Annotated in this window: 36 protein-coding genes and 1 pseudogene; 12 read left to right on the top strand and 25 right to left on the bottom strand. The window is 41.3% G+C overall.

Annotated features, from left to right (window positions below; genetic code table 11):
- Positions 1–206 precede the first annotated feature (206 nt).
- The 7 genes from H5123_RS18895 to H5123_RS18925 all read right to left on the bottom strand — a co-directional run bounded on the left by H5123_RS18895 (position 207) and on the right by H5123_RS18925 (position 9,634).
- Complete coding sequence (locus H5123_RS18895; protein ID WP_182698958.1) at positions 207–824, bottom strand: hypothetical protein; 618 nt, start codon at positions 822–824, stop codon at positions 207–209.
- A 459-nt stretch (positions 825–1,283) separates the two neighbouring features.
- Positions 1,284–1,892 (bottom strand): tetratricopeptide repeat protein, encoded by a 609-nt coding sequence (locus tag H5123_RS18900; protein WP_182698959.1) that lies wholly within the window; start codon positions 1,890–1,892, stop codon positions 1,284–1,286.
- A gap of 564 nt (positions 1,893–2,456) precedes the next feature.
- Positions 2,457–3,053, bottom strand: a complete 597-nt coding sequence (locus tag H5123_RS18905) for an HAD-IB family hydrolase (RefSeq protein ID WP_182698960.1) — start codon at positions 3,051–3,053, stop codon at positions 2,457–2,459.
- 145 nt (positions 3,054–3,198) lie between these two features.
- Positions 3,199–3,915 (bottom strand): hypothetical protein, encoded by a 717-nt coding sequence (locus H5123_RS18910; protein WP_182698961.1) that lies wholly within the window; start codon positions 3,913–3,915, stop codon positions 3,199–3,201.
- Positions 3,916–4,639: 724 nt separating this feature from the next.
- Entirely contained in the window at positions 4,640–5,473 is an 834-nt protein-coding gene (locus H5123_RS18915; RefSeq protein WP_182698962.1) for a sulfurtransferase, read from the bottom strand.
- A 142-nt stretch (positions 5,474–5,615) separates the two neighbouring features.
- On the bottom strand, positions 5,616–7,565 hold the full coding sequence (locus tag H5123_RS18920; RefSeq protein ID WP_182698963.1) for a methyl-accepting chemotaxis protein: 1,950 nt from the start codon (positions 7,563–7,565) through the stop codon (positions 5,616–5,618).
- A 572-nt stretch (positions 7,566–8,137) separates the two neighbouring features.
- Positions 8,138–9,634, bottom strand: coding sequence for an aldehyde dehydrogenase (locus H5123_RS18925; protein ID WP_182698964.1), 1,497 nt, complete (start codon positions 9,632–9,634; stop codon positions 8,138–8,140).
- 311 nt (positions 9,635–9,945) lie between these two features.
- On the opposite strand from H5123_RS18925, the gene H5123_RS18930 reads away from it, so the two are divergent.
- The 5 genes from H5123_RS18930 (at position 9,946) to H5123_RS18950 (ending at position 15,155) form a co-directional block, all read left to right on the top strand.
- Positions 9,946–11,298, top strand: coding sequence for an aspartate aminotransferase family protein (locus H5123_RS18930; protein WP_182698965.1), 1,353 nt, complete (start codon positions 9,946–9,948; stop codon positions 11,296–11,298).
- 55 nt (positions 11,299–11,353) lie between these two features.
- Positions 11,354–12,853, top strand: a complete 1,500-nt coding sequence (locus H5123_RS18935) for a CoA-acylating methylmalonate-semialdehyde dehydrogenase (RefSeq protein WP_182698966.1) — start codon at positions 11,354–11,356, stop codon at positions 12,851–12,853.
- A gap of 9 nt (positions 12,854–12,862) precedes the next feature.
- A complete protein-coding gene (locus tag H5123_RS18940) occupies positions 12,863–13,228 on the top strand; it encodes a cupin domain-containing protein (RefSeq protein ID WP_124017897.1) in 366 nt (121 codons plus the stop codon).
- A gap of 120 nt (positions 13,229–13,348) precedes the next feature.
- Positions 13,349–14,071, top strand: a complete 723-nt coding sequence (locus tag H5123_RS18945) for a TorF family putative porin (RefSeq protein WP_310736154.1) — start codon at positions 13,349–13,351, stop codon at positions 14,069–14,071.
- Positions 14,072–14,810: 739 nt separating this feature from the next.
- Positions 14,811–15,155, top strand: a complete 345-nt coding sequence (locus H5123_RS18950; protein WP_124017894.1) for a DUF3634 family protein — start codon at positions 14,811–14,813, stop codon at positions 15,153–15,155.
- An 88-nt stretch (positions 15,156–15,243) separates the two neighbouring features.
- Here the strand turns inward: H5123_RS18950 and H5123_RS18955 are convergent, their stop codons facing one another.
- From H5123_RS18955 to H5123_RS19015, 13 genes are all read right to left on the bottom strand, one after another.
- The gene (locus H5123_RS18955) at positions 15,244–15,798 is read right to left on the bottom strand and encodes a DUF3833 domain-containing protein (protein WP_182698983.1); all 555 of its coding nucleotides are present in this window, start codon (positions 15,796–15,798) and stop codon (positions 15,244–15,246) included.
- 53 nt (positions 15,799–15,851) lie between these two features.
- Entirely contained in the window at positions 15,852–16,496 is a 645-nt protein-coding gene (locus H5123_RS18960) for a chalcone isomerase family protein (RefSeq protein WP_182698968.1), read from the bottom strand.
- Complete coding sequence (locus H5123_RS18965) at positions 16,497–17,033, bottom strand: DUF2878 domain-containing protein (RefSeq protein ID WP_182698969.1); 537 nt, start codon at positions 17,031–17,033, stop codon at positions 16,497–16,499.
- Between the two features lie 77 nt (positions 17,034–17,110).
- On the bottom strand, positions 17,111–18,346 hold the full coding sequence (locus H5123_RS18970; RefSeq protein WP_182698984.1) for a cyclopropane-fatty-acyl-phospholipid synthase family protein: 1,236 nt from the start codon (positions 18,344–18,346) through the stop codon (positions 17,111–17,113).
- Between the two features lie 104 nt (positions 18,347–18,450).
- Entirely contained in the window at positions 18,451–19,272 is an 822-nt protein-coding gene (locus tag H5123_RS18975) for a DUF1365 domain-containing protein (protein WP_182698970.1), read from the bottom strand.
- Positions 19,269–20,537, bottom strand: a complete 1,269-nt coding sequence (locus H5123_RS18980) for an NAD(P)/FAD-dependent oxidoreductase (RefSeq protein ID WP_182698971.1) — start codon at positions 20,535–20,537, stop codon at positions 19,269–19,271. Before H5123_RS18980 ends, H5123_RS18975 begins: the two co-directional genes overlap by 4 nt.
- Before the next feature lie 49 nt (positions 20,538–20,586).
- Positions 20,587–21,336, bottom strand: coding sequence for an SDR family NAD(P)-dependent oxidoreductase (locus H5123_RS18985; protein ID WP_182698972.1), 750 nt, complete (start codon positions 21,334–21,336; stop codon positions 20,587–20,589).
- Positions 21,336–21,839 (bottom strand): nuclear transport factor 2 family protein, encoded by a 504-nt coding sequence (locus tag H5123_RS18990; RefSeq protein WP_404948331.1) that lies wholly within the window; start codon positions 21,837–21,839, stop codon positions 21,336–21,338. Before H5123_RS18990 ends, H5123_RS18985 begins: the two co-directional genes overlap by 1 nt.
- Before the next feature lie 220 nt (positions 21,840–22,059).
- Positions 22,060–23,481, bottom strand: coding sequence for an ammonia-forming cytochrome c nitrite reductase subunit c552 (locus tag H5123_RS18995; protein WP_182698973.1), 1,422 nt, complete (start codon positions 23,479–23,481; stop codon positions 22,060–22,062).
- Between the two features lie 160 nt (positions 23,482–23,641).
- Positions 23,642–24,853 carry an NnrS family protein gene (locus H5123_RS19000; protein ID WP_182698974.1) on the bottom strand — a complete coding sequence of 404 codons (1,212 nt, stop codon included), beginning with the start codon at positions 24,851–24,853 and terminating at the stop codon, positions 23,642–23,644.
- Positions 24,854–25,129: 276 nt separating this feature from the next.
- Positions 25,130–26,563 carry a deoxyribodipyrimidine photo-lyase gene (gene phrB, locus H5123_RS19005; protein WP_182698975.1) on the bottom strand — a complete coding sequence of 478 codons (1,434 nt, stop codon included), beginning with the start codon at positions 26,561–26,563 and terminating at the stop codon, positions 25,130–25,132.
- Between the two features lie 11 nt (positions 26,564–26,574).
- Positions 26,575–27,537 (bottom strand): DUF523 and DUF1722 domain-containing protein, encoded by a 963-nt coding sequence (locus H5123_RS19010; RefSeq protein WP_220487700.1) that lies wholly within the window; start codon positions 27,535–27,537, stop codon positions 26,575–26,577.
- A 496-nt stretch (positions 27,538–28,033) separates the two neighbouring features.
- Positions 28,034–28,918 (bottom strand): DUF368 domain-containing protein, encoded by an 885-nt coding sequence (locus H5123_RS19015; protein ID WP_182698986.1) that lies wholly within the window; start codon positions 28,916–28,918, stop codon positions 28,034–28,036.
- Between the two features lie 192 nt (positions 28,919–29,110).
- Here H5123_RS19015 and H5123_RS19020 point away from each other — a divergent pair, with 192 nt between their 5' ends.
- Complete coding sequence (locus H5123_RS19020) at positions 29,111–29,587, top strand: hotdog fold domain-containing protein (protein WP_182698976.1); 477 nt, start codon at positions 29,111–29,113, stop codon at positions 29,585–29,587.
- A 298-nt stretch (positions 29,588–29,885) separates the two neighbouring features.
- On the opposite strand, the gene H5123_RS19025 is transcribed toward H5123_RS19020, so the two are convergent.
- Positions 29,886–30,077: a CsbD family protein gene (locus H5123_RS19025; RefSeq protein ID WP_124017883.1), complete on the bottom strand. Its 192-nt coding sequence runs from the start codon at positions 30,075–30,077 to the stop codon at positions 29,886–29,888.
- A 249-nt stretch (positions 30,078–30,326) separates the two neighbouring features.
- Positions 30,327–30,776, bottom strand: coding sequence for a PA2169 family four-helix-bundle protein (locus H5123_RS19030; RefSeq protein ID WP_124017882.1), 450 nt, complete (start codon positions 30,774–30,776; stop codon positions 30,327–30,329).
- A gap of 669 nt (positions 30,777–31,445) precedes the next feature.
- Between H5123_RS19030 and H5123_RS19035 the strand changes: the two are divergent.
- Positions 31,446–31,748 (top strand): annotated as a pseudogene (locus H5123_RS19035) (outer membrane beta-barrel protein); the annotation flags it as partial.
- A gap of 471 nt (positions 31,749–32,219) precedes the next feature.
- Here H5123_RS19035 and H5123_RS19040 read toward each other — a convergent pair.
- Positions 32,220–32,900, bottom strand: coding sequence for an SDR family oxidoreductase (locus tag H5123_RS19040; RefSeq protein ID WP_182698977.1), 681 nt, complete (start codon positions 32,898–32,900; stop codon positions 32,220–32,222).
- 305 nt (positions 32,901–33,205) lie between these two features.
- Between H5123_RS19040 and H5123_RS19045 the strand changes: the two genes are divergently transcribed.
- From H5123_RS19045 to H5123_RS19055, 3 genes are all read left to right on the top strand, one after another.
- Positions 33,206–34,354, top strand: coding sequence for a DUF418 domain-containing protein (locus H5123_RS19045; protein WP_182698978.1), 1,149 nt, complete (start codon positions 33,206–33,208; stop codon positions 34,352–34,354).
- Between the two features lie 105 nt (positions 34,355–34,459).
- Positions 34,460–34,810, top strand: coding sequence for a DUF1294 domain-containing protein (locus H5123_RS19050; RefSeq protein WP_124017878.1), 351 nt, complete (start codon positions 34,460–34,462; stop codon positions 34,808–34,810).
- A gap of 102 nt (positions 34,811–34,912) precedes the next feature.
- Positions 34,913–35,383: an FKBP-type peptidyl-prolyl cis-trans isomerase gene (locus tag H5123_RS19055; RefSeq protein ID WP_182698979.1), complete on the top strand. Its 471-nt coding sequence runs from the start codon at positions 34,913–34,915 to the stop codon at positions 35,381–35,383.
- Between the two features lie 108 nt (positions 35,384–35,491).
- Here the strand turns inward: H5123_RS19055 and H5123_RS19060 are convergent, their stop codons facing one another.
- A complete protein-coding gene (locus tag H5123_RS19060) occupies positions 35,492–36,706 on the bottom strand; it encodes a Xaa-Pro peptidase family protein (RefSeq protein WP_182698980.1) in 1,215 nt (404 codons plus the stop codon).
- A gap of 275 nt (positions 36,707–36,981) precedes the next feature.
- On the opposite strand from H5123_RS19060, the gene H5123_RS19065 reads away from it, so the two are divergent.
- Positions 36,982–38,769 carry an aminopeptidase P family protein gene (locus tag H5123_RS19065; protein ID WP_182698981.1) on the top strand — a complete coding sequence of 596 codons (1,788 nt, stop codon included), beginning with the start codon at positions 36,982–36,984 and terminating at the stop codon, positions 38,767–38,769.
- Positions 38,770–38,953: 184 nt separating this feature from the next.
- Here H5123_RS19065 and H5123_RS20725 read toward each other — a convergent pair whose 3' ends face one another.
- Positions 38,954–39,082, bottom strand: a complete 129-nt coding sequence (locus tag H5123_RS20725) for a hypothetical protein (protein ID WP_259395704.1) — start codon at positions 39,080–39,082, stop codon at positions 38,954–38,956.
- 434 nt (positions 39,083–39,516) lie between these two features.
- Between H5123_RS20725 and H5123_RS19070 the strand changes: the two genes are divergently transcribed.
- Positions 39,517–40,875, top strand: coding sequence for an NCS2 family permease (locus H5123_RS19070; RefSeq protein WP_182698982.1), 1,359 nt, complete (start codon positions 39,517–39,519; stop codon positions 40,873–40,875).
- Positions 40,876–40,968: the final 93 nt, after the last annotated feature.

Here is a 40,968-nt window from a genome sequence, read left to right on the forward strand (position 1 = left end):
GAAATGTGTTGCCCACCCTAACTGGAAAATGGAAAAAAGTGGCTTAGAATTTATTCTTTATTACGTTGCTCATATAAATTCTAACCCCACGAAATTACTGCTCACTCTGTATAAAAGAACAGTTGTATTAGGGAGGAGTATTTTCTGAGCTAACGATAGTTTGTCCTTTGTCTGGTCATATCCGATTATTTATTAACTTTGTAGTGCTATGGCTTTCGGCCTCTTTCCCTTTCGCATTCTTCCGCATGAGTTGTTGAATCAAAGTACATCGAGTACAAAACATCATCGCCTGTTTGAGTTATGCTTATTTCATATTTTAGCTTACCATCGACAATACTTGGATATATATTCACCCCATAAATATCGATATTGTTATAAAAATCATCAGACTTATTAAGGCATTTACTCCTGAGTTTATTTTTGTGAAATACATCTTTTATCGAAAAAATAAAATCTAAAGCATTAGCATCAATATACAAAGACTTCCCATGATGATCTTGTGTATAACGAATATAGTCTGAACAAGTTCCATTGATAGACCTGCCAACATATATATATGAATTTAAGGTATACACTCGAGATGATAGCTCATGTTTATTTTCCAATTCCACACAATATTTATCAAAAATGAATTCAGGCTGTTTGATGTAAACGACAGCATCTTCATTCTCTTGCCCTATACTGTACAATTCACTAGAGCAGTGAGTCGCTTCAGTATTTAGGCATAAATCTTTCATTTGCTCAATAAAAGAGCTGCTACTATAAGCTTCAGTAGCATTTAAAAATAATAGAAAAAAGAATAAAAAAAGTATTAATTTTTTCATTATGATGTTGCTCCACTAATCATATGTAGTAGATAGTTATTTTGGCCAGTGTTGTGTATGTTTTCAAGCAAAAAAATAGTGACTTCCATTAGATATAGTTGTGATTATATTAATAAAGTGAAACTCGTTTTGGGGCATAAGTGAGTCAGCGAAGATGTCGCTGACTCAAAAATGGACAGAACTTTGTTAGAACGATTAATCTATTAATATTTTTCAGATAAGGTTTTGTACTGAAAACTTCTGAGTAAGTGGTAAAATTCACAGCCCCACTTCACAATTGCACAGGCTACTGTTCACAATTGACACCTTCTACTGGTTAGCACGGCACATTCTGCTGGTTAAATTGCATTCTTCAGCGCAACAAAAAACCAATGATTGAGGCTAATTTAGGAGTGAATAAGTTAACAACATTAACGCGACCTAGATTCGATTGGTCATACCTGTCCTGATAAATATTCTCTATTGGTTTTTTACACATTCACTAACAATAACTCCATAATTAGATATGTCTTTTCGCACCCTTAAGAAAATATTCCAAGTCCCCTTTATTACTTTTGCTATTCCTTTTACAACCTCACCACAAGAAATATCTAACCCACCACTCTCCTTTAGGGCTACATAGCTTCCAAGCCTAATTGATTTATTATAGAGCTCTTTTGCTTTAGTTAAATTAGGTTGAACACCATGCCCGTAACGATAAATACGAGCTAACATCAATGTGGCTACTAGTCCGTCCATATTCGCAGCTTTCAAATACAACTGTTTTGATTTTATGTAGTCTTGATCCACACCGACCCCAAAAAAGTAAAGCCTTCCAAGAGCCGTATAAGCATACATGTCATCACTTAAATCAATCGCTTTTTTATAATATGTAGCCGCTTTTGAAAAGTCTTGTTCAAGAGTCGCTGTTGATGGCATTTCATACAGCCGCCCTATTTCAACCAACGCCTCATCAATTCCTTTTTTAGCCATACTTTTATATAGATAAATAGCTTGGTCGTATTTATTTTCACTCACCAGACGTATCGCATCATCCCATAAAGACAGTTCATCACATTCTGGATGCATTATAGAGCCCTCTTCAGTTTATTCTTTCCTCAACACCAGATATTGAAACACATTAATGGTATTAGGAAAAGTAAGCCAAATGAAGTTCTACTGAACTGAACTGAACTGAGCTGAGCGGGCAATCGCCCCTAACATTGAAAGGGGCATAAATGATTTGCATACCTTGCTTGCAATTGGCGTGATTCAACTCTGAACTTGAGGACGTTGAAGAAAATAGCGTGAAGCTCACATGGATGTGAGCTTAGCTTTCGCGGTACAGGATGTACCATCGGAAGCGTTAGTATTTTCACTCCTTATTACAAGATAGGCCGAAGCAGGTTTCAAATGAAATTAAAAGCTTGTTCAATCCCCATGGCGACCTTTTCGCTGCTGTTGTTTTGTAAATAGCGAAAATGTTGCGGGGCGGCTGGGCTAATTCATTTATAAAGAGTAAAGAGGGAATAGCCGTTGATTTCCTCTTGGTCTGGTGTGGGCGAAGCACCACGACTTTAGTGGCCGCAGGTCATAGCCTAACCAACTTTGGGGCAACAATGCGTTAGCGACTTATTGTAAAATGAGTCTAATTTAATCTTTAACCTTTACCCAATTCATGTATTTCTCATCAGCAATACTCAACATATCTAAATCTTCAGCGGTATCGCCGTAAGCATAAACACAATCATAATGATCTAAATTAAAACGTTCACAGATCCGTTTAGATTTCATTTTTTCACTACAATCGCCTGAGGTATAAAAGCCAGATAATTTGCCATTGTTTACCGCTAACTCACTACAAATCAACATCACTCCTAATTCATTACACCAATGCTTTAAATAGATATCAATGGATGCAGATACCACAACAACATGATCGCCGTTATCTTTATGCCAGCGAATTTTATCAAGTGCGTGAGATCGAATGAACTGAGGAATAACTTGTTTGGTAAAATCCAATCCCATTACATCAAGCGCATGGTGTTCTTTTTGATAAAAAGCGACAAAACTGGCAATGGGGCGCATTTTATTGGCAGGAAGTATGCCCAATTTATACATAATCACAAAAGGAGCGAGCAACACATTACCTACTATTAATCGAGCACCTGTGGTCGAGTAACGTAAAAATTTACTATACATATCGGCATTCGTAATCGTGCCATCAAAATCAAATAAGGCTAAATTCACTTTAATTTCCTTTAATGCATTAGCTTTTATGGCGATGATTAAGTGACTCACAATCTACTGACTGAATGTATATAAATTGTCTGCTTAGATTCAGATTCGATGTCATGACACTTTATTAACTGAAAAAATGAAATATGCTACTCAATTATAATTGCTGCAACCTTTGAGCATGCTGCATCATTAAAGTGTCTAACACTTCAGGGCTTAAGCTAAATATTTGTACTATTTCTTCGCCGGTTTTAGAAAGCGTTGCTTGCTTGTCTTCAAAAGTAATATGTAAACCTAACGCTTTTAACGTCTGCTGATCATAACTGTATAATGGCGTGTTTCGTTTATCTTTTAAGCCTGGCATCATCCCCAATACTGTGACAGCTTGATTAACCTTAACCTTGTCAAAAAATACACGTTCGGCTTGTTCCCACTGCAAAATATATTCAACCATAGTTTTGCTGTACTTACTTAAGTCTTCCGAGCCGTATAATAGTGGTTGTAACGCCCCACCATGCCAACCTAACAGGGCATCTTGTTTTATCGTCACATCATCACTGGCCGTTACAACATAATTAGCACAAGATGACGCACAGACTTTATCGACTGTGACCTTTAATTTATGCCGATATACCAATTCACCTAATCGTATTCCAGCAAACACATCGCCCCCACCACTAGTAATAACCAATGAGGTGATTTGAGTTGAGCTATTTGCTATACCTTGTTCAAAGGCGGCAACATTGTCTGGGTTAATTTCACCGTTATAATTAATGGTATTGGGAAGTAAAGGATCGATAACAAGGCTGAAAATAGGTTGTTTGCTTGCACAACCGGTTAAGGTTAGCAGCATAGCGAGCAGTAGATAACGCATTCATATTCCATCATGATGTTGAGTTGGCAAAAAATTAGCACAACAAGTTCATTATCCACAAGTAAATGATGTCACTTCCTCGATAATATTGATTAATCAGACTCTAACTGAACATTATTGCCAAATACCTCTCATTGCAGGTCGTTGGACTATATAGCTTTTAGATTATGTTGCTGCTTTAACCATCCGGTTTCATTTTGATTGAGTGCGTTGAAGACTCTTTATAAAAGAATGCGTGAGCCTGACATGGCCTGTCTCGCACATCTGACCTATATGGATATTGGAAATGTCATAATGATGTCGGGAACATCATTGACCATGTGCTTTAGGTATTCAGACATCCTGTCTATCAGATGCCCGCTCGCTCTCGAGAAGGAATGTCATTCTTTAGCATCCACGACATTCGTGAATCCATTCACATCAGATTCCCATAGGAAGCGTTAGTATTTTCACTATTTATTAATAAGATGGCCGAAGCGGAACTCAAACTAAGCCAAAAGCTGGCTCAATCCCCATGGCGACCTTTTCGCAGCTGTTGTTTTGTAAAAAGCGAAAATGTTACAGGGCAGCTGGGCTAATTCTTTTATAAAGAGTAAATAGGCAACAGCCGTTGGTTTGCTCTTACTCTGCTATGAGCAAAGCACCACGACGTTAGTGGCCGTAGGCCATAAAAAAGCTGGATTCCGGCTCAAAAAATAATGCCGGAATGACAGCAATATTGGCCCTACTCTATTGGTAAAGCTGCATCTCCGCCCCACACAGCCCAAGAACCATCGTATAAAACCGCTTGATGGTGTCCGGCTACATAGGAAGCTAAAATCAAAATACATGCGGTAATGCCTGAACCGCAACTAAACACTCGTTGAGCATTATTACTGGTATCTAAGGTCGCGAAAATAGTATGCAATTCACGAATCGATTTCATTTTAAAACCATTTAATACCTGCGCAAAAGGCAAGTTGAGCGAACCGGGAATATGACCACTGCGCATGCCTACTCTAGGCTCTGGTGAGGTACCATTAAAACGCCCTGCTGCACGAGCATCAATCACATCAACATTGGCATGGCCAAGATGGGTTAACACAAACTCAGTGTCACACATTTTGTGTTGTTGCAAACGACCTTTGATATCGCCTGAGTGAGTAGCAGATGAGAATTGGCGGACGGTATCTCGTCCTTCTGCTTGCCATTGTGGTAAACCACCATCGAGTACAAATACCTTATCAAAACCCATAGTTTTGAAAGTCCACCACGCTCGCGGGGCAGAATAAATACCTTGATTGTCGTAAATCACTACAGTGCTGTTATGGGTTATTCCCAATGACTGCGCAGTATCAGTAAACTGCTCAGCCGTAGGCATTGCATGAGTTTGTGATGATCGATGATCAAAAAAAAGCTTGTCCATTTGGCATGATAACGCGCCAGGGATAACGAAAAGTTCATCGTATACTAATGGCTCTTTTCCCAGCACAATTTCCATACTGGCATCAAGTAACACAAGCTCAGGATCATCAAGATGTAATGCTAACCAATCAGTTGTCACTAAAGGATTATTCACGATTAACCTCACTGCAATTTGTTTATAAAACAACAATATTGCACTGTCATAACGCAATAGCAAGTCATTCAGCTATTGATAGCAATTAACCTCATTGTGCTCGATCAATATCCATATCGTTGTTCGCTGGATAAATGAAATCCTACACCTTAAATTGTGACACTAGCTGGTTTAACTGCTCAGCTAAACGGGCTATTTCAGCACTTGAACTGCGGGTTTGAGTTGAAGCTTGTGAGTTTTCTTCGGCGATACGTTTAACATTAATAATATTCTCATTAATGCTCTCAGCCACTGAACTTTGTTCTTCTGCGGCGCTGGCTATTTGCATGTTCATGTCATTGATCAAATTTACAGCATTCGTAATTGATTTTAGTGCAGTATTGGCTTTACTGGCTTGCGCTACACAATGTTCAGCTTGTGTTTTTCCTTGGCTCATCACAGAGACAGCATTTTCTGTTCCGGCCTGAAGTTGTTCAATAATGGTCTGGATTTCAGACGTTGACCTTTGAGTTCTCTCAGCAAGAGTGCGAACTTCATCAGCCACAACGGCAAAACCTCGCCCTTGCTCTCCTGCTCTTGCGGCCTCAATAGCAGCATTTAACGCGAGTAAATTGGTTTGCTCTGCAATACTTCGAATAACACCTAAAATGGAACTGATGTTTAGGACTTCTTTTTGCACTTCGTGTAATTTCTCTGAGGAATCATTCACACTCGATGACAGAGAATTGATAGAGCTTATTGTTTGGTCCACAACTTGTGAACCTGATAATGATTCAATATTTGCCTGATTAGCGGCATCGGCCGCTTTTGCCGCACTATCTGCAACATCATGAACGGTTGCAGCCATTTCATTCATTGCGGTGGCAACCATATCCGTTTCAGATTCTTGTCGAGAAATCCCATTGGACGTTTGTTCTGTGACAACAGCGAGCTCTTCAGATGCTGATGCTAACTCAATACTGGCGGCATTAATTGTGGTGAGCATCAGTTTTAATTTAGTTGACGTGTCTTGAATAGCATTGAGCAACATACCCGTTTCATCTTTACTGCTACTCTCTAACCGAACCGTTAAATCGCCTAAAGCCAATTGATTTGCCGCATTAACAGCGGTTTGGATGGGCCGAGTAATACTGATGGTAAGAAGATATGCAATAACGAGCCCTATGACGATTGCAGCGATAGACATGATCAATGTGAACTGAATACTGTCTGCAATGGTGACATCAAGCTCAGAGCCTAATGCTTTTTGCTCATTCATTACTGAGAGTTTGATGTCTTCTGTGGCATGAGCGATTTTAGGGCCATGCACATCTAAAACATTTTTAATTAAGTTATTTCTGCTGACAATAGAATCATGTACCTGATTCATTGATGCTAAGTAAATTTTATGGTTTTTTTCAAACTCGAGCATTAAACTTCTTTGCTCGCTTTGATTAAGATTTTTATCGAGTTGATCGAGCTTAGTTGCCATCAGATTAGTCATTTTCTCAAGGGCTAAGCCAAAATCACTTTCTTGATTAGTTTGCAAATACTTCACCATAAATAAACGCCCCATTAGCAGGGTGTCTTTAACATAACTGGCATAATAAACCGCTTGATTATCTTCATTATCATTTGACGATTGAATAAGACTTTCTATGGTGGCAAGCATTCTCTCTCCGCTTGGTACCAGCTGAGTGTCATTGATTTTATGTCTTTGTCGAATCAACTCAACAACCTGCTCAAATGATTGTTGGTAAGTGCGAAATGATTCTTCAACAAAGGTAATCTGCGCGGCTCTCTCAGGCGCCTTGATTTGCTTTTTCGCTTCCTCAAGGTAAGTTTTCATTTTGGTCACATCACTGTTGTACTCGACTAAATCTTCATCGGACTGGCTGATGAGATAATCTTTCACCTTAATACGCACCAATAACATATTAGCCTGAAGTCTTCCGGCGATATTCGTGTCTTGTGCTAGTGATTTATAATGAAGAAAACTCGAACCAGATGAGTTAAGTGCGCTAATGCTAGTCACCACAACAATTGCAAGTAGTATGAGCACCAAACCAAAACCGCCACTGATTTTTGCACCGAGCTTTAGATTGTTAAACATGAGTCACCTCAAATAATATCAACTAGCAAAATTGTGATTAGCTGAATGTCGCCATCAACAGCTAAAAGGATATAACCAGCAAATATTATTACCAATATCTTGCCAACATATCAATTTAAATAATTGATTTAAAATGCTAAAAACCATATTTATCAACCAATGATAAAACCAAAGGTTGACATTTAAATTGATAATTAATACTTAAGGCTAGTGTTAAATAAAGAGTAAATAAGAAATACAAAGGTAGCTAAATAACAATGAAAACTGAGAAATTTGACGGGAATGACTAGGACAATAGTCGCTGGATGAAGCATATTTGGCGGCAGTACTCACCACATAAGGGGGGCTAGAAAGGTGTTACTTTTAGCAATATGCTTTTGCATCTATGCTGATATGTTAATCATAAATAAACCGTGAGATCATCCTGCAATCAATTTATCATCTGACTAATTTTGAATCATTTATACACTGTGGTTTAGGGCGAGTAATCACATTCTTTAGCTTGAATACCTACTAATAAAAAAGCCCTTTATTAGCAAATAAAGGGCTTTTCACATCTAAAACCTTAGTGACTATAGAGCAATCCAAGTCGCTTTAAGTTCAGTGTACTTATCAAACGCATGTAATGACTTGTCGCGGCCATTACCAGACTGCTTATAACCCCCAAATGGAGCCGTCATGTCACCACCGTCATAATGGTTTATCCACACCATACCGCTGCGCAGCGCTTTAGCCGTTTTATGGGCTTTACTTAAGTTTGAGGTCCACACACCAGCAGCTAGGCCATAGATAGTGTCGTTGGCAATCTTAATGGCTTCTTCCATGCCATCAAATTCAATAACCGATAACACAGGACCAAAAATCTCTTCACTGGCAATTTTCATGTCATTTTTAACATTACTGAAAATAGTCGGTTGCACAAACATGCCGCCGGTTTCTACCATCACTTGCTTGCCGCCATCAACTAAGGTAGCACCTTGTTCGCTGCCGCTTTTAATATAGTTCAATACATTAGTGAGCTGTTGTTGATCGACCATAGCACCACAAGTGGTTTTAGGATCAAGTGGATGCCCTGGTTGCCAGCCCTGCATTTGTTCAACTATCAACTTGATTAACTCATCTTTAACGCCTGACTCAACCAATAAGCGAGAACCAGCAGTACACACTTCGCCTTGGTTAAACGCAATCGCTACCGCAGCGGCTTCTGCTGCCGCTTTCAAATCTGGAGCATCGTTAAACACAATGTTTGGGCTCTTACCACCAGCTTCCAACCATACGCGCTTCATGTTCGACTCACCCGCATAAATCATTAACTGTTTGGCAATTTTTGTTGAACCGGTAAATACCAAAGTATCAATGTCCATGTGCAACGCCAGCGCTTTACCCACTGTATGACCAAAACCAGGTAATACGTTTAATACGCCTGCAGGAATACCAGCTTCAATGGCTAACTGGGCCATACGAATAGCGGTTAATGGTGATTTTTCTGATGGCTTTAAAATCACACTATTACCTGTCGCTAATGATGGCCCTAGCTTCCAGCATGCCATAATCATCGGGAAGTTCCACGGTACAATCGCGGCAACCACACCAACGGCTTCACGGGTGATCATGCCAATTTCGTTATGGGCTGTTGGCGCTATTTCATCATAAATTTTATCGATTGCTTCACCAGACCAACGGATAGCACGGGCAGCACCGACAACATCAACCCCTTTAGAATGCTGAATGGGCTTCCCCATATCTAGGGTTTCGAGTAACGCCATTTCATCGGCATTAGCTTCAAGTAAATCGGCAAACTTAATCATGACTTCTTTACGTTTTACTGGTGGTAAATTAGCCCAGGTACCCGCTTCGAATACTTCACGCGCATTGGCAACAGCAAGGTTTGCATCGGCTAAATCACAGCTCGCGACTTTGGCAAGAACTTTGCCATCAATTGGGCTGATACAGTCGAAAGTGTCACCAGACACAGCACTTTGATATTGACCATTGATAAATGCACTGCCATTGATTTGTAAACTTGCTGCCAGTGCTTCCCAATCGCTACGACTTGTTGGAGTACTCATTGTGACCTCGAAATAATAAATGGATTGATAAACACCAAAACTAAGAAATAAAGCAGGTGCCAAGACTAATTTGTGCCGTCTAAAATGGATTACTGACACATTTATGTTAATCAATATTGTCACCTGATTATGCTGAACAGCAAGAAATTTTCAATATATTTTACAAAATAGGCACATTTAGTTTAAATAAATGCACAAAACACTTTTATGTTCATTATTTTTGACATAGCATAGCGAATATTCGTCACTCATTATTTAATCAGTTTAAGATGAATCCCTAATAATTGTAGCTATCAATGTAGAGTCAATTTATGAGCGAATATAAGCAAAATGGAATCAGCGATTCATCACAATCTTGGCCAAATATGGCGCACTTTTGGATGCCATTTACCGCCAACAAGCAGTTTAAAGCCAATCCACGTCTCCTTGTTTCGGCACAAGGAATGTATTACACCGATATTGAAGGCAATAAAGTACTCGATGCTACCGCAGGTCTATGGTGTTGTAATGCTGGACACGGAAGGCAAGAGATCTCAGAAGCGGTAAGTAAACAAATTAGCCAAATGGATTATGCGCCGTCGTTTCAAATGGGTCATCCACTTGCATTTGAATTAGCGCATAAACTCAGTCAGCTCAGTCCAGATGGATTAGATAAGGTATTTTTTACCAATTCAGGCTCAGAGTCGGTTGATACTGCACTTAAGATGGCACTTTGTTATCACAGAGCCAATGGTCAGGCATCTCGAACGCGCTTTATCGGCCGTGAGCTTGGCTATCATGGTGTCGGTTTTGGTGGCATCTCAGTGGGTGGCATTAGTAATAACCGTAAAACATTCAGCCAACAATTACTGCAAGGTGTTGATCACCTGCCTCACACTCTCGACATTGCCAATAATGCTTTCAGTCATGGTTTACCTCCACATGGCTTAGATAAAGCCGAAGTGCTTGAGCAACTGATTACGTTACATGGCGCGGAAAATATTGCCGCGGTCATTGTCGAGCCGATGTCAGGATCAGCAGGGGTTATTCTGCCACCAGACGGTTACTTAGCGCGCCTGCGTGAAATCACTCAAAAACACGGTATTTTGCTTATTTTTGATGAAGTGATCACTGGCTTCGGCCGAGTTGGTGCTGCTTTTGCCAGTGAACGCTGGCAAGTGACGCCAGACATGATAACCACAGCGAAAGCGATTAATAACGGTGCAATTCCAATGGGCGCTGTATTTGTTAGTAATACCATTCACGATACATGTATGAATGGCCCTAATGAGTTAATTGAATTCTTCCATGGTTACACTTATTCAGGCCATCCGGTTGCCGCAGCGTCAGCACTTGCAACTTTATCAATATATGAAGATGAGCACTTATTTGAACGCGCTAAGGGACTTGAGGCTTACTTTGAACAAGCCGTTCACAGCCTTAAAGGACTGCCAAACGTCATTGATATTCGCAATACAGGTTTAGTGGCAGGTATCCAACTGGCACCGAGCGATAAAGGTGTGGGTAAGCGAGGTTACGCCATTTTTGATCACTGCTTTAGGCAAGGTGCCTTAGTGCGAGCAACCGCTGACATCATCGCGTTATCACCGCCATTGATTGTAGAAAAATCACAAATCGACGACATGGTTAATCACATAAGCGATGCGATTAACGCGGTTGGTTAATCGTTTTTAAATACCAATTTCTTGAATACCTATTTTGCTTAAAAGGATCCAGTTCATGCTTAACATTACTCATTTTGTCGATGGGCAACACACACCAGCGAGTCAGCGTAATCAAACAATCTATGATCCTGCAACGGGTGAAACCCGTGGCCAAGTATCACTGGCGAGTCATGAAGAAGTGAGCTTAGCGATTAGTGCGGCCAAAAAAGCTTACCAAACCTGGTCACAAGTCACCCCACTCAACCGTGCTCGGGTATTATTTAAATTTAAAGCCTTAGTCGAGCAAAATGTTGATAAATTGGCACAATTAATCACTCTTGAACACGGCAAAGTATTAGATGATGCTAAAGGTGAAATCACCCGAGGGCTAGAGGTCGTTGAGTTTGCTTGTGGCATTCCACATTTGCTCAAAGGCGAACATACTCAGCAAGTCGGTGGCGGCGTTGACTCATGGTCAGTTAACCAATCATTAGGTGTGGTGGCGGGTATTTCTCCGTTTAACTTTCCAGTGATGGTGCCAATGTGGATGTTCCCTATCGCGATAGCCTGCGGTAATGCTTTTATCATGAAGCCATCTGAAAAAGATCCAAGTGCAGTAATGTTTATTGCCGAATTGCTTAAACAAGCCGGTCTACCTGATGGTGTATTTAACGTTATCAATGGTGATAAAGAAGCGGTTGATACCTTGTTAACTCACCCTGATATTCACGCCGTCAGCTTTGTTGGCTCAACCCCTATTGCTGAGTATATTTACAGTACAGCTTCTTCTCACGGTAAACGTGTACAGGCGTTGGGCGGTGCTAAAAATCATATGTTATTGATGCCAGACGCTGACTTAGATCAAGCCGTTAATGCGCTAATGGGAGCTGCATACGGTAGTGCCGGTGAGCGCTGTATGGCGATATCAGTCGTATTGGCGGTTGGTGATGTGGCTGACAAATTGGTGGAAGCATTACTGCCACAAATTAGTGCCTTAAAAGTGGGTAGCGGTGTGACGCCGGAAATGGACATGGGGCCGTTAATTTCGGCGCAACACTTAGCCAAAGTACGTGATTACGTTGATGCTGGCGTGAATGAAGGCGCGACGTTAGTGGTTGATGGCCGCGATATCAGCATTAGCGACCACCAGCAAGGTTACTTTTTGGGTGCGTGCTTATTTGATCATGTCACGCCAAACATGAGCATTTACCAACAAGAAATTTTTGGCCCTGTATTAGCAATAGTGCGCGTCGATACCTATGCCGAAGCCTTGGCGTTAATTAACCAACATGAATTTGGCAATGGCACCGCCATTTTCACTCAAAGCGGCCAAGTTGCACGCCATTTTTGTCACCACGTGGAAGTGGGTATGGTCGGAGTGAATGTGCCCATTCCGGTTCCTATGGCATTTCATAGCTTTGGGGGGTGGAAACGCTCACTATTTGGGCCTCTGCATATGCACGGACCTGATGGAGTACGTTTTTATACTAAGCGAAAAGCCATTACGGCTCGCTGGCCACAAGCTAAAAGCGACAGTAACGAACCTTCAGCATTTATCATGCCTACGATGAAATAAGTGAATACGATGAACAAAAACATTAGCGATATTACCGTATTTAGTCGCCAATCAACTGCGGTTGAGTCTTATCACTTGGCCAATGAAAAACTGATAACAGGTAATCCATTACAGTCAGTACAAAATCATTTTGAAAGCCCATGTAAGCAATTTAATGTCGGTATTTGGCAAAGTGAGTCTGGCAGTTGGAACATTAATTATAGCGAATATGAATATTGCGACATTCTCGAAGGCACTAGCATCATCACTGACAGTCAAGGCCAACGCTTAACCGTCAGTACGGGTGATAAGTTTGTTATTCCAGCTGGATTTACCGGCACGTGGGAAGTGGTTAATCACTGTAAAAAAATCTACGTTATGTTTGAACAACAGTAACGTTTCACCGCCATGCGGTACAGACGAAACCATGACGGTTTTGCTTCTGATAAGTGGCATACGCAGTGGCTAGATAGCTCAATATCAGTCACTGTATTTTATGTAAATGGAGATAATATCGTGTCGAAAACATTTAAAAGAACGCGAATTGCACTGTTAAGCGGATTAACGTTATCAGCTACTCTTCTGGCTCCGTTAGCCACGGCAGAAGTATCTGGTGCGGTCACTGTAACCAACGATTATCGTTTCCGTGGAATATCACAAACCGCAGGGGATCCAGCGCTACAAGCTAATATCGATTGGAGCCATGAAAGTGGTTTTTTTGTCGGTGCTTGGGGCAGTAATGTCGATTTCGATGAGCCAGAGTACAATGGCCCAGACGTCGAAATAGACTTGTATGCTGGTTACTATGGTGAACTTAACGACGATACCAGTTATGACTTAACCTTATATCGTTACAACTACCCAGGCGAAAGCGATCTGGATTATTTGGAGATTAGCGCAGGTATCGACTTCAGTGGTTTCAGAGCAGCCTATTGGTATACTAATGACTACGGTGGAAGCGATCTTGATCTGCACTATACCGAAATCAATTATGGCTGGGAGTTTGCCGAAAACTGGAGTTTAGACCTGCATTATGGCTACAACTTTGGTGACGCCATTGATGATGGTGAAGGTTTTGACAGCTATTCAGATTACTCTGTGGGCGTATCAACCGAAGTCTCTGGTTTTGGCTTATCTTTAGCTTATTTAGACACCGACATGAGTGGTGATTACAAAGTAAGCTCTGGGCTATATAAAAACTCAGGCACAGTACTAGCCAGCGTTAGTTACGCATTTTAACCCCTAGGGGTTAATTGCTACGCAACAGCGCTGATCATTGTTTATCGTATTATCACTAGCCCATTGTGGCTCACTATGTACAAGTTGCAATGTGACATGAGTGTTGGCGATTAAACGGTTATCAGCCGGTGTTAAAAACAAAAAACCGCATAATGCGGTTTTTTTTATGGTTAAACCATAAACTAAGATTGGATATTGATTATAAAGGTCATAAAGCAGAAGTTATTTGGTCGACAATCCATTTAGCAATTGCCCTTGGGCTTGCTTTTTAACGGATTGCCAGCCGTCAGCAATATGTTGTAATTATTCGCGTCGCTGCGGGAATTTATCAGCTAAATCGAGCATTAAAGATGTTTGGATTTCACAGATTTCGGCCCAACGACTAGCATTAGAGAGTGACATATTTAGTCCTTAAATAAGTTATACATCCATTTACATGCACCTGCATCGTCATTAAATGTAGCACATATTCATCGTTTATAAAGCCATTTCGATAACTAAACCAGCCTAAAGATCACCACTCAGATATCCATTATGCCCTAGGTTAAATGACAGCAAATTTAGTTTAGGCAGCACTCAAATGACAAAATCATCTTGGATTAATCAATAAGGTCTTAACCATAGAATATAACTTGGATCTAGCGCATATATTTTAATAAATTAGCATTGCATCCAGAGCGTAGCATAGTATCTTATGGTAATAGCCATCGTATAAATATACGGTTTAAAGGAGCAAACTATGGTTGATACCATCATCAAAGTACTGATAATTGCAGTATTATTTTTTCTGGCCTACAAACTAATTTTCAGTGGTAGCCGTGGATTAACCCTTTTTGAAATGCATTTCAAAGATGGCAAACTCAACAGACATAAAGGCAAAATACCAGAGAAGTTTGAGCGAGACTGCCGTGCAATCGCTAAATCAAACAAACTCACTTGCACTGTTAGAGCGGAAAAGTCAGGTGACGTGCGTTTACATGTTTCGGCCAATATAGGCGATAACCTAGTACAACAGATCCGCAATCAGTTTCCATTTGAATATTACGATAAAAAACATGTTGATGCGTCTAAGCTTAAAGGCTAATACAGCTTAATGACGAACATAAAAAATGGACTCATTAGAGTCCATTTTTTATGTTCGCAGAGCACCAGCCTATAGCTTGGTCCGCTACTTAATCAGCTTGCTTAGCAATAACTAAAGTGACCTGAGCAACGGTAACACCAAACTTAATGATGTCACTTTTATTGATAATGGTTTGGTCATCGACTAAAAACATCCAATCATCAAAATGCACTTGATACTCACTGCCATCTACAGCTAATTGCATATCATAGCGCCAGTGTAATGCGCTGCCGCGCGACTCACCCTCTGCAATACCTAATATATCATTGGCTGTGCCTTGGTAAATACCATTACCTTTGTCAGTAATTTTCCATACTCGAGTTTGTTTTTCGCCATCATCGTAAACAAACCATTCGTTAATCACACCTTGCTTACCTTGTGGCGTGTCGGTCCAGTGCGCTTCCATAGTCACAGTAAATTTACGCGTCACCTTGCCAGAAAAATCTTGTACTATGCCTGCCGCCGTTAGCTTACCGTCAAAAAATGTGGCTAAGTCTAACTTAGGCGTCGTTTGTTGATAATCTTCAATTGAGGCTGATGAACATGACATCACACCTAAAAGTAATCCGCTAAACAAACACACATGAGCAAACTTTTTAATCATGCCGCGCGCTGAAACAGATATCTTTTGAGGTATGGATAATAGACTAGTGCGCATTAGTTGACTCCAATTAATTGTTTACGTAATTCGGGGTGACTGGTTTTTTCTGACAACCAGATATCGAGAAAAGCTTCAGGGAACTGACTGTTATTAACTTGATAATATGGCTTATCATTAAGTAAAAATGCTGCATCTTCAGGCGTGTTAACTCTAAACGTGAGTCTGTCGCCCTCTTTAACATCAGGCCATGCTTTGACTATCTGTTGACGATAAAGCTCAATATTATCTTTAGTTAACCCTAGATGCTGCCATTGCTCAATTGTCGCATCAACCAAATCACCGGCATCAATATCGCGGTGATATTGGATGTCGAGAGTCATTGGAAATCGATTAGCTTGATATTTACCGTCGATGGAAAATAATTTAGCGCTATAAATATCCAGCCACAGAAGACTCATGTCGGCTGTGCCAACTTCAATCAATGGCACATCAGCTGTGTCGGCTTTAACCAAGGGGGCTGTTGTCGCAATATGTGAAACACTGTCACCATCATTAGCAAAAGCATCACTGACACTCAACATAACAACAAGTGCTAATACCAGTGCGCCCATCACACCAAAGAGTAATTCTGCTAACCAGTGCATCGATTGGGGTATCTGCCAATGTGGCTGCGATTTAGCAGCCTTGGTTAAGGTTTTCATCTAGGATTCTCCAAAACGAGAGCCACCGTTGTAATACGGGAGTTTTTTGCTACTGATTATTAACAGTACGGGAAATAAGCCACTCCAGATCAGTGCCAATATCAATGCACTCCAAGCATCTCCCAATGGCAGCTCCACGGCATCAAATTTAGCGCCAGCAAGATAACTTAAACAACCAAATACCCCACCCAATACTGACTGTAACCACAGAGGGAGCTTTCTGAACACAGATAAGCTGTAGTCTAAACAAAGTGCAAAATAGAGCCATAATAGTCCCAACCAATAAGGGATATTAGCGAATTCAAATACGCCAAACCACACTAATAGACTATCAACCGCGATGCCAATTGCCCCACAAACACCCATAACTAATGCATCATGACGCGCTGATGGTGATAATAAAAAGTGACTAATGATCAATAAAATAGACAGTAATATGAGTTGATTTTGAGCCAGTACTCCCGCCCACCAAACTAATTGGAAGCACACGGCGTTAATTAAGATAAATAACGTTGGCGGAATACCGTAAGAAGACATAACACCTCACACACAGGATGAGACGTCCCGGTAATATATTACCGGGGATGTAAATAGCCAGAAAACACTATCATTGATTAAGATCGGTATTGAGGACGCACGGCAACTAAATGCACTGTACTTGTAGTACGTTCTAAAAAACCTCCTTCGCAGTAGCTCAGATAAAACTTCCACATACGAATAAAGTCATCGCCATAATTTAAGGCTTTTATTTTGTCGTAAGCAGCATCAAAATTCTCATGCCAATGCTTTAATGTACGTGCATAGTCTTTACCCATATCATCAATAGACCAGGTGACCATGTCGGTTTTCTTGGCGATGTGACGAGTCATTTCACTCACCGACGGTAAGCAACCGCCGGGGAATATATAGCGCTGTATAAAGTCGACACTCTTGCGATAGCTATTGTAACGTTGGTCGGCAATGGTAATCGCCTGGATAAGCATGCGCCCGTCTGGTTTAAGCATATGCTGCAGTTTTTCGAAAAAACCGCCTAAATATTCGTGGCCGACAGCTTCAATCATTTCAATCGATACGACTCGGTCATATTCACCCGTCAATAAACGATAATCTTGTTTCAATAAGGTAATACTATTTTCAAGCCCTTCTTGCTTCACTCGCGCTAGTGCATAATCGTACTGAGCATCGGAAATGGTCGTGGTCGTAACATGCACGCCATAATGTTTCGCCGCATAAATGGCCAAAGCGCCCCAACCGGTTCCTACTTCAAGCAAGGTTTGGCCTGGACTTAAATCTAAACGCTCACAAATGGTGTGCAACTTGTGTAATTGCGCTTCATTTAGACTGCTATCATCTGCCGGATAAAGTGCACTTGAATACATCATTTCTGGGTCAAGAAACTCTTTATACATGTCATTACCTAAATCATAATGCGCCAGAATATTTCGCTTAGAGCCGGTTTCAGAATTACGATTAAATACATGTTTAATGCGATTGAGACCATTGCTCAACCATGAAAAATAACGCTCGATATTGTCTAACAAGGCTAGGTTTTTGGCAAAAATCTGCACCACTTTGGTCAAATCAGGGCTACACCAATGGCCTTGAATATAAGCTTCACCAGCGCCAATTGAACCGCCAAACACCACTTGACGATAAAAGTTAGCATGCTGGACCTGCATTGTGGCGTGCACATCGCTTTTAGGATCGCCAAATTCTGAAGTTTGGTTACCATCAACAATCGTTAAATGACCTTCAGCAAGATGCGCTAATGCGCGAAGAAGAATTTTCCTTGCCAGGCTGTCAGATAAACTCGCTTGAGTCATACTACTTTCTGTCACCATATTTTCCATGTCATTTCTCCAGTTCATACACTGTCTTATTCGATCGCTTTATTGGCGTAATGCAACTGTAATACGTGATAACCACTTATTTGGTTTACATTTTTCAATAATGATTAATTCAACTTAACGGTCTGCTTGCCAACAAATGGGATCCGTTTAATAAATAACTTCATAGCTTGCCAATAAATACCCAACATAATTTTGAGCGTCATCAATGGGTAACCCAACATAAATTGGCGTATCGAACTTGAGGTAATCAGTTGGCGTTTTAACACTAAACCAGCATCAAATAGCTTATCGTTATTGGCATTTCTATTTTCAATAGTCACTTTCAAATGTTTAGCTGGGGGCGTAATACGCCACAAGTAATGCATATCTAAGTTCATAAAAGGCGACACATGAAACACTTTGTCTGTTTGAGTAGTATTGGCAATATCCACCAGATAACAATGACGCTCATTCCAAGGAGTATTACTCACCTCAGCGAGCATATAGATTAGCTCATCTTGATGATAACAAAAGTAAAAATTGACCGGACTAAAATAAAAACCAAAATGGCGTATCTGCCCAGAAAATATCACTTTATCGCATATTTGTGTAGCACCTAAATGCTCAATGGTTGCCAACACGCGATGTTTCAATGCCACAGCATCAGAGCCTACACAAGCTTGGCTTAACGCAAGTTTCTCACCAAATTGCTGCTCAAGCGCATTGAGATAATCGCTAGGCTTAAATTTAAGTGGGGTAAACTTGTCTGTTGAAAACAACTTACTCACCGCCGTTAATGCTGGCAGTTCATCTAAATCAATTGCCATCATCGCAATGTTATAACCGAAACTGTGCACCTTAGGCGTATGACGGCGATGGTTAACCTTGCCACAATAAATGCCACTGTTTAATTGATCATGTTTCATTACCGATGTGGGTTGATTCATAAACTAATCCCAAAAAGATCGCATACTTCAACCGCACTCCGAACACCGTCTTCATGAAATCCGTTGTGCCAGTAAGCTCCCGCAAAGTAGGTATTGTGTTTACCATTGATAAGCGATCTTTTTGCTTGAGACTTCATGCTGGCATCATTAAATACTGGGTGAGCATAATTAAACTTACGCAAAATTTTACGTTCGTCAATTAACGCCGTTTGATTGAGGGTGACACAGAATGTTGGCGCACTGGCTGGTAAACACTGCAAAATATTCATGTTATAAGTCACACTGGCAGGACGCTGGGCAATATCTTGCTGATTTTTACCATCTAAACGATAATTCCAACTTGCCCATGCCGCTTTGCGTTTAGGCAACAGATTAATGTCAGTATGTAATACCACTTCATTATTCTGGTATTCCATTGCACCTAACACGTCAATCTCGTCTTGAGTAGCATCAGTTAACATCGCTAATGCCTGATCGCTATGGCAACTTAATACCACATCATCAAAACGCTGCCATTCCCCTTTAGCCACTTGAACATATACGCCATCATCGCTACGCTTAATACCTGTAACGGGAGAATTAAGCTGAATGCGATCTTTGAAAGGTGCCGTTAAAGCAGGAATATAACTGCGCGAACCGCCTTCAAGTACATACCACTGCGGGCGATCATTAATATTTAATAATCCATGATGTTGGAAAAAACGAATGAAAAATCGCAGTGAAAAACCGCGCATATCATCAATACTGGCAGACCAAATAGCCGCGCCCATAGGTAAAATGTAATGCTCACAGAAAAAGGCAGAAAAACCTTGCTGGTCAAGATATTCACCTAGTGAAGCCGTAGGGTATTTATCTGCCTCGTAAATCACTTTACAACCATTATTAAACCGAACTATCTCGCCTAAAAACTTGTAAAAACTTGGACGAAATAAATTACGGCGCTGGGCAAATAAACTCCACAAATTATGGCCATTATATTCAAGCCCCGTGAGTGCATTGTTAACACTAAAGCTCATTTCAGTGGGTATCGATTTAATCTTAAGTTGCGCCATTAAAGTTTCAAAAAGCGGATAAGTACGATCGTTAAACACAATAAAGCCTGAGTCGATTGCGTATTGCTGGCCAGCAACTTCTACATCTATGGTAGCTGTATGACCACCAATATAATCATTAGCCTCAAACACAGTTACCGTGTGTTCCCGGCTGAGTAAGTGGGCACTCGTTAAGCCTGCAATTCCACTACCTATTACAGCAATATTTTTCATTTCGTTAATCCCTGACACTAAGACTTTATTGTTGATTGACTTGAGCGAGCTATTTAGGAGCCAATAAAGACACTAATAATTTTTCTGGCAATAAAGAGGCTAATTTAAGTAACCAAGTGAATTTGGTTGGAAAATGGATCTCACATTTTTGGCGTTGCATACCGTTATAAATGGCCACAGCGGCTTGCTGAGGCGAGATTTGCATTGGCATAGCAAAGTCATTTTTAGCGGTTAAGGGGGTTTTCACAAAACCAGGGCAAATCACGCTAACCCCAATCCCATGTTTGGCAAGATCAACTCGTAAACTGCGACCTAAATAAGTAATGGCCGCTTTTGATGCGCCATAGGCTTCGGCACGCGGAAACGGCAGATAGGTGGCGCTTGAACTCATCAGCCCCAGCTGAGCACCACGGCCTAAAAGCGGTAAAAAATGTTCTAGACAATAACCCATAGCAACCACATTGGTATTGATCACTCGCGCAAATAAAGCCGAGTCAAAATGCAATGCATCATCAATGTATTCGCAGCTTCCGGCATTCAATACCACTTGCTGTAGCTGCCAACCATTATGCTGCAATAGTTGCTTAAGCTTAGCGGCTGCGGCTTGTACCTGCTCATTATCAGTAATATCAAACTCTAGCGGTGTGGCGCCTGTAATCGCCTCTAATGCTTGAGCATTTCGGCCACAAGCTATTACAGCAATACCTTTTTCAAGGTAATATTCAGCTAAAGCTAACCCAATACCTGAGCTGGCTCCAGTAATTAATACGGCCTTGGAACTCACGTTAACAGTTGCCATTACTTCGCCACCCTATTTTTAAGTAAGCCGATGAGACCTCCTAAAAAAGGCACTTGCTCATAGAGCATTTGTCCTAGGTCAAAGTAGTCTCTATGAGAAAATATCTTATCGGAAAATTTAAGTTGCGACATGCCTTCAACATTTATTAGCTGGCCTTTACTTAATTTAGGATGTGTATAACTCATGGTCCAATACAAAGCGGCTTGCTGATTATCAGCACCAATGACCACTTCTTTGATATCAAATTCAATGTGGGTGACGTTTTGATACATGTTGGCAAAATAATGCGTTAATGCTTCCATGCCCTGGACATGATGCATCGGATCTCTAAAGCAAATATCATCGCGATAGACTTGACTGAGTAGAAACAAATTATCTTTATTGAGCTGTTGATACATATTAATAAAGGCATCAACAATAGCCGGATGACCACTCACAGACGCAGAATTGTCCGTATTTAATGGTACTGATTGAGTATCAACTATCGATTGTGCACCTTGCATTAACAGACTCCTACCACGCGACCCTAAAAACTCACGGAACATAAATATAACAATGCCTTATATGACAATCAGATAAAAGCATTTAATGACCGTGAAACAAATAAAAACTTATGGGGGTTGATACGACATACTCGCAAAAGTAGATCAACATGTTAAATGAGCCACACAGCAAAACGCCTAAGCAGAGCTTAGGCGTTAATAAAGTCAGTAATAGTGTGTTTTATTCAGAAACTGAGTAACCTGTTTTGGCCACTGGATGCCAGTATTTATCAACTTCCTGTTGAATAAATGCATGTTTCGCCTTCATCGCGTCGGCTTCAACAAAGCCAATAGCGGCGTGGGCTTTTTCTTTGGTACTGTAATCTGGGTACTCGACTTCAGTAACTGACATTTGACTTAATATGCGGGCCAATGCTTGACGGGCATAAGTAACCTGTTCAGTCGATTTATCCAGTAGTTCAATCCCTTCTTTAGGATTATGAGCGTACATACCATGCGATGCAGTGGCAAAATCCCAACGCCATTGTGAATGACGAATAGCCATAATCGCATCATTCATTTGCGCCCATGTAGCCCCCGCATCCCACGCAGCTTTGGCTTCGTAATGCGCCTTAATCAGCAATGACTCTACATGTCGTGCTTTAGCATCAATAGTAGCTTTGGTTTTATCAAGCTTTTTGGTGATGGCCGCTTTACTGCTATGACAATTTGCACAACTACGATCAAAATTGTCTAATGCACCACCAACCTTATGGTCACTAAATGTAGCGCCTTTTTCATCGGTCGCAGGCGGCATATGACAGGTTATACAGGTCACGCCTTGCTTAGCGTGAGCCGAACGACTCCAATGTTCAAACTCTGGATGACGCGCTTTTAATATTGGGGTTTTAGAAATAGGGTGGATCCATTCGTAAAAGCGACGTGTGTCGTAATACTTTTCAATTTCATCGGCAGTGCTGCCAAAAATCCATGGAATATTAACCTTGTTATTATTTTCAGGCTGGAAATAATAACTCACATGACATTGACCACAAACCTGTGCCCCTTGCATTGTGTGGTTTTGCTTATCAAAAGGCAGTTTAATTTTTGCCATCGCATCTTGTGCATGTGGTCGAGGTAATGCGAGTTTAGCACTGCCATCAACATGACAATCACTGCAGTAAACAACGGATTTGATTTCACGGCCTAAATCGACAAAATTGGCACCTGAAAAACCTTGAATACCCATTTCTTTAATCAATCTAGGGGCATCGGGTGTTTTACAGGTCCAGCAACTGGCTGATAAACCTTTGTCACCTTCAGCTATTGCAACACCAGTACGCAAGGTATGTGTCACGTCAGCTACAGCAAACTGATGCCCGCGAGGGCTATGATATTCTTTGGCAAATGATGAACCAGCCCATAAAATGATATTGGCAGGATATTGCGCCAGTATATCGTCTCGCTCTACTTGGTCTTCGGTTGCTTGCCAAGAGTAATATTGCTGTGGAAACTTTAGTTGATTAGGATCCACCTCAGCACCTTTGAGCGACCAAGAGGTTAGACTCAACAGAGCTATTGCCCCAAGAATAACACTTAAGCCTATCTTGCTTCGCATCGGCTGCGTAGCCTTCATTATCACCTCGATAAGTAGATCCATCATATTGCTAACCTTTGTTTATTCATCACGTTAATTAATCTTTGAGAGCTAAGCATAAAGTACTGCTTATCTATAAATGGGTTCACTGGTTATGACACCGTCTGTTTAACTACCTAGCCGGGTTATTGCTTAAATACTTGATATAAAAGATACAGTGGCCAGATTATCCCGGACGACCATCAAGACGTGGTCGCATTAATATCGGCGCGTAAAACCACACAAATAATCCAAAGCCCATAAACCAACAAGCCCCTGCTGCCCATAACCAAATTTGCGTGTATTCAGGCATCAACAAAGGCATAACGGCACGTAACACTGCAGCAAGCGGCACACATAAAAATGCCCAGGTCATGTTAGGTCCTTGGTAGATATTACGACTAGTATGCCCAAGTGAAACTCTTGAAATCATTGATAAACATAATGAAGCAATCCCGCCAATGGCAAATAGATGCAGCAAGGTACGATAGGCATATTCGTTATCAATATTTACAGCCATTAATAACAGTGTGATAGGCAACGAAAAATACGATATATGTAACGACCATAACATCGGCTCTTTGAGGGTTTTATGTGCTTGCCATCGGGCAAAACGGAGTAAATGTAATATGCCTGCAACAACTAGCAGCAGTTGCTCTGCCCCCTTAGGAAGCCAATGAGTGATGGCTTGAATAAACAGTAAACCCATTGCCAATATTAACGTGTTCTCGAGTGCGATAATGGGATCGGGTTTGGGTTGTTTAATTCTCATTGCGGTAAAAAATGGGATCACGCGGCCACCGACTACAGTGATCACCATGGCGAACCACCAAATCATCCCTTGCCATAATTGAGTTGATAACGAGAAGTTACGTTCAGACAGAGCATAGTAACTGACTAAGTTGACCACTAAGGCCACCAGCAATAGCAGCGGAAACCCAATATTTCGCCATTGCTTAACGGGATAAATACAACGCCACAATGCATAAGCGCTCAAGCCTAAAAATAAGCTGTCGAATATTGCCGGTAAAAATAAAGGAATATTCATTGGCAACAGCAACATCAAGCGAGCAATAAACCAACACCCAAAGGTGAGCATTAATGCGCGCCCTTTAATGGTCGGTTGGTTAGTCCACGCCTGAACGGCTGTGAGTAAAAAGCCACATACTATCGCCATGGCAAAGCCGAATAACATTTCGTGAGGATGCCACCATAACGGCACCACGTTAGCCCAAAATTCACTGTTAAATAGGCTAAATTGTGGCGTAAACCAACCCATTAACCACAATGGAATATATAAGGCTGCGATACTCGCCCCACCCAAAAAAAATGGTCTAAAGCCTAAACGCCATATAGCAGGAGTGTTATCAGTTTCCGCAGGATCATCAATATTTAACATAAACAGTTCACTCACTTAGTGGCATAACAGCAACAAGATTTAAACATGCATAAATTTTAAATCTTTAATAAGTCATTCTATGCCGTTAATTGAACTGCTTCAATCAATACTCACCAATCGACCGCTTAGCCAAGCCCATAGTGTGATCTAAGCCCAAAAAAAGGCCGCTATTATCATAAGAGATAATAGCGGCCTTAAACTGTATTCACCGATTTACGAACTTAAGCAGTCAAGTTAATCAACTCAATAGCTCGTCAGTAGTGACAATAAATAGGATTAACCACGCTTTAACGCACTTAACACTTCTATTGCCCGGAGGCGGGCCATCTTGTGTTCAACAATAGGTTTTGGATAACTGTCGCCTTGTGGTGAGGCAAATAAGTCATTAACGTTAACCGTTTTAGGTTCATGGATATCTTTTAACGACCAGCGGGCAACCTCTGGAACGTAACGTTTAATAAAACTGCCATCAGGGTCAAACTTACTACTTTGGGTCATAGGGTTAAATACCCTAAAATAAGGCTGCGCATCGCATCCGGTGCCAGCAGACCATTGCCAACCACCATTATTGGCCGCTAAGTCTCCATCAATCAATTGCTGCCTAAAGTAACGTTCACCCCAGCGCCAATCGACCAATAAGTGCTTGGTTAAAAAACTGGCGACCACCATACGTAAGCGGTTATGCATCCAACCCGTTTGATTTAATTGGCGCATGGCAGCATCAATAATCGGATAACCCGTCTGCCCATCGCACCAGGCGGTAAACTCCTGAGCATTATTTCGCCAAACAATCCCTTTACCCAGCTCATTAAAATTTTGCGCCATTGATAAATGCGGAAATGCCACGAGCAGATGTCGATAAAATTCACGCCAAATAAGCTCATTTAACCAGGTTTTCGCCGCGCAAGTATCATCAACTAATGCTTCTGGGTATCGCGCTAATATTGCCGCAACACATTGACGAGAACTCACCACTCCGATAGCTAAAAAGGGTGATAAGCGACTCGTGCCTTCAAGGGCGGGGAAATCTCGTTCTGCTTGATAATCTGCAACCTGACTTGCTAAAAATTGTTCAAGTATTCGCTTTGCTGCACCTTCGCCAGCAGCCCATTGTTCGCTGTTACGCGAAAGGCAAGTAAACTCAATAGCGGCAGGTGATGGCAAGGCTGCCGCAACTGGAGCTGGCACTGCGAGGGGAACTATCGCTTTTTGACTGGCAATGCTTTTCCATTTTTTCGAAAATGGGGTAAACACCTTATACATATCACCAGACAAATTTTGTACTTGCCCACTTGCCAATACACAGTCTTGATCAATTAACGTCAGGGGTAACCCTTGCTCAATTAAGCCACTGTCGCGGCGGCGTTCGTTAATTTCCGGCTCGCTACCGGCAAACACGGCATCAATATGATGCTGCTGCAGGTAATCATTTAACGCAGCCTGAGTATCACTAAACCACTCAAGATGCAGTACGTCCAAGGGTATGCCTAACGCAGCAAGTGACTGGGCTAATAAATTGACGTGCCGCTGAATAAAGTTAATTTGTATTGGCGCGACATCATGCTGCGCCCATTGCGACGGAGTCACAATATACACAGCCCTAACCTTACTTTGATGTTGCTTGGCAAATTGACAAGCCGAAACTAATGCTGGGTTATCGGCAACACGTAAGTCTTGCCTGAACCACATCAAGCTATTCATAGAAGTCATTAACACTCGACCTAATAGGCGTAACGAAGCTTTAACGCTTCAGGGTGCGGATTTAAATACACTTGCTCTTCAATATAGGGTGTCGGAAACTCACGCACATAATGATTGATCAAGGTAATAGGAACCAGTAAAGGTAATAGTCCTTGACGATATTTTAAAATCGATTCGCTTAATTCTTCTTTCTGGGCTGCCGTCAGTTTCTTCTTAAAATAGCCCTGAATATGCTGCAAAGTACTGGTGTGATTTTTACGGGTGGCAATAATTTTAAGCGCGGTCATAAAGCCCTCAAAGTATACCTGCGCCGACTGCTCAACATCTTGAATGTCAGCCAGAATAGGGCCTAGCTCGCGATACCATTGGGGACTATGTGCCATAAGTAAGTACTTATAACGCGAATGAAACTGCATTAACTTGTGCTTAGTTAACCCCGACTGGGTCATTTTACGCCAATCGTTATAGGCAAACACTCGAGTAAAGAAATTCTCTCTTAATGGCAAATCATGTAAACGGCCTTCTTCCTCTACTGGTAATAGTGGATAACGCTCCATTAATTTCTTGGCAAACACGCCGACACCAGTCTTGGTTCCATTATTGGTGCCAATTTTGTACTCGGTTACCCTTTCCATACCGCACGTTGGCGATTTAGCACATAAAATATAACCACCAAGGTAGTCTAACTCTTCTACTTTAGCTTGGGAGTATTCATTCAATTTATCGGTCACGTCTAACGAGCCATCGGCACTGCGGATATGGACAATATCGCCATCTCGCACTTGGCGAATACTTTTACGTGGTGCACCCATGCCAATAGCCATTTCAGGACACACTGTGGTGTATTCAAAAAACGGTTCAATTTCTTGTCTGCAGTAATAGGAGTTTTTGTGGCCGCCGTCAAAACGAACTTGGTTACCCAGCAAACAGCTGCTGATCCCAATCTGGATTTTTTCTGGCACAAATATATCGATATCTGGCATGTTATGCACTCCTGTGGCAAAAGTAATATTCCCAAGGTGGGATTAAAAAAGATAGCATAGTTAACGCATATGTAATTAGACCAAATATACGAATAAAACAAAATTAAGTTCATTGTTTATAGGGATATTTGTGGTTTTGTGCAACATAAGATTAGGGAGGTTAAAGTTTGTTCGCAGCAAACGGTTTTCAATCGCAGTATAAGATGTGCCACTTAGTCATGCTAAACAAAACCTGATAACAAACTCATTGTATCAAGATAACCAAGACCCTTTAGCCGCCCATTTGGATAGCATCCGAAGCCACCTTCTAGTGCGTTATTGGCTTATTATCGAACAACCATTTGCGGCAAAACATAATCAAACATAACACCAACATAACACCAACATAAGCTTACTTAAAAATAGCGATAAAAAAACAGAACCTAAGTTCTGCTTTTTATTCATATGCAACTTAAGGCGTTAACTCAACGCCACTGATTGAAATGTTAAATGAGTTTTACGCTCGATTACCCACGCGCTCTAGGCCCCAAACCAAACCAATCCCAATCAGCAGACACACTATAGCGACGATCATTTGTGATGACTCACCGGTAATGTGCTCAAACTGAAACGGAGATAAATTTTGCTCAACCAATGGCACTAACTCGCCTTTAGAGTTTTCACGCCAGCTAATCACTTGTTTCCATGGCCAGATTTTACCGAGCGTGCCTAACATCAACCCAGTTAAAAAGAGTAAAGTCGCATCGTGGAATTTACGCAACAATGCTGATAACACATGGCTAAAACTCAATAGTCCCGCAACAGCACCTAAAGCAAAACAGGCTAAATAAACAATATCAAACCCTTTTGCAGCAGCTAACACCGCAGGATACATCCCTAAGAGCAGTAAAATAAAACTGCCCGAAATACCTGGTAATATCATGGCGCAAATAGCAATGGCACCACAGAAAAAGAAGTTAAGGTAACTCACCTGCATTTCAATAGGGTGCAACACTGTGATTGCCCACGCAAATGCGACACCGACAATAAACATAACAACCCGAACAACAGTGAATTTATCCACTTGCTTGAGCATGTGAGCCACAGAAAACAAAATTAAGCCAAAAAAGAACGACCACACAGGAATAGGATGCGTCGCTAATAGCCAAGAAATTAATTTAGCTAAGGTAAAAATACTGGTTAAAATACCGCCAAATACACACAATAAAAAAGGACCGTTAATGTGTAAAAAAGCACCTTTAATCCCTTTTTGTTTAATCACCCCCACTAACGACAAATTAATTTTGCGAATACCATCCAACAGCGGGTCTAAAATACCGGTAATAAATGCAATTGTGCCGCCAGACACGCCAGGGACAACATCTGCCGCCCCCATAGCCATACCTTTAAAATAATTTAATATCAGTGAGTCAGTTTTCAAAATTCATCCTTAAAGTGTCTAATCAAGTAAATTATACCTGTGGCCAGTGTAATGAGCGATGGAAAATATTGATCATGACTTCACCGCAGGTTACAACAATGCTAACCTCATCCGACCAGACAACTTACTTACACAATAACCAGAGTCTTTCCAATGGCCCAAACTAAATCTAATAAAGTCATGTCGCTATATAAAAAAGTGACCGCGTACCCTTTTGGTAAGCATATATTCTCTAAAATGGTAGCGCGTATGGCGCCCTATTTTGGCACAGTACATCCTTACATAAGCGATTTACGTGTGAACCGTTGTGAATGCTTAATCAAAAAGCGTAAAAAAGTCCAAAATCATATTGGCACTGTGCATGTTATTGCTATTTGTAATGGTTTAGAAATGGCTATGGGCACTATGGCTGAAGCATCGATTCCGGCGCATTTGCGTTGGATACCAAAAGGAATGTCAGTCGATTACACCGCAAAAGCGGCGAGTGATATTCTATGTGTTGCAGAGGTAAAACCAGAGCAGTGGCAAGTGGGCGATATGTTAGTCGATGTTAAAGCCTATGATACCAATGGTGTGGTGGTCGTCCAAGGGCATATTAAACTGTGGATTTCACAGAAACCTCAAAAATAATTAACTAAAGGTTATCTATATCTATAGTTTTTATTGAGTTTTTTATTCAAATGATTGAAAGGCATAATGTTAATAACGCTGTGCGCAAGCCAATATAAATCATAATTGCTATGCTCTATGATGGCTGTAAAGCTCATAGTTAAGGTATTTCAGACGAGATTAGTCAGTTTGAATAACAGAACTTAGCCAAGCATCTTTTTGATTAATAAGCAATAATATTGACATCAGCTCAGAGAACGTTCGAGTCTGAGCTTTAAAAGGCGTCATATAACATGACGCCTTTTTCATTGGTTATACGCTAAGAGTGTGACTTGTCGAATTCCTTTTTAGCCTCATCTTTAGCCATACCATATTTCTCTTGCATCTTACCTTGGAATTTCTCAAGTTTTCCATCGATTTCCTGTAAATCATCGTCGGTTAATTTACCCCAACGTGCTTTTAGTGAACCAGATGCCTGCTTCCATTTACCTTTAATAATGTCGTTATTCATAATTAAATACTCCTCCAGGTGAGAAAAATTCTGGGTCGCCGCAGTAGACATATCCATCTTAAATAATTACATCTTGGACAAAACCCACAGCCGATGATGTGTATTGATGATGTGGTTCGGTATAAAATACACATCAGCGACAGCTATAATTTTGATATATCCGTAGTCCGTAGTCCGTAGTCCGGCTTTAGAGATTACAACCAAGCATACAAATACCCCGCCGCAGGGCATTTAAACAATGAACCAGTACTAGTTTTTCTGTAACTGTTGCAGAGTTTTCATTTCGTCGTGCATCGATTGTGCATCCGCTCGAATATTGGTCAGTATAAGTAATGCCTGGCCCTGTTGATTTTTATCGATTGCATCATCTAGCACTTCAAGCACCTTATCTTCAACTTCTTCAAGTTGCTTAATATAGGTGTAGTCTTCATCACTTGAGAACACTGCCACAAATTTGGTGTATATTTTGCGCGACTCTACCGCAAAAGAACTCCCATCTTCAATATCACCTTGCTCAGCAATGGCGAGTGGTTGTAATGCTTGAATCGCTGTGGCTTTTTTCGTGGCCATTTTGGTGAAAGTACTTTTGAGCGCTGGGTTACTGACCTTCTCAATTGCGTCTTGGTAAAACTCGACACCAGCTCTCATAACTTGGATGACATCTGTTACATTCTCTACACTTGTTTTTTGATTTAACATATTCACTCCTGTTTTGACTGTACTACTAACCATTGTTAGCTTACTTTCTTAGATGCAATAAACACCCCAACAATAAAATAAACTTATAAACTTGATTTTATTGAAAAATAAAATCAAGTTTATCTGCTTAATCTATAAAAGATGAATAATTTACAAGGAATATGAAGTTTTTACACACACGGTTGTGGTTTAATTTACTCCCCAATAGAGAACATAAACTTGTCTGATATCTACATGATTGACTCAAGTCATTTAACCAAGCATTGTGGAGTATTAATGTTTATACCGGAGTGAATAAAAGATTAAATAGCGAATTAAGTCGTCAATGTTTATGCGGTTTGTGGCAGCGCAAAAAGCTCACCTATTTAACTCACTTCAACTCGAGTTAAGTGGTGGGATATGTAAGGAAAAAGACAATATTAGTGGGTACACTTATTTACCGCTGGTTTCTTAAACACTAGCGTACAAGCAAAAACATATAATCCAGAAGTAGATGCATAAGGGTTCTACGTTGTTGCTAACTATGGTTATTTACGAGTAGACGGCGACGAAGAATGTGATGACGACAAAGATGCATATCAAGTATTTGCAGGTTATGGATTGAATCAATACATTGCAGTTGAAGATGGTGAAATTAACTTTGGTAACTAGGGCAACGATTTAGCCAATACAGATACTAATGGCTATTCCCTGAATTTAAAATTAGGTTTGCCAGTGTCAGACAACATCAGTCTTTGTGTCCATGGTGGTCAATTGTGCTACAAGACTGATTATTCAGTTCTTGGCGCTCGCGACAGCACTGATGATGAAGGTTTATTTGCTGGTGTTGGTGGTAGTTATCATATTAACGAAAGCTGGACCGCTGAGGTCGACTACACACTATATGACAGTGACTTAAACCTTGATAGTGCAACCGATGATTGTGCAACCGATGATATTGATGATGCTAATTTCTCAACCGATTTAAAATAGGCCTCGGTCGGGTTTGAATATAAATTTTAATCGTAGTGATTCGGGATAAATAGCCCCCATGTTTTTATCCAAAGGTAATTATCAATGGCTTCAACACTAAAATGTGTTGGAGCCTTTTTTAGATAACGATTCAGCCCGTAATATACTTTACAGCCAGTAAGCACATATCTAAATAATCTCTTATACCGTTTTATACAACCATAAAATGAAACAAAGGCGCAGGCCTAACTAAGTGTATTGTAGGTAAGTATTACAGCGCTAATGTAACTATTACACCGTATTATTAAACACGACTATATTAGCTGTGCCCTGTTAGGTAAGAAGAATTGATAGGATAATCGATTAATTTGCTTTAGGGCTAGCGCTGATGCTGCGCATCGGCAAGCTACCCCTATGGCTATGAAGAAAACTTACGTTAATAAAATATGAATTAAACAAACTAATTTAATGACTTACACTACTTTATTCCCGCTACTTAGTTGGCATAAGGGTTATTTCACGTATATCACATCGCGGATTAGCAGAAATAGCATACATAACAGCATCTGCTATATCGCTAGGGTCTAGTTTGTCAGGTTTAGCCTCATCGAAAAATGGCGTGTTAACCATGCCGGGGCATATCGTGGTACACCGTCCGTTCCATTCAGCCATTTCGGCTGCCAAATTCTGTCCAAACCCATAAGCAAACCATTTTGAAGCGCCATAAACAGAGCCTTTAAGCGTTATCTTGCCAGCAATTGAACTGGTAATAATAAAGTGCCCCTGCGTTTCTTTTAGCGAAGGTAAACTGGCTTTTGCAGTAAATAATAAAGCATTAATATTGACGTCGAGCATCGTTTTCCATTCATCTGGATCGCCATTTTCAATGCCAGCAGCATTAACGCCAGTACCTGCATTAGCAAAGACAACATCGATTCGACCAAATTTCTCTTTTGCCTTGGCAACGACATTGTTAATCTCATCCAGCTTGGATACATCTGCCGTTACCGCCAAGACCTTGTCTTCGCCCCAACGTTTAGCTATTTCATTAAGTTTATCAGTGCTTCTTGCCGTGATCACGGCTTTGTGTCCAGCTTCTAGTACCTTCTCTACGGTTGCGGCACCTATGCCACTAGAGGCACCGGTAATCAATATTATTTTTTCATTTGTCATGAGATTTATCCTTAATTCAAGCATTACTTAACTTGTTGGTTTTTTCTGTGAAATGGTATCGATAAAAACAACAGCAATGCGATATCGCTGCTAGGTATGGTTATAGCTATGCAATACAGATACCACTTTACTCAGTACAAAACTCAACGTTGGGGATATATAATGGTTTTTTCAAGCTTAAACGCATTATCTAGTTGCATTACAACAGGTGGTTGGTAATCTCTAACAGCGCCTCTTTAATGAATAAAGAGGGTTCATAAATAGCTAATAGCAAAAGGAATTCGGTTATTAACGTTACAACTGACATGGATGAGCAAACTGCTCCGAGTAAACCGATACGTCTGGCTAATCTTGACGCGATTAGAGGGCTTGGCGTATTAGGTATTTTCTTCCTTAATATCTATTTTATGGGCAATAGTTTTTTCGGTTATGCTCCCCATGAAATCCAACCTCTATCAGATATTGGCATACTCATTTTTAGCAATTTCTTTTTAGAAGGTCGTTTCTTTAGCCTATTTGCGATGATTTTCGGTGTAGGAATGTTAATCCAATACCAACGCCAGCAAATGGAAATGGATACTGCCACCACTACCCAGAACAATAAACACATAAAAAGCCGCCAATATTGGCTAATTGCCTTTGGCGTAATACACGCCATATTCATCTTTCCCGGCGATATACTATTATCATATGGTGTCGCAGGACTATTAGCTTTTCGCTACATCAGACTCAGTGCCGATGAGCTAATTAGCAAGGCTAAATGGTTTATCTTTTTATCACTAATCCCCATCGCGCTTATTTCACTGATGCCTGACGATCAAGTTTACTCACGCGAGTCAGCTTTTTTCACTGAGCAACTGTCGGCTTGGACCGGCAGCTATTCGCAACAACTGAAGCTGCATTTAAGCTTGTTTGCTTACATGTTAGCGGTGATCCCATTAACGTTAATGTGGTATATCGCAGGCTTAATGCTATTGGGCATGTCGTTATATAAACGTAATATATTTATTGATGGGCTGGACAATAAAACCCTGTGGCAATGTGTGTTTTGGGCCGTGGTATTGTCATCATTAGATTCACTGCTGAGTCTTAGCGGTAATCCAATGTGGGAAGCGATATCAGATCTATTATTATGGTTCAGCGCGCTTGCGACTGCTTTGATTTATATCCATATTATTGTAAAGCTATGCAAAAATACTCCCCATAGATTAACTCTGCTGCAGAACGTTGGTAAGTTGGCATTTAGTTTATACATTCTGCAATCAATTGTCGGTATATTGCTACTACGTTATATCGCACCAGAGTGGCTGTACTCGCTAGATAGAACAGGTTACTTATCAATTGCAATTATCTACAGCCTGTTACAGCTGGTGTTAGCCGATGTCTATTTACGTATATTTAATCAAGGTCCGCTAGAAAAGCTTTGGCGTATGCTAGTCTCACGTACCAGCTAATGAATAATCAATACTTATGAGAAAATCGCTAATAACAGACATTCTGTGCAATATTGCTCTATCTCATCAGATAGATGAACTTACTCTTACTGGGCTGACGCTAGCATGAATAAATTTGCTTGGTTAATGTTACTGCTTATCGGTGCTATTTGGGCTGCAGTCCAGCCTTGGCTTGCTGGAGTATATGGCATAATTAATCTGCTCACATTTACCTTGTACTACCGCGACAAATCGGCGGCTAAACGAGGGAAATGGCGCATAAAAGAAAGTACCTTACAATTTTTTGCCTTAATTGGCGGCTGGCCTGCAGCGCTACTTGGGCAATATCACTTACGCCATAAAACCCAAAAATCATCTTTTAAATGGGTGTTGTGGTGTTGTATCGTACTCAACTCAGCAGGGCTCAGCTTATTGTGTTACCAGCAGTGGCATCCGTTATTAGACGCATACCGTTAACCTCTTAGCTCAATGTTACCTTTAGCTACGTTGAGAAGTATTAGCCCAGCAGTTTTTGCGCTAAACTAGTCGCACTATCTACCCAACAATTCGAGATCAATTATGCGTATGATTTTGGCCGTACTGGTCATTGCGGGCGTTATTTTTTATTTTTTTACTCAATCTAACAATTCTAAAGCCGCGAAAGAAAATATTGAGAAAGGTAAGGTTTTTTTAGCTGAAAATGCCAAACGCGAAGGCGTGATACAAACCTTATCGGGCTTACAATATGAAGTATTAGTCAAAAGCGAAAACACTGACCATCCGAGCGCAAAAAGTAAAGTCACCGTGCATTATCACGGTACACTCATTGACGGTACAGTATTCGACAGTTCTGTTGATCGCGGCGAAACGATCAGCTTTGGCTTAAACCAAGTCATAGCTGGTTGGACCGAAGGTGTACAACTAATGAGCATTGGCGATAAATTCCGTTTTTATATTCCTAGCCAATTGGCTTACGGCAATCGCTCCACCGGCAAAATTGAAGGTGGTTCAGTACTCATATTTGACGTTGAGTTATTTGAGATTAACTAATCAGCACTGGGTATCAGTTTAAACTGAAAATAAAAAAAGCCTCCTTGTTGGAGGCTTTTTGTTATGGGTTATTGACTCATTAGGCTTCACTCGATAACAATTTGATTATCATGCTAGATAAAACGGATCATCGATAGATTTCGCCGGCGGTGTAAACCATTTAGGCCCTTGCGCTGTCATATAGAAATGGTCTTCATGACGAATTCCAAACTCGCCTGGTATGCATAACATTGGCTCGTTACTAAAGCACATACCAACCGCCAGCGGGGTAATATCATTACCCACCAAATATGGCCATTCATGAATGTCTAAACCAATACCGTGGCCTGTACGATGAGGTAAGCCCGGAACTGCGTAACAGGGACCAAAACCAGCAGCTTCAAGTACTTTGCGCGCAGCAGCATCTACCTCGCCACACGGTGTACCAATTTGCGCCGCCTCAAATGCGGCAATTTGCGCATCTTGTTCAAGTTGCCATAACTGACGTTGACGAGCGTTGGGTTCACCAAATACATAAGTACGAGTGATATCTGAGTTATATCCCTGTAACTGACACCCTGTATCAATCAGGACAGTATCATTTAGCGCTAATGCTTTAGGCGATTTGACCCCATGCGGATAAGCAGTATCTTGGCCAAATAGTACGATGCAAAAATACGATCCTTTGGGCGCACCAACGGCAACATGAGCTTGGTGAATAAAGTTTTCAACCTCTATGGTAGTAATGCCCTCGTATAATATGCTGGCCGCCGCTTTATGTACTTCAAGGGTCATGTCTTTAGCACGTTGCATTAAGGCAATTTCAGCAACCGACTTCATCATCCGACATCCAGCTGTGACCGTTGTGGCGCTGACAAATCGATGCTGTGGAGCGGCTTGGGCTATACCATCACTGATGAAAAAAGCGGTTGACTCATCAATACCAATTTTGGCTTGGCTCACGCCAATATGATCTAACACGTCGGCAAATAGCTGAAATGGACTTTCATCCTCATGCCACGTATTCACTTGGCCCTTAATGGTCATATATCCCTGTAACGTATCGAGCTCAAAAGCTGGCGCAATATACTGCACCTCACCCACAGCAGGGATAATAGCACCAACCATACGCTCACTCGCAAACCAACGAGTACCAGTAAAATAGTACAAGTTAGTGCCAGCATTAACATAAATCGCATCTAAACCGTGTTGTGCCATCAATCGTTGTGCATGTTGAATTCGTCGATTAAATTCATCATCACTTATCAACCCTATGCCATGAGTCATATTCGTGAGTGTGGCTAATGCTTGTTGCGGGCTAACGCCGCCGACACCGATTGTCATAGGTTTTCCTCTAGTTATTTTTATTGTTATTTATCTAGCAATAGAATGATTGAATCAAATCGTCTTATCTTGTCCAAATAGACAAGATAGTTACTACCGATAAGAATACCGTCTGCATCGCTTTGTTACCATTGTATACAATATAAGTTTACAATTTTTGTCTGTTTGATAAACATTATGTCAGCGACTTCACTTGCCAGTTTGCCGTCACACTTGCGATAATCCCCCTTCATTCTACAGAGCTGAGTTCATCAGTCGCCTCCAATGGAGAAACCATGTCCAATATTATTGCTACGCGCCTTAGCGCCATTCGCCAGCAGCTTGAAGTAAACCAAATAGATGCATTCATCATTCCCCGCGCTGACGAATATTTAGGTGAATACGTACCTGCCCGTAATGAACGTTTACATTGGGCCACTGGCTTTACCGGTTCTGCTGGCATGGCTATTGTGCTAAAAGACCGCGCGGCAATATTTACTGACGGCCGTTACACAGTGCAAGTGCGTCAACAAGTAGACGGTAACTTGTTTGAATATTTAAGTCTGTATGACGATCCACAAATTGACTGGTTAATTGACACGTTACCTGCTGGCGCGAGTGTCGGCATCGATAGCCGTTTACACACCCTAGCTTGGTATCAACAAACTAAAGCACAATTTGATAAAGCCGACATCAATCTCGTCGACGTAGATAACAACCCAATCGACATAAGTTGGTTAGATCGCCCTGCACCGTCAGCATCGACCATGACGCTATTCAGTCACCAAGGAGCAGGACGTAATAGCGTTGAGAAACGTCAACAAATTGGTGTGTTGGTTAAAAAACAAGGTGCCGACGTCGCTCTAATTGCAGCATTAGACTCATGCTGTTGGTTACTCAATATCCGTGGTAATGATGTACCACGCTTCCCCGTCATTCTTGGTTGTGGATTATTATCAACCAATGGCGACATGACCTTTTTTACCGATTTAGCCAAAGTGCCGCAAAATATTGCCGCGCATGTTGGTACTGGCGTGAGCTTTAAAGATGAAGCAGAGCTGGCTTCTGTGTTGGCACAAATGAAGGGGGTTAAGTTATTAGCTGACCCACATTCTGCTAACGCATACTCACAACTACTCGCACAAAAAGCTGGCGCAAAGCTGATTGAAGGTAGTGACCCTGTTGCATTACCTAAAGCTCAAAAAAATAGCGCCGAATTAGCCGGTATGCGTGCATGTCATATCCGTGATGGCGCAGCAGTGAGCCGCTTTTTAGCCTGGTTAGACAACCAAGTTGAGCAAAACATCATGCATGATGAAGCCCAACTGGCTGACAAATTAGAAAGCTTTAGATTACAAGACCCGCTGTATCGCGAACCAAGCTTTGACACCATTTCAGCTACCGGCGCCAATGCCGCTATGTGCCATTACAACCACAATAATGGCACGCCAAGCACCATGACCATGGACAGCATTTATTTGGTCGATTCTGGCGCGCAATATTTAGATGGCACCACAGACGTCACTCGTACCATCGCCATTGGCAAGGTGACCGATGAGCAGAAGAAAATGGTCACGCTGGTATTAAAAGGCCATATTGCCCTTGATACTGCCCGTTTCCCTAAAGGCACTTCAGGTCAACAACTCGATGCGTTTGCTCGTCAGTATTTATGGCAGCATGGTTTTGATTATGACCATGGTACTGGCCATGGTGTCGGTCACTTTTTAAGTGTTCACGAAGGCCCGCAGCGTATTGGCAAAAACGTCAATGGCGTGGCATTACTGCCGGGCATGGTATTGTCCAATGAGCCTGGTTATTATCGCGCCGACGGTTTTGGTATTCGTATCGAAAACCTAGTCACAGTGCAGCATTGCCAAGCCCTAACGGGTGCAGAGCGTGAAATGTATGAGTTTGATGTGTTAACTCATATTCCAATGGATGCACGCTTAATTGATAAGTCATTGTTAACTGATTTTGAAGTCAATTGGTTTAATCAATATCAGCAAAAAGTGCATCAAACCTTAGCGCCATTAATGCAAGGTGATGAGTTAACTTGGCTCAATAAAGTAACTGCTGCGATTTAAGCGTTAACCAATACAACATAACGCGCGAGCACTGAATATAGGGCTTTAGACGAATAACTCGTCTAAAGCCCTTTTAGTGAAATACCATTAAGTTCAAACTAGGTCATAGCACGCTAAGGCACGACATCAGCGGCAATATTTCCCCCATCATCACAAGCATATTTATCGTCAGATTTACCATGAGTTAACCTGTATACATGTCCATTAACCCGTTTGGATCGTAAAACGTCACTGTCATCTCTACACCGATAATGCGCAATAACAGCATAATGTTGCCAACGTCGACCTTGAACTCACGTCGGTTAATTTGCATTTTTTTGGCAAACGCCACTATTACTAAATAATGGTATTAAATTGCCATACCAAGGGCGGCGATCCGTTATTAGTGATAAATGCTCAAAGAGTTATAACTGCAGCGAGTTAATTTTATTGTGAGGTATACAAAGCAATCTGTTTTTAGTGCGTTTTTGCCTATATAACAAAAAATGTTAGCCGCTTCCTATTTCCGCATTGTCGATTGTTGTAAACTCCGCGCCAACAAAGGCTATGTTGGTAAGAGTAAATTTTACCAGACATGTGTTTAACAAAGTTGTTTAGCACAATACTCGCAGGTCACTAACGCTATATGCGCCAAGTGGATCTCTCACCTAAGTGTTTCTTGTTTAGGGCTCTACCTGCCATAGCCGTGTCGCCAATGAATGACCATTGGTTAACTCATAATTTAAGAGATCAAAAGGTATAATCACTATGAAGTCTGAACAGACTCTCTCTAGCTCGACCGCCGCTTCTGATTCATTTTTGGATCGTTATTTCAATATATCTGCCCGAGGTAGTACCTTAAAACGTGAAGTCATTGCTGGCTTAACGACGTTTTTAGCGATGGTTTATTCGGTGATTGTGGTGCCAAACATGCTCGGCGCGGCAGGGTTTGATCCTGCTGCGGTATTTATCGCGACTTGTTTAATTGCCGCGTTTGGTTCATTACTCATGGGACTATGGGCTAATTTACCTATGGCCATAGGGTGTGCAATATCACTCACCGCATTTACTGCATTTAGCATGGTGCTGGGACAGGGAATATCGATTCCAGTGACTCTTGGCGCTATTTTCCTGATGGGTATCGTATTTACACTTGTGAGTGTCACAGGGATCCGTCAATGGGTGCTCACTAACCTGCCAACCGGTATCGCTCACGGTACGGGAATTGGTATTGGTCTGTTTTTACTCCTTATCGCAACCAATAGCGTTAAATTGATTGTATCAAACGATGCCGGTTTACCCGTAAAGCTTGGTGATATTAATAGTTTACCGGTTATCGCAACGATTATTGGTCTTGCTATGACCATAGGGCTTGAGCGCCGGGGCACACCAGGTGGCATATTGTTGGTAATAGTTGGACTATCGATTTTTGGGTTAATATTTGATCCAAGCGTGACTTATCAAGGGCTATTTGCTTTGCCGGACTTAATGTCTGATACATCGCTGATTGGTCAACTCGATATTATGGGCGCATTGAATCCAGTAGTACTGCCGATTGTATTGGCATTGGTGATGACCGCCATTTTCGATGCCACAGGCACGATTCGAGCTGTTGCCGGACAAGCGGAACTTCTCGATGATAACGACAATATTGTCGGCGGTGGTAAAGCACTGACATCAGACTCAGTCAGCAGTATTTTTGCTGGCGTGGTCGGCGGCGCTCCTGCAGCGGTTTATATTGAATCCGCAGCTGGAACGGCAGCAGGTGGAAAAACCGGCCTGACTGCAACCATCGTTGGCTTGTTATTTTTGATGATGATGTTCTTAGCGCCGTTAAGCTTTTTGGTACCTGCTTATGCGACAGCTCCTGCGCTTATGTATGTTGGCTTACTGATGTTAAGCAACGTCACCAAGCTTGATTTTGACGATAAAGTCGATGCAATGGCAGGCCTAACCTGCGCGGTATTTATCATTTTAAGCTGTAATATCGTTACTGGGATTATGCTTGGCTTTGTTACCTTGGTTATTGGCCGCATATGTAGCGGCGAGTGGCGTAAACTGCGACTTGGGGTCATCTTAATCACCCTAGGTTTAGTCGCTTTCTACATGGGTGGCTGGGCGATTTAACCCAATTGTAAACTCAATTATAAATTCAATATTAAGGCCAGCCATAGAGGCTGGCCTTTTTGTTTTCAACAACCATATAAGCTAACTTGGTTT

The sequence above is a fragment of the Shewanella sp. SR43-4 genome, assembly GCF_014163845.1.
GTDB classification, from domain to species: Bacteria; Pseudomonadota; Gammaproteobacteria; order Enterobacterales; family Shewanellaceae; genus Shewanella; species Shewanella vesiculosa.

Coding starts and splice junctions, on each gene's coding strand:
- H5123_RS18895 (WP_182698958.1), bottom strand. CDS start 824: ATGAAAAAATTAATACTTTTTTTATTCTTTTTTCTATTATTTTTAAAT.
- H5123_RS18900 (WP_182698959.1), bottom strand. CDS start 1,892: ATGCATCCAGAATGTGATGAACTGTCTTTATGGGATGATGCGATACGT.
- H5123_RS18910 (WP_182698961.1), bottom strand. CDS start 3,915: ATGCGTTATCTACTGCTCGCTATGCTGCTAACCTTAACCGGTTGTGCA.
- H5123_RS18920 (WP_182698963.1), bottom strand. CDS start 7,565: ATGTTTAACAATCTAAAGCTCGGTGCAAAAATCAGTGGCGGTTTTGGT.
- H5123_RS18925 (WP_182698964.1), bottom strand. CDS start 9,634: ATGAGTACTCCAACAAGTCGTAGCGATTGGGAAGCACTGGCAGCAAGT.
- H5123_RS18930 (WP_182698965.1), top strand. CDS start 9,946: ATGAGCGAATATAAGCAAAATGGAATCAGCGATTCATCACAATCTTGG.
- H5123_RS18935 (WP_182698966.1), top strand. CDS start 11,354: ATGCTTAACATTACTCATTTTGTCGATGGGCAACACACACCAGCGAGT.
- H5123_RS18940 (WP_124017897.1), top strand. CDS start 12,863: ATGAACAAAAACATTAGCGATATTACCGTATTTAGTCGCCAATCAACT.
- H5123_RS18950 (WP_124017894.1), top strand. CDS start 14,811: ATGGTTGATACCATCATCAAAGTACTGATAATTGCAGTATTATTTTTT.
- H5123_RS18955 (WP_182698983.1), bottom strand. CDS start 15,798: ATGATTAAAAAGTTTGCTCATGTGTGTTTGTTTAGCGGATTACTTTTA.
- H5123_RS18960 (WP_182698968.1), bottom strand. CDS start 16,496: ATGAAAACCTTAACCAAGGCTGCTAAATCGCAGCCACATTGGCAGATA.
- H5123_RS18965 (WP_182698969.1), bottom strand. CDS start 17,033: ATGTCTTCTTACGGTATTCCGCCAACGTTATTTATCTTAATTAACGCC.
- H5123_RS18970 (WP_182698984.1), bottom strand. CDS start 18,346: ATGGAAAATATGGTGACAGAAAGTAGTATGACTCAAGCGAGTTTATCT.
- H5123_RS18975 (WP_182698970.1), bottom strand. CDS start 19,272: ATGAATCAACCCACATCGGTAATGAAACATGATCAATTAAACAGTGGC.
- H5123_RS18980 (WP_182698971.1), bottom strand. CDS start 20,537: ATGAAAAATATTGCTGTAATAGGTAGTGGAATTGCAGGCTTAACGAGT.
- H5123_RS18985 (WP_182698972.1), bottom strand. CDS start 21,336: ATGGCAACTGTTAACGTGAGTTCCAAGGCCGTATTAATTACTGGAGCC.
- H5123_RS18990 (WP_404948331.1), bottom strand. CDS start 21,839: ATGCAAGGTGCACAATCGATAGTTGATACTCAATCAGTACCATTAAAT.
- H5123_RS18995 (WP_182698973.1), bottom strand. CDS start 23,481: ATGATGGATCTACTTATCGAGGTGATAATGAAGGCTACGCAGCCGATG.
- H5123_RS19000 (WP_182698974.1), bottom strand. CDS start 24,853: ATGTTAAATATTGATGATCCTGCGGAAACTGATAACACTCCTGCTATA.
- phrB (WP_182698975.1), bottom strand. CDS start 26,563: ATGACTTCTATGAATAGCTTGATGTGGTTCAGGCAAGACTTACGTGTT.
- H5123_RS19010 (WP_220487700.1), bottom strand. CDS start 27,537: ATGCCAGATATCGATATATTTGTGCCAGAAAAAATCCAGATTGGGATC.
- H5123_RS19015 (WP_182698986.1), bottom strand. CDS start 28,918: ATGGCTATGGGGGCGGCAGATGTTGTCCCTGGCGTGTCTGGCGGCACA.
- H5123_RS19020 (WP_182698976.1), top strand. CDS start 29,111: ATGGCCCAAACTAAATCTAATAAAGTCATGTCGCTATATAAAAAAGTG.
- H5123_RS19025 (WP_124017883.1), bottom strand. CDS start 30,077: ATGAATAACGACATTATTAAAGGTAAATGGAAGCAGGCATCTGGTTCA.
- H5123_RS19030 (WP_124017882.1), bottom strand. CDS start 30,776: ATGTTAAATCAAAAAACAAGTGTAGAGAATGTAACAGATGTCATCCAA.
- H5123_RS19040 (WP_182698977.1), bottom strand. CDS start 32,900: ATGACAAATGAAAAAATAATATTGATTACCGGTGCCTCTAGTGGCATA.
- H5123_RS19045 (WP_182698978.1), top strand. CDS start 33,206: ATGGATGAGCAAACTGCTCCGAGTAAACCGATACGTCTGGCTAATCTT.
- H5123_RS19050 (WP_124017878.1), top strand. CDS start 34,460: ATGAATAAATTTGCTTGGTTAATGTTACTGCTTATCGGTGCTATTTGG.
- H5123_RS19055 (WP_182698979.1), top strand. CDS start 34,913: ATGCGTATGATTTTGGCCGTACTGGTCATTGCGGGCGTTATTTTTTAT.
- H5123_RS19060 (WP_182698980.1), bottom strand. CDS start 36,706: ATGACAATCGGTGTCGGCGGCGTTAGCCCGCAACAAGCATTAGCCACA.
- H5123_RS19065 (WP_182698981.1), top strand. CDS start 36,982: ATGTCCAATATTATTGCTACGCGCCTTAGCGCCATTCGCCAGCAGCTT.
- H5123_RS20725 (WP_259395704.1), bottom strand. CDS start 39,082: ATGCAAATTAACCGACGTGAGTTCAAGGTCGACGTTGGCAACATTATG.
- H5123_RS19070 (WP_182698982.1), top strand. CDS start 39,517: ATGAAGTCTGAACAGACTCTCTCTAGCTCGACCGCCGCTTCTGATTCA.